Here is a 57,671-nt window from a genome sequence, read left to right on the forward strand (position 1 = left end):
CAGCTCATTCGCGCGGCGGCGCTCCAGGCCGGTGACGCGGACACCGTTCACAAACACCCAGCGCGGCAACTGTTCGCAGGCTTTTCGCCATTCGCCCTTGTTGATGAAAAACGCCAGGGTGGATTTACACGCCGCCGTCACGCCGACGTTGAACGCAAAGGACGCCACGGCGTCGTACACCGGCTGCGGCATGTCGATCGGCATACAGCGCGCAATGCCTTTCTCCACCCGCATCACGTCTTCCACCAGGTTAACGGCGGCCTGTCGTTCGCTGATGTGCGTTTGCGGTTTCACGCCCGCCGTGTGCCCGATGCCGTTTGTCCAGACGCCCGCGCTGCACTGGTACGCCGACAGGCGGCAGCCTTCAAAGTCAGCGATAAGTGCCAGACCGGCGGCGGACGTTTTCAACGTCGGCGTTTGTGGCAGCAGCGCGGCAATCGCCAGGACAGCGGCGACGGCGCAGCGTCTAACGATTGATGGCTGCATTGATTTCTCCACTGATGCCCATGGCTTTCAGGAGGCGATAGGTTTTGCGCCGGTAGTACCAGTTCACCAGGAAGGTCGCGACGCCGACGGCGGCACCCACCAAAAAGGCGATATCCTGATAAGACATGCCCCCCAGCCAGGCCAGAAACACGGCGATGCAATAACAAATAAACGAGGTGATGCGCTCCATGGTCATCAGTCCCAAAGTGAGACGGTTTCACTGACTGCGGCCTGAGTAATATCCGGCAGTTCCACCGCGTAGCCATGGGGCAAAATTGCCCCGCGAGCGGCTAACCCAACGTTAGCCGCGTAAACCTGCTCAACCACCGACTCGGTGCGCCCGTAGTAACGCCAGCAGAGCGAATCTACGGTGTCGCCCTGTTCGGCAATGACTTTCATCAGAGCAGCCCGATGATGCAGTGAGACACACCGGCGACGTCGCTGATCGCATTTCGACCATCACGCCATAAATCATCAACGGTGCTTTCGACGATCGCGGCCTTTTTGCTGCCCGCGTCGGTGGTATCGCTGTTCGGGTAACGTTCAGCCAGATACGCGGCGGCAATGGACGCCACGGCGCGTTGATAGGCACCGACCTTCACGCTTTCATCGTCAATCTGGTCGGCGGGGACGTCTTCCAGCGCCTTAAATCCCTGGGACTTTTGCGCTTCGCGAAAGCTGTACAGCTCGGCGTTTACTTCGGTCATGGCAAACTTCGCGGCGGCACGCAGACGCTTAGCGGTGACGGTGCCCTCCAGTCGCAGCGTGTCGCGCAGCTCAACCGGATCGACATCAGGCCAAAAATGGGTGTTCTTAATAGCGGGTTCCGTCGCGGCGTCCGGCTTTGGTGCAGGTATAACAAGAGACGACATGTTGACCTCTGAATGGGGGGCGGTGGACGCCAGCGTTGAACAAGGGCAAAGACCTGTCTCGGCTGGCGTGCCGCCCTGCGCGGGGCGCATTCTTTTAGCTGCCGGATGCCTTTCTGATGGCGGATTCCAGACGCTCAATGTCTTTCTTAACACCTGATTTGTTATCAAGAATTAAGGCGTTTTTCAGGCGTTCCAGGGCTAACGCGTCCTTGCCGCCGTCGCGGTAGAGATAGCCGATAATCTTGTGCAGCTGGGCACGGACTTTATCGGGCATATCCTCGGCGTCGGTCAGCTCCAGCACCTCCAGCATCAGCTCAATGCTGACCGGTTCACCGGCGTCGCGGGCGCGCGTAGCCTGGTCGATCACTTCCTCGGTGAAGGCGCAGCCCGCGGTGCGGTTGCCGAACGGCATGGCGAGCCGGTGCTTAAAGGCGTAGCGGGCAATGTTCAGCGCCCCGGCAATATCACCGGCATCGATACGCCAGATCATGACGGTCATCAGGATGGCGTCCTGCGCGCCGTTCCCTTCGGCCAGCACGCCCGACACCCACGGGGCGTATTCCGGCAGCAGGCGGCGTTTGACTTCCGCTTTGGCCTGGAAGGACTGATGCTTGCTCAGTTCCTGCTTATCCGCATTGAGTCGCTGCATTTGCAGTTCGTAGCCGGTGGCGTGACGCAACAGGCCGGAGGCCTGCTGCGCTGCGTTGATAGCTGACTGCCGCAGCATGTGACGACGGCAAGGGCTGATCATGATGTCCCCCTTTATTCCGCTGATTCAGGTGCGGCAGCTTTGAAGGTGCCGAGCTGGATGTTTTCGACCAGGCAGCCGCCGCGATAGTCTTCCACCACGAAATCTTCATTGATGGATTCATAGTTTTCGATGCGGTCACGCTTTGGCACCTCTTCGATATGACGGCGGTGTGTGCCGTCCTGCCAGTAGATGGACAGGTTATCCAGACGGGTGATCAGGAACGCGTTAGCGGGGAATCCCGGCACGCGCACCGCCGGTAAGTTACCGATGCGCTTCTGGCTGATAATCATGTCCGCCGCCAGGCTTTCGGAGTTCTCCTGCGCCTTGTTCACCAGCGGGAAGTATTTATCCGCCAGCAGCTGACGCCCGCAGATAACCACCAGGCCGGTGTCGTCCTGATAAATCGGATCAACCATGTTGTTGGTCGCGTCCATCACCAGCGCATCCAGATTTTCATAGTCACCGCCTGCGCCGACGCGCACAGTGGTGGAGATCACCGCATCGTCGTCGCCGACAATCTTGCTCATCACGCGCTCAGGCGCATTGAGACGGTACTTTTGCAGCCAGCCCACGTTCACGTCCTGCAACAGCGGGTATTTCGTGCGGTTTGAGGTGGCCGCACGCTCAACGCCGTTGAAGCCGATGGTGATGCGATCCAGTGCCTGACGTTTCACGATGGCGTCACGTAAACGCGCCTGGAAATCCTGATAGCGCGCCCAGAGATCAAGCGTGGCGTAGCGGAAATGGAAATCGTAGTTCGTCTGACGGCACTCGTAGCCCTCGGCGGTCAGGGTGTTGAAGTCAGCGGTTTTGCGCTCACCGTCGCCGGTGGTGTCCGCCGTGCTGGCAATGGAGCCGGACACGCCGACGCCCACCTTTTCACCCTTCATTTCGTCCACGGGGATGATGTTAATCATCTGGAGGAACGCGGAGGACTCCTGCACGCGGGTCATCAGCGTCTGCGTGACCGACGGCTCAACGCTGAATTTTTTATCCAGGTCGCCGGTGTCCACGGAGTTTAGCTCGGCGATGCGGGACAGGTAGGCGTTAAATTGAAAACGGGTGGTTTGTTTCATGCGTTTTTTTCCAAAATGGTTAACGGGTTAATCGGTTTTTTTGTGCTTAGCAGTCGGTGATATCCGCCGCATTCCCTTTACCGCCGCCGCTTGAAACGGGGCGCTGCGTGTAGTTCTGCGGTGCGGATTTCTCCAGCTTGCCTTTCAGCGCGCTGAACTGTTCGCGATCGGCGGCGGTGTCTTTTTCCAGTGCGCTGAGGCGTTGCGTCAGGGTTTTTTCCAGCACGGACAGCTTTTCATCCCTGGCTTGCAGGCCGGTTTCGACGTGTTCCACCACCACTTCCACGGCGTCGTGGACGTCTTTGAAGCGGGCATCATCCGAGGCGGACTTACTGGACAGCAGCTGCTTCACGCGGGAGAACAGCGACGGGGCAGCCGGTTTATCTTCTTCAAACTCGAACGCCGTTTCTTCGGCGACGGTGAACAGGTTTCCAGCATCCTGTTTGCGGCTCGCCAGCGGGTTCTGCTGCGCCTTCGCGCTGAATTGCAGGTACTCGGTGCCGAGGCTCGCGGGGCTGTCGGTCACGGCCAGGCCAATCAGATACGCTTTGCCGGTGTCGGAAAACGAGGGGTTCACTTCGATGGAGGTGTAAACCTTCTGGCGGGCTTTCACCAGCGACACTAAATCAGCCGTCGGGTCGATGTCGGCATACAGTGCCAGCTTGCCTTTGAGCGCGCCGTCGGCAATTTCTTCGGCATAAACGCCGGTCACATCGCCGTACATGCGGAACGGGCTATCAGGGTAATAACCTTTGATGTGCTCCATGTTGATACGTGCGCCGTAGACCTTCGGGTCATAGGTCGCGGCCATCTGTTCGATCCAGTCGCGGGTAATTTCGCGGCCGTCGGTGGTTGCGCCTTCGGTACAGATACGAAAGCGCTTTGTTGCTTTTGCCATTTGTCGGACTCCAGTCGGTGTGTACTTCTGAGAACCCCGAGTTTCCAGACACACGCCCGACACCGCCAGCCGAGGCGGGTTGATGCTCGATGGCACAACGTGGGCAGCGCGAAAAGCCGCAGGCCAGCCGGTAACGTTGCAGTCATGAAAACGACAAACTCAACCATCATCAGCGACCCACGGCGACAGGCGGCACTGCTTTACTGGCAGGGGTTTTCTGTGCGTCAGATTGCGGAACTGCTGACCCAAAAAATACCGACGGTGCAGAGCTGGAAAACCCGCGACGCGTGGGAGAACGCCGCGCCGATTACCCGCGTGGAGTCCAGCCTGGAGGCGCGTTTAATTCAGCTCGTCACGAAAGACGTGAAAGGGAATGCGGATTACAAAGAGATTGATGCGTTAGGCCGGATGATTGAGCGCCTGGCACGGGTAAACCGCTACAGCCAGAGCGGGAACGAGGCCGATTTAAATCCGAACGTTGCTAACCGCAACAAAGGCGATCGTAAGAAGCCAACCAAAAACTATTTCAGCGACGAAGCCCTGGAGAAGCTGGAAGGGATTTTCTTTGAAAAGTGTTTCCCTTATCAGCGAATCTGGTACGACGCAGGGCTTAAACACCGTATCCGCGACATCCTGAAATCTCGTCAGATTGGCGCCACATTCTTCTTTGCCCGCGAAGCGCTGCTGCGCGCACTCGCCACCGGCCACAACCAAATTTTCCTGTCGGCCAGTAAAACCCAGGCTTACGTCTTTCGTGAATACATCATCCAGTTTGCGCGCCTGGTCGATGTCGAACTGACCGGCGATCCGATAGTGCTCGGCAACAACGGCGCAAAGCTGATTTTCTTAGGCACCAACTCCAACACCGCCCAAAGCCACAACGGCGATTTATACGTGGATGAAATCTTTTGGATCCCGAACTTCCAGAAGCTGCGCAAGGTCGCCAGCGGCATGGCCTCGCAGGAACATCTGCGCACCACCTATTTCTCCACGCCGTCAGCGCTGACGCACGGCGCTTATCCGTTCTGGTCGGGTGAGCTGTTCAATAAGGGGCGGGAAAATCCTCGCGACAGGATTGAGCTGGATATCGGCCATCACGTCCTGGCAAAAGGTCGGCTTTGTGAAGATGGGCAATGGCGACAAATCGTCACCATTGAGGACGCGTTAGCCGGTGGCTGCAACCTGTTCAATATTGACACGCTGAAACGGGAAAACAGTGCCGAGGATTTCCGCAACCTGTTCATGTGCGAATTTGTGGACGATCAGGCGTCGGTGTTCCCGTTCGCCGAGCTACAGCGCTGCATGGTGGAAAGCGCCGAGGAATGGTCAGATTTCAGCCCGTTCGCCGTGCGTCCGTTTGGTTATCGCGCCGTCTGGATTGGTTACGACCCGTCACACACCGGCGACAGCGCGGGCTGCGCCGTCGTGGCTCCGCCGCTGGTGGACGGGGGCAAATTCCGCGTGTTGGAACGCCACCAGTGGAAAGGCATGGACTTTGCCGCCCAGGCGAAAAGCATTGAGGAGTTAACAAAGCGGTACTGCGTGGAATACATCGGCGTGGACGCCACCGGCATCGGTCAGGGCGTGTTCCAATTGGTACGGCAGTTCTTTCCCGCCGCGATGGAGATCCGCTACAGCCCGGAAACCAAAACGAAAATGGTGCTGAAAGCGAAGGACACCATCACGTCAGGCCGCCTGGAATACGACACCAACCACAAAGACATCACGTCGTCATTCATGGCTATTCGCAAAACCATGACCGCCAGCGGCAGCCGTTCCACCTACGAGGCCAGCCGCAGCGAGGAGGCCAGCCACGCGGATGTCGCCTGGGCAATCATGCACGCACTGCTTAACGAACCCCTGACCGCCGCCAACGGCGGCCAAAGCCCTAACATTCTGGAGTTTTATTAATATGAGTAAGCGCAAATTCCGCAAGGCGGCACAAAACACCGTCACCGCAACAAACGCCCAGCATAACGGCGGTGCGGAGGCGTTCAGCTTTGGCGACCCGACGCCGGTTTTAGACCGCCGCGAAATTCTGGACTACATCGAATGCACGGGTAACGGCCAGTGGTATGAGCCGCCGGTCAGCTTTGACGGACTGGCCCGCACGCTGCGGGCAGCGGTGCATCACAGTTCATCGCTGTACGTTAAGCGCAACATTCTCGTCTCGACCTATGTCCCGCACCCGCTGTTATCACAGCAGGAATTCAGTCGGTTTGCCCTGGATTACCTGGTATTCGGGAATGCCTTTTTGGAAGTGATCCGCAATCAGCTTGGTGACGCCGTAGTGATGAAAACCGTGCCTGCCAAATATGCACGGCGCGGCGTGGAGCATGATACATACTGGTTTGTGCAACAGTGGAAGGATTCGCATCAGTTTGCGGCGGGTAGTGTCTTTCATCTGATTGAGCCGGATATTAATCAGGAGCTATACGGCCTCCCTGAATATCTCAGCGCCCTGAACTCTGCCTGGCTGAATGAGGCCGCGACGCTGTTCCGCCGCAAGTATTACCAGAACGGGGCGCACGCCGGATATATCCTGTACATGACCGACGCGGCACAAAGCAGCTCGGACATCGAACAAATGCGTAAGGCGATGCGGGACACCAAAGGGCTGGGCAACTTCCGCAACCTGTTTATGTACGCCCCTAACGGCAAGCCGGACGGGATAAAGATTCTGCCGCTAAGTGAAGTCGCAACGAAAGACGATTTTTTTAATATTAAGAAAGCCAGCCAGAATGATTTGCTGTGCGCGCACCGTGTGCCACCGCAGATGATGGGGATCATTCCTGAGAACAGCGGCGGTTTTGGGGATGTAGAGAAGGCTGCACAGGTATTTGTCAGGAATGAGCTGACGCCCTTGCAGGAACGAATGAAGGAGTTAAATCTTTGGCTAAAGGAAATTATAATTGAATTTAAACCCTATGAATTTTAACCCATTATGGTCTGAGTCTTACTCATATTAGTTAAATCGGGGGGCAGCCCCCCAACTTTAACTAGGAGTTTTCAAGTCGAGAATTAATATCCTGCAACAATGGCCTGATGAATTTTATTATTGGGTTATATTCCTCACTTGAAAGAAGGCTTCTTTTTTCGGTTAAGTGGATGACTTTCACACTTTCAGGATTCCATTCATTTGGTATTGTTTCAGTTGCAACAATGACTTGTCCTGTATATTTAGACATGCCTAACGAGATATCGAGCATTCGTTTCAAATTTGACTCATCTTGGCCTGACTGCTGTGGTGTATCAACAACAAAAGGAAAGAAAGTGCTTTGTGTGTATTTAAATGATGTAGCTAACAAACTGCAATGAAGTGCTAATATACCCCTAGGACCAGAACTACCTGTAGTCGAGGGTCTTGAGCCAATAGCCGTTACGTCCCCTAATTCGGAACGATCTATTAAAAGATTCAAACTATATGCTCTATATTGTTCTCTACAATAACGTCTAATTTCTTTCTCAAGATTTAGATCGGAAATAGAATCCATTTGAGATTGATATTTCGTAGCCTTTATATTAGCAATGTCAATCTCATCTTCAATAACTTTTGTTGTAAGTGCCATTGCCTCATGTAAAACATCTCCACTGCGAGCATTTATGATGCTATCTAAAGATACCCCATTGTGCTCAACTTGAATCGAATTTCTTACGGATATAATTTCTTCAGAAATGACGCTATATTTTTCTTTAAGAGCTTTCTCTTTAATCGTAAGGGCATCAATCTCATTTTTAGTTTGAACAATAAAATGATGTAATTGATCTGCCTCTTCTGATAAATCCAAGCGCGAGTGAAATGTTACCATGTGGATAGTTCCACACGTTGGACACTCTAACTCTTGATTATCAACAAACTTAGATAAATACTCAATATCACCATAAGTTTCAACTTCAGCTCTTTTTGCAAGTCGTAGTTCAGCATTCAATCTTTGCCGCTGACTAGCAATATCTATGATGCTATCCCTAAGCTTTTCTTGATCTATAATAAGTTTTTCAGTTGACGCAGCTAATGTGATAATTTCCGCTTTGAATGCGTCAGTACTCAATGTTAAATTTTTAACTGGCAGTAATGAAAGCACCTTTTCATGAAAGTTTTTATTTGACTTTATTTGCCGCCTAAATTCATTTGCCTGAATTTTTTGCTCATCAAATAACAACTTTAAAGAAAGAAAATGAGCACTTTTAATGCCAGTGAAATAGTTAAAAACAGTAGAATGCCAATTTTGGAATTGGCCCAAATGCATAAATGTTGACCATCTATTTCCCCAGCTATTATCCTGATCTATATAAAAAGGTAACAAAGCATATTCGGGTCCTGCAAAATCAAATTCTCCGTCGTCATTCCTTTGAAGCTTTATCGGAAAATTAAAATAACTTGAGAATAACTCCGCCCACTCTTTACCTGTTGAACACCAATAAACTAAATCATGGTTATCTTGCTGGAAGATACCAATTTTTTTATTCTGCCGAACAATAATATATTTTTTCTCATTAATACTAAGCGATAAAGCACAGACAATATTTGGGTCGAACCCGCCAGCATCCCGCAAGGAAGCATCAGCACCAAGACACCATAATAAATTTTTTATTACTCTAGACTTCCCTGTTTCATTCACACCATAGACTATATTTTTACCGGGGCTAAATGTTATCTTCCTGGCTTTGCCGTCTCTTTCTGAGAGCAATAAGATTTCTTCGTATACGACTACTGATCTCATTTCGCTTCCTCCGGTTCCGAACTAATTTTAATATGTTGTAACTGTCTGATTGGATCAGCATTTTTAATCACCATAGCCATTAGGCAATAAACACATCCTTCACTGTATATACCGGATTCAAAGTTAGAAAGTTCTTTTAACTTTGAAAGCCACTCTTCAAACACTTCTGTTAATGTTCTCAACTTTCTAAAAGATAACATATTAACGTCATAAACGGATTTAACATTTTTAATTAACCCCCAAATGGGGCTATTTCTGTTGGTCACTTCTATACAAACCTTATTTAACTCGGTACGCATGTCTTCTATCATGTAAAAAGGAGCAACTTCACTATTAAGCCTAGCGACAACAGATTCAATATCTTTTTTTGTATTTGTACTTGAACCATTAGCCATCATTATATATTCATTAACATTAGCTCTCGTAATTGCCCTTTCTAGCAACCCATTAAAATCTTTTGCAAATCTAATTTTACCAGCCTTGTTAAAAACATATTGCGCAATAATTAGAACTGTTTTCAGTGGCGAGACAATTTCATACTTGAATTTGTTCTCTTCGATCATACTAGCTAAAACCCCGGTTACAAAAACATGTGTTTCATGGACGGGTAAAACTGATTTACACAAAAGAAAATCATCAAGATTAATGACTGATTCATCACTAAGCTCCAATTGTTTTCTTATAGCATTTTCTATTTCTCCCTTTTGTATTATGGATAGAGATGACAGCACAACCTCATCCTTAGACTTCGAAGTTCCATTATCGTCATTTTTATAGGTAAATGGGGCATTAGATATAAAGCTTAACTTAATATCACTACACGATTTGAAACGATCCCTATGATGATATAATTTCGATAAAATTGACTTTTTTGGGATTTTCGTTTTTTTTACTTTAACCTTTTTATTAATTTTCTGTGTATTCTCTGACTGCTGTGGCAAAAGGATTGGCACAGTTGTAGTAGCAATAGTATTATCATCTTCCCCCTCAGCCTTAATTAAGGATGCAAGCGTCCAATTAAGTGTTGATTCATTTTTCTTTAGTTGAATAAAATGAACTTTACTTGGATTGACGGATGAATCCAAAATTGCCACATCTTGAAGCCATTCAAGTACCACCGCATAATCGTCCTCAGTGGCATGTCGAACCAACGCTTCCTGAACAGCCCACCAAACTTGGTAACTAAACCCCAAAATCCCATGTTGACCGCCTTGGTCAGCATCTTCATAGTCCTTAAAAATCTCAAACACATCAGTGTCATCTTGCTTATGCATTGACATTCATCCCTGAGAGGATACGTAATTTCAAAAATATAAAGCATTTTTGAGAATTTACCTACTTGTACATATCTCAATGTGCATTCGCCCCTTGCGCGCAATGTTACCCGCCTACCCGCTTCTGACTTGGCTTGCTGTTTTTAATGCATGTCTCAGAACGCCGTAAAGCCCAGCCCAATGGGTGAACAGAAGTTTTTTGATCCTTTAGGGATCATGCAAAACCATGCATATAGTGCATGCGGCGTTCTCTCAGAACCTTTAACTTGGAATTCAGTGGATCTTTCCTGGGGCGTTGACGTAAAAATGACTTTAACCAGTTCCTCATTCGCAGCCAATGCCATTTCTGAAATCCATGCAGCTACTATTTCGCGCTCCTCGGCATCGCAGTCAACCCGAGTGGAAAGTTTTGCAATCAAAGATATACGTTCCAACAACACTGCCGTATGTAAAAAATCCATTCCACCCTCAATAAATACTGTTCATTCATCCAGTAGTATATGTCTATCAGATCAAAATTTCCAGTGTAATCATGGCTAACGGTAACAAACGGCATCCCAGACTAAAATTTGCTGCAAACCCAAACTAGGATGCAAAATGGAGATGACAATCAATTTATACTCGCCCTTTAGGCTATACCTCTCATGAGAGGCTTTAAAAAGGAATAATCAATGAAAAAGCATTTTTTAGGTGCCATGTTGCTTTGTCTTCCAGTACTCGCAATTGCTCAATCGGAATCTGGTTATGGCAAAACAACATGGGGTATGACACCTAGCCAAGTCGTAGCAGCCCAAGGTGAAAGAGCACGTCTCATCAAACCTGAAAAATACAAAGGCTCCTGGGGAAAAGTCAGCATTAATCCTGTAAATATTGGTGCTTCTGATTACAAAGTAGTTTTTTTGTTTGATGACAACGATCACTTGATTCAAACAAATGTGTCTTCGCTGGAACAAAAAAACGCCGGTATTATTGAGGACCAATTCCAGAATCTTCGTAAACTCCTGACACAAAAATATGGTCAGCCTCAATTTGATGGTGAAACTGTCACATGGAAAACAGCAGTTACGACTATTGAACTGAGTAAAATGGTTATTACTGGCATTGTTGCTCAAGTTTCAATTCGTTATCTCCCTAATCAGCGTGTACAAGGAGATACTCAGGATCTCTAATCATAGAATGCATTTAGGCTTAGTACTTCTATGCAAAAATTGAGAGGTGCTTTTATTTCCCCCGAGCACTTATTATGGAGCATGGATGTCAATAAAATTCAGCCCAATCGGTTAGGAGTTCAAAGTTCATAACCAGATCACCAAAGCTAATTTTCGCCCCACGGCTTAACGCTTCCAGTTCCCAGCGTTCCGCCGTGATATTGTGTTTCATTAATTCGCGTTCGATTTCCGGCAAGCGCGCCCGTTCCTCTGCCGTCAATCTTGCCGACGGGGCAACATCACGGCCTTTTGTCGGGTCGAAACTACACTGCGCCTTACTAACCCTCGGTGTTTCCTCGCGTATACGTGCCACAATCGCCCTCACGGCGGCTGTATCTGTCCAGTCAATTACCGGCTGGTTGGTAGAAATGAACCCTGTAGCGGCGCTCCCAGCCTTGCTATCACACCCATTTTCGACGGCTTTCTTTCCACCTAACCCACAGTTATTGACAGGACTCCGAGGCGCGCCGGAGGCGCTTTTTAAGGTCAAAACCTCAACGTCAACGGCAGAAGAAACGATCCGCCATTGTGTTGTTCGGGTTTCATAAACACGGGAGTCGCCGAGGTGAGGCGCGAAAATACCGACAACCTTTTTCACTTCCTCATCGTATGCGTTCAGCTCATCAGCCACGCGGCGGGCGACACGCACAGTCTGATCGTCGCGTGGGACATTAGCGCCGCCCTGGGCTGACATGTACGCCATAAAATCACCGGCATCAGCAGCAGCGCGAACGGCTTCCACTTCTTCGTCAAAGGTTTCAGTCAGGCTGATAGAACGGATGCGGCGGCACTCTCGGTATGAACCCATGGTAGGCAGGCCGATAGGATGAAACTGGGGGATACGCCAGGTAGCAGCCCAGGCGGTGACAGCGGCAGCGGAATCTGTCAGCAGCTCGCCGGTTTCGTGGTCGCGCTCGCCTTCCAGTGCGTAACCGTCGATGTTCTTTGCGATGTATTTGGCGATATAGCCCGCCGCGCCGCCACGGTTCAGGTGTTTACAGTCAAAGCGGTTTTTAGCTGCGCCGCGTTCGTCACCGTCTTCTTTCATGGCGTATTTGCGCATGATATCGATTACCCGCTGACGCATGGAGGGCTTGGTGAATAGCATCATGTGCCAGTGCGGCGTCGCGTCGTGGTGAGGTTCGACAACGCGCATCCCGTAAACAGACAGGCCACTATCCTTGAACGCAGTGCGCATTTTGCTCCAGATCCCGCACAGATAACGCTGCGCATCTTTTGGGGTATAGGCTTCTTTGTCCCAGGCGTGATTTCGCTGAACGCGTTTTTTATCGCCCTTGCCTACCATGCGGGTCGGGTGATATTTGGACGGAGTGGTGATAGTGAGGAACATCCCGACGTCGCCATTTGCAGCAGCATATTTTTCAGTGCCGGCAATCGTACTCATTAGCTCCATGCGGCGGATTTCAGGGTTAGAAATACTCGCCATCACTTTGTCGATCAGACTGAAACGCTCGCCGGTTTCAATGTTTTCCAGGTCGCAGCTTTTCAGGTAGTCGAGATTCGACAGGCGTCGCGCACGTACTTCACGGATGGCCTGCTTACTGGCATAGGGGGAAGCATCGCGGTTAACCTTGCCGATGGCGATCAGCAACGATTCACGCCAGCGGGTGCGCTGACCTTTAAACTGGCGTAACCACCAGTCGGGATTAACCAGGCGCGACATGGCTGCGATAGCGGAAACTGCATCCAGCTTGCCTTTGCAAAATCTTGTCCAGTACATCGGCGTGACATTGAAAACCTGTGCCATACCGGCGATTTCGCTGTACAACTCGCACTGGGTATCACTCTCAAAAAGAATCGAATTATCCCCGTTGTACTGAGCAAGCAGCTGATCGCAACGTTCTTCATAAATCCCTTTCAGATGTCCGGCGATGTCCTGAGCGAACCGGCGCAACGGTTTATCGCTCATGCTCGGCAGGCTGTGATAGGTGTCGGCCTCAGACATGAATTTCATGGAGGCTTTAACATTCATTGCATGAGCGGCATTAACCGCTTCGACGCGGGGAAGGATGCTGCGACCAAGGGTATAAACCAGATATTTATTGGCGGCGTGAATGCCCTGCTCTTTCAGCAGATATGTATAGCGGCCTGTAAATATTTCGCGGAGATCGGTTGAGAGGGTTTTTACTTTGGTTAAAACAGCTTGCCCCTGATCGTATTCATCACGGGTAAGCGGTCTTTCCAGGCCAGAAACGGCCTGGCGTGGTTTGTTCCAGGGAAACGCCCAGACTTCGGGCGTTTTAATCTGAGGAGTGAAGCGGCTGGTCTGCATTACATGCCGTCTTTGAGATCAATGACCAGATAGCCCGCATTGATCGCGGCCAGTACGAGCAACACTACCGCAAACATGATCATGGGTTGCCTCGGTAGTGTTTGGCATTGAGTTCAGCCAGCTCTTTGCAGTACACGCAAAGCTCAACGCCAGGCAGAGCAGCGCGGCGTTCCTCCGGTATCGGACGATCGCACTCGATGCAGAACATTGCGGAAACACCTGCAACAGTTGCGCGGGCGGCCTGGATTTGGGCTGAAAGAATGAGGTCAGCGCGTTCCTGGGCGGTGTCGATCACATCAGCCATCAGTGCAGGTCTCCCGATTCGTTTTGAATACGGGTAGCTTCCTGACGTAAAGCCTCAGCAGCTTCGGTTCCGGTCATTTCTTTCTGGATGATGAAACAGGCGATAGCCTCCAGACGTGAGGCAAACACCTGGGCACGATTGCCGCGCTCATCTTTACGTGCAGCATTGAGCATTAAGGTCAGCTCGCCGGTGTAGTCCCCTTCTGCCGATCCCATATCAAAACCGACAACAGGCAAGCCAGCAAAGCCGAGGCGGGATTTATTAATCATTGTTTTCATATGTAAAACTCCTGTTTTTGGGCAAAAGAATGCCCGGCGGGTTTACGCCAATTAATTTCAGTTCGGGTTAGTGTCTGATATTTATCTTGCAGTCATCTTCACTGATAAATTTCGGAAGTGACTCAGTTAAACCAAGTAAGGAATTCAGCGCCGCAACCACTTGATGTCGCTCAGTCGGCGTTAATTCTGCAAACTTCATTTCTACGTGGCGATTTTTCAGGCCAGCATGAAAGCAGATCGTTTTACGCATATGCAGCGGCTGACTATCAAATGTTTCCTGCGCTACATTCTTTTTGTGTTCCAACATCTCTTTAATTTTTGTCAGATGCTTTTTACCGATCTGGATATGTTCTTCGTTCCCTAAAAACATAATCACCTCAACTAAACAGGCGCTTTAAAAGCGGCTTTGAATTTCTCACGGCCTGCAGGGCAGTGGCTTTTGACAGTGAAGGACTCCAACGCTTTCCGCCTGGCAGTTCAATGCAACCATGGCCGAAATGCCGTGAAGGGCTTTGCTGTTTCAGAAGTGGTGCAATTGAGATCGGCATAATCACACCATCCCATTGGTAGCAACGCTGGCGACAGCACCAACGGCAGAGGCCAGCACCGGTGAACCTTCGACCCGCCCCTGAATCGCCAAACCGATCAGCGACAGGTGACGGATCCCTGCGTTTACACTTTCGATAATTGCGTTTTTAACCTGACGAGTCTGCCGTTCCGGCGATGCTGCACTTGCAGCAACCGATCCCAACGCCGCCGTGGCGTGAAGCGTGTAGGTAGCAATATTCCCCTCGGCCAACTCATTTACTGGAACCGCAGGCATACATTTCATCTGTGCCAGCAAGCCATCAATCAGGGTTGCGTCTTCAGTGGCGTCAGTAATTACAGCAATCTCAATGACAGTAAGCTGATGCACCTGATCAGGATTCAGCTTGTTACGCAGGGTTTGTTCTTTCATTCCAATAGTGCGAGCCAGTTTTGACAGATTGTGACGCGCAGCAAAAGCGCGGCATGCGTTATCAAAATGCGGCTGGTTGGAAACCTGAAAATCAAACATGTTTACCTCTCAAAATTCACTTAATGTGAATTAAGCACCAATTATGATTTGAAAGCGTGAATGACCAAGATTCTTTTTGGCTTCCATTTCTTTATAACGAGCGTAAAGAATTCTGATTGGACCACCGGCACGTTTGTTGCCTTTCTTGATAGTGCGAGGCTCGATTGGAATGCGAGGGTTTTCGCCGGTTGTCTGGCGATAAACGGTGCGTACGGATACACCTTCGAGGGCGGCGAATTCCTCAGGATGGACAGTTGCGCGGGGGATCTTGATTGTAATGAGTGTGGTCATAATGCATTATTCCTCTTTAGTTAAATAAATGTCTTCGATGGTCAACGTTTGCCAACTTACGCCACCTAAGACAATTCACTAATGAGTGAAGATACTCAACAAACGAGTATCAGTCAACATGGAAACTTACAAATGAAGATTCGTGACTACACTTTTGAGCCATTGTCTATATTAGATCGTGTATGTGATGCTTACGGTTTTCACCAAAAAATCCAACTAGCGCAGCACTTTGGTATTTCCTCGAGTTCCCTTTCCAATCGCTACACCCGTGGGACTCTCTCTTACGATTTCGTTGCCGTTTGTTCCATGGAAACAGGGGCAAACCTCAAATGGTTGTTAACTGGTGAAGGTCAAAAGTTCGCTGAGAAACTCACTGAAAGTGAAATTAAAAACTCACAATTAGTGCTTAAAAAATTCACTCTTAGTGACGGGCAGTTAATTGAAGAAGGAGAAATGAGTATTGACTATCACTTCTTTAGTAAACCTCCACTCCAGGCTCAAGTGATCACTGCAGATGGCAGGACGTATTTTATTGAACAAAAGACGCCCCTGTCTGACGGTACTTGGTTAATCGACGTGGACGGCTCAGTAAGCATTCGGGAACTGGCTCTTTTGCCTTCACGAAAACTACACGTTACCGGTGGCAAGATTCCGTTTGAATGCCGCATTGACGAGATCACCCCGCTCGGCAGAGTTGTAGGAATTTATACAGAGGTTAACTGATGGCGGTCAGAAAACAGGCCGATGGATGGTGGCTGTGCGAGCTTTATCCGAACGGTGCAAAAGGTAAACGCATACGCAAGAAATTCGCCACTAAGGGCGAAGCAATTGCGTTCGAGCAACACACAATCACTAAACCCTGGCAGGAAGAAAAAGAAGATAACCGCACCTTGCTGGAATTGATTAAAGCCTGGTATTCAGCTCACGGCATCACTTTAAAAGATGGCGAACGGCGTCAGGATGCCATGACCCACGCCTATGAATGTATGGGACAGCCTCTCGCAAGGGAATTCGATGCACAGATGTTTTCCCGTTACCGTGAAAAACGTCTTTCGGGCGATTACGCACGCTCCAATCGAGTGAAGAAAGTAGCACCTCGAACTATTAACCTTGAGCTAGCATATTTTAGGGCTGTATTTAATGAGCTTGGTCGCCTGGGAGAATGGAAAGGCGATAACCCGATTAAGAACGTACGCCCCTTCCGCACAGAAGAAAGCGAGATGGCTTTTCTCACCAAAGAGCAGATCGGGCAGTTATTGGATGAATGCGGCAGAGAAAATAATAATGACCTCGTTTGCATCGTTAAATTATGCCTATCAACCGGCGCACGCTGGTCAGAGGCCGAAGAACTTAATAAGAGCCAGATCACAAAGTACAAGGTCACTTATACGAAGACTAAAGGCCGAAAAAATAGAACTATCCCAATCAGTGAAGATCTGCATAATTCTTTACCTGAAGTAAAAAAAGGCCGACTTTTTAAAAATTGCTATGGTGCGTTCCGCTCTGCCCTTGAACGCACTGATATTGAATTACCTGCAGGCCAACTAACACACGTGCTGCGGCATACTTTCGCGTCTCATTTTATGATGAATGGGGGAAACATCTTAGTCTTGCAGCGTGTACTAGGACATACCGATATCAAGATGACTATGCGATACTCTCATTTCGCACCTGAACATCTTGAAGAGGCATTGAGGCTTAACCCTTTGACGAGTACCTAATCCGACAAGACTCTGTTAGCGTTGGGAACCGGCCCAGAGCATGAAGTAGTTATAATAAGGAGTTGAAGAAAAAAGCTTTGAAGTTTTTAGCATATAAACCGCCAATTTATTGTCAGGCTATGACTTCAAGCTTTGGTTAGTTCCTTATGTCTTTATGTTAATATCGGCCCTGATATTTAATACCTTATTAGGATGAATTACTAATGACACCTGAATATAGAATTGATGCTGAAAAAAGAATAACTGAATATTTAAATTCTCAGAATTTAGAAAATATAAAAAATATGCAGGTAGAACAAACATTTGATGATTTAGGTTTCGAAGTTAACATATGGAACGTTAGAACAAAAAACGATGGAAACTGGTGGGTAGCTGAGGGAGAAAATGTCCCCTTAAACTTATACACTCAAAATGAGTTTTTCTTCTCAGCTGATGAAGCCTACTCTTTTCATTTAGGTATAACCCAGAGACTACAGGCTAGACACCATAATGATTTTAAACATGTCATTGATGAATTGCCGTTAGATATAGATATGCTTCGTTCTATTAGTAGGCGATTGCATGCCTCCGCTACTGCTCTGAATGACATCAATGCTCCAGAGGATATTCAAAGCATCGGGCTTTCATGTCGAGAAAGTATGGTTGAACTCGCCACTCACCTTTACAAAATTCATGAAGAAATTTTAAAAAAAGAAAATATAAAAGCAGCTGATTTTAAAAATATTTGTCGAATTATAATTGGCTTATATGCAGCAGGAAAACGAAATTCAAGCCTAAGAAAATACTGTCGCTCAACTATTGAATCAGCGTGGGATTTGTCAGCAGAAACAGTGCACTCTTCCAATAAAAATATGCCTGATGCTAAAATTTGTCTTTTACTTACTTGCACAGCCGTTTCATTAATTCAAAATTTATTCCTTAAATTTATAGGATTTGATAGCGAAATAAAATGTCCTACCTGCCACGGATTACGCACAGAAATTTACGAATCTGAAGAAGATAGCCAACTGCACATTGTATGTAGTGAATGTGGTGAGGTGGTACAAACGATTTCAGAGGAAATTGACGAATAGTTATATGAATTATGATACTAGGTGTTAGCTATGTAGAGAGACTTGAGCATAAAAACAGATAACAATGGCGATAAAGTGGCGATCCAGATGGAGAAACTGGGCAATTCATGGCAAAAAACGGCAAGACATGTCATTGTTTTAAATGACAAATTATTGATTTTCCTACTTGAATGTTAATACTCATAATCGCTTGGTCGCTGGTTCAAGTCCAGCAAGGGCCACCAAATTTTAGCTTTAGAATCAAATAATTAAGCCACTTCTCGCGAAGTGGCTTTTTTGTTTCTCGCTGCTACTGTCCCCTTTTCGTCCCCCCAGCTCAAAATGCCCCCTCTCCAGGCTTATCAAAATGTACGCTGAACTAGTGAATTTCTGATGCGATTTTCATTTTATGCGGAAATTCTCAGCATCAAAAACATGCAAATTGAAGCATCAACCCGTTTTAACAACTAACCACTGGAGGATGATGACAACTAAGTATGAGAAAGTTGCCATTCCTAGAAAAATTTGAATACGCAGGAAATTAATAAAAATGGGGTTAAACACCCTCTGCGGGAAGAATCTAATTTTCTCTGCTATTCCCTCCTTACACCTCACCGACAGAATCTCTGGTAGGTCATTGTTTATAGATAGAACTTCGCAGCGGATTGATTCTTTAGGGGCAAGATAATCAAAAATCATAATGTGCCGATCTTCTTCATCCTCCTTCAATTCATAGTGCCTTGATGGCCAAATGTTTAAATACATTGGTTTGTAATTAAAAATAATCTCAACACTTGAGGCGCTTTCCCTCCCCTGATTCATAAATACATAGGAGTGTGTATGTACTGTTTGCTTATGCCTAAGTATTTCCCCCTCAGGGTCTCTAAGTGGTTCATTTATAAGGTAAGTGAAATTGTGTAACTGTCCAAAAGCAATTTTTGCATTGCTTTTGAAGTATTTATTAAGCATGAAAGTTAAAATTGGTACTGCGATCGCAAAAATTTCTTTTCCATATTGAGTAAGAATATTCATAAATGTACATCCCATAAATGATTGATTTTTCTTTTGTGGAACAGCTATCAATTATATTACTACAAAAAATTAACCTTACTTAGATCTTCAAAAAAACGTAGGTAACTTTAAATTAGTTGTAAAACCATAAAAAACAATAAATTAAGAATTAACTCCATGTTTAAAAATTACTGTAGTAATTTCCAATTGCGCTACTGTATGCCGCGGATACAGTACATAGCGTATTAAATGCAAGAGACACCCACCTTTTACGAAAGTGATAAGCAACAACCCACTTGCTGCCCCACCGGCCAGATCGCATACACCGGATTACCCTGCTGACCGAAAACATGTTCTCAGGTCAGTTTTTCGCCCTTCGCCATGAAATAAATCACCGCACTGCAAATTTCATCGACCGCATAAAATCCCCCTTTTGACGCTTTTCCTCTGTCGTCTGAGAAATAACCATTCTGTATATAATTACAGTATATCAATTTCACAGATTTCAGTTTTACAAAATGTCAGTATGTCTCTTACAGGGCGCGACCCGTCTGGCCTCCCTGTATTTCTACGGCTAACTGATTTGATCTTCCTAAGGATCCAGCAATGTAACAGAAAGCAGATAAACCCTTTATTTTCAATCTCCTTTGATTTTTCTTCGATCCTTTGGAGATTCAGAAAACTTAAATTTACTGAAATTCTTTTCAATCTTTTCAGTTTGGTAATGACGGCAGAACCCCAGATACGGCGCAGGCTGGCGGTGTGGTTTGTAGAATTTCAAAACTGAAAAAAAATACCGACGCAAAAAGCGCAGGCGGGTGCGGTGTAGTGCAATTTCCGTCATGTCTTGCTTTGATCCTTTTTTGCACACAGCTCAATGCTCAATGCTCAATGCTCAATGCTCAATGCTCAATGCTCAATGCTCAATGCTCAATGCTCAATTAGTTATAATTTTTCTGGCGGTAATAAAAAACGCCCAAAATTTATAAAATATATTTTTATAAAAAACATCAAGCTATCCTACTCCGTTACATGTTTTTATTACCACACACTTGATTATGAATTAATAATGCATTGTTCATATTTAATTATTATGAAACTTAACTAATTTATAGCATAACCTTTTAGAGAGTTAATCACCCCAAGATATTAGTTTCTTCGCTAAGTCACTAAGTCACTATTTTTCAAAGCATGCTCTCCATCACATTATAAATATGGGTTAAGGATAATAGTCTAAGCTTCAATTTAACAACTAACACAGGATGTTTGATGGAAAGGTATGCTAATAAAGGCGGGGATTCTGGAATACTTGCATTTGAGATCACGGCAACTTCAATTACCGTAGAGTTTAAAGATCATTCCTTATATCTTTATGATAATAACAACCCTGGTAGTGCTATTGTTGAGAGAATGAAAGCTCTAGCAAAATCTGGGCAAGGTTTGAACAGTTACATCAGTACTACCGTTAAGAAAAATTTCGCTAAGAAACTTAGATAATTTAATAAAATATCCATGTGAGTAATAAAGCTAGGTGCTATGCACCTAGCTTTCATCAAAACATCAAACTGTAATTTCCACAAAGATCCGCTTACAGCACGCCCTGCGCCAGCATCGCGTCCGCCACTTTGACGAAGCCTGCGATATTTGCGCCACGCACATACTGCGTCTGCCGGCCTTCGCCGCCGTACTCGACGCACGACTGATGAATATCCAGCATGATGTGACGTAAACGCGCATCCACTTCTTCGGCTTTCCAGCTCAGACGCGCGGCGTTCTGTGCCATCTCCAGCCCGGACGTCGCCACGCCGCCGGCGTTCGCCGCTTTGCCCGGCGCGAACAACACGCCTGCGTCGGTGAACAAGTCGGTCGCTTCAATGGTGGTCGGCATGTTCGCGCCTTCGGCTACCGCTTTCACGCCATTGGCAATCAGCACGCGCGCCGCTGCGGCATCCAGTTCATTTTGCGTGGCACATGGCAGCGCGATATCCACCGGCACATTCCACGGTTGCTGGCCTTCAAGATACGTCAGCCCGAGTTTTTGTGCGTAATCGGCTACGCGGCCATCGCGGCTGGCTTTGATTTCCGTCAGCAGCGCCAGTTTTTCAGGGGTGAAACCGGCTTCATCAACCACGGTACCGTTGGAATCGGATGCAGTGATCACCCGCGCGCCCAGTGACATGGCTTTTTCAATCGCATATTGCGCGACGTTACCGGAACCTGATACCGCTACGCGCATGCCTTCAAAATCCAGCCCGTGACGTTTAAGCATCGATTCAGTGAAATAAATCAGGCCGTAACCGGTGGCTTCCGGGCGGATCAGACTGCCACCGAACGACAAGCCTTTGCCGGTGAACACGCTGGCCGTATTGTTGGAGAGCTTTTTCATCATCCCCGCCATATACCCGACCTCACGCCCGCCGACGCCGATATCGCCCGCAGGCACATCGGTATCCGGCCCGAGATGACGATACAGCTCCAGCATCAGCGCCTGACAGAAACGCATGATCTCACCTTCGCTTTTGCCTTTCGGGTTGAAGTCACTGCCGCCCTTCCCGCCGCCCATCGGCAACGTGGTCAGCGCATTTTTGAAAGTCTGTTCAAAGCCGAGGAATTTGAGAATCGATAAATTAACCGACGGGTGGAAACGCATCCCGCCTTTGTACGGGCCGATGGCCGAGCTGAACTGCACGCGCCAGCCACGGTTCACCTGCACCTGATTTTTGTCATCCACCCACGCAATGCGAAACTGAATGACACGCTCCGGCTCCACCAGACGCTCCAGTAAAGCCGAACGGCGGTATTGCGGATGTTGTTCGAGGAAAGGCCACAGCGTAGTCATGACTTCGCGTACGGCCTGGGAGAATTCGACCTGATGCGGGTCGCGTTGCTGGACTGAGGATAAGAACTGTTCGAGGGATTGAATCTGATCCATTAATGTAGAACTCCGTCTGTAAGTGATGTTGTCTTTTTTATTTACTGCTTATTTTTTGACTATGCATCGACTGACAAGCGGACTTCAAGCAATTTATTTCCCGATAAAAACCTTACGATTTACGACCTTCCAGTTTTAATAACAATGCCTTGTTATCCAGCCCGCCTGCAAAGCCGGTTAACTTACCGGAAGCGCCAATCACACGGTGGCAAGGCGCCACAATAGAAATGGGGTTGCGGCCATTGGCGGCACCGACGGCGCGAACCGCTTTAGGGCGGCCGATACGCCGGGCAATATCGCTATAACTGCGCGTCTCGCCAAACGGGATTTCCAGCAACGCCGCCCAGACTTCTTTCTGAAATGCGGTGCCGGTAAAATCGAGCTCCAGCTCAAAATGCGTGCGTTCCCCGGCGAAATATTCGTTCAGCTGTTGCTCGGTTTTCAGCAGGATGGGAAACGCCGGGTCTTCGGTCATCTCACCCAGAGGCACGCGTCCGTCGATTTCACATTCCCACAAAATAGCCGTCAGTTTGTCGCCTTTCGCCGCCAGGGTCAGCAACCCGACCGGTGACGCCATTCGCTTGAATCTGTATTCCATCAGTCCCTTCCTCTGCGAGTTTTACGCCCCACACTTTACCGGAAAGGCAGGAACTGACGAAAATTATTTCAGGCCCAGCTGGCTGCGAAGTTCTGTTTTTGCCGCATCGAATTCCGTTTTGAAATCCGGCTGCTCTTCCATTTTTTGTGCGATCAACGCAGCACCGGTGCGGCTCATGACGGTATCAGAACGGTAATGGAAACCGGCCACCAGACGGTTTTCCGCGTAACCGGCCGCACGGGTGAACAGCGCGTTGCGTTTTTCCGGCACCATTTCGCCCAGCACTGTCGCCATCAGATACCCTACCGTCGAATGGCCGGAAGGCCATGAACCGGATTTGGATTTTTTCAGCAGCGGATGGATTTGTTCATCGAGCATGTACGGGCGCGGGCGGTTGAAGGCTTTCTTGGCGTGATCGTCCACCACATCTTCGGTCGCGATAACCCGGTCAAACAGCGCGGCGGTTTTCGGCAGTTTCGCAGCGTCAAAATCCGGCCCCATCACATCGGCAAAACGCCAGACGTTTTCTTCAGCATCGGCAATCGCCGCTTTTTCCTGCTCCGGCGTGCGGGTGGCCTGAATCTCCAGCAATTCTTTCAGTTCCGCTTTGGTCTTTGCAGAATCATCCGCCGGTGGCGCAGGGAGATATTTGGTCAGATCCAGTTCCTGAGCAGTGATAAAGGGTTTGGCTTCGTCAGCAGCCTGAACGGCAAAGGTGGAACCGAGGGTAAAAAGCAGCAGAGCAATGAGGGACTTACGCACGGTGAAACTCCTGATAGTAGTGTGAATATCAGGAGAGTAGAGAAGGAATGTGACGGTTAAATGACAGGCGTCAGCCCAGTAATCCCAGTTTGCCGGTCAGCTTGCGGACCCCTTTTTTATTTCCGGCCAGCGCGATCCCCAGCAGTTGCAGGCTTTCAGTCGGTACCGCTGAAACCGCCTCACGAAAGGCTGCGTAGTCGGTGGTTTGCTGCCCTTCGACCGGGAAAATAATGCCATCCATTTCATCGTCATTGAGCAGATGCTGATGCAGTTGCGTCAGCTGTTCAGCATCGGCCACTAACACGCTGATACCGATCGGGATCAGCCCCGGATGCTCGCGGTTATCGGCATCAATCAGCGGCGCGCCCACCAGCGACGGATGGCGTTGTCCGAGCGTCAGCGCCAGTACTGCTGCGGCATTAGCGGCGTGTCCGGCGGCCAGTTGCTGGTTGATGACAATCACGCAGCGTTCAGGCAGCGAAGGTAAAAGGGTGGCAGGCGTATTCATTATGACAGGCTCCGTTTCAGTTGAAATCTGAGCTTAACCCGTCACTTTTTCTCAATCTGGAAGATTTGTGCACAGACGCCGGTAATGTGCCGGCGTGAGCTGATAGGCGCGGCGGAACCAGCGCCCGAGATGACTTTGATCGGCAAACCCTAAATCGGCTGCGACGGCTGCTGGCGTGCGCCCGAGCGCCAGCCCTTCCCGCGCACGGGTCAGTTTTAGCTGAATAAGATAGGCGTGCGGCGGTAAACCGAATTCAGCTTTAAACGCACGACTGACCACAAAACGGCTTTCACCGGTCGCCGCCGCCAGTTGCTCAAGGCCAATGTCTTCATGCAGATGCGCATGCAGATAGTCACGCGCCTGATGCGCCACGCGTGACCACGGCGCTTCGCCCTGCAAACGCGGCGGCTGCCAGGTGAGATGCCCGCCCAGCGCGCTAATTAATCCGTCGAGCGCGGTCTGACGCACAATGCGCAGCTCCTTGCCGTGCAGCGCCTGAAACGCCTGCGAGATCGCCTGCGCCAGCTGCGGATCCTGCGCTAAGGTATTTTCGAAACTCGGATCACCGGCAGATGAAAGGAAATCGCGTCGTGCTGCCAGTTCGCGGCTCAGCCATTGCGGATCGAGATATAACATCTGATAAGTAAAACCGCCGGGCTGCACGGCATCGCCATCGTGGATTTCGCCCGGCTCGAGCATAAAGACTTTCCCCGGCAGGCTCTGATGTTTCTGACGACGGCAGCTGAACTGCTGCAATCCGTATTGGGTCACGCCGACTAAATAGCTGTCATGCCAGTGAGGATCGTACGCATGGCCTTCGAAATGGGCGTGGATCGTCTCGATCCCGCTGTCTTTATCTTTCGATAAATCGATCCAGTTTGCAGACGCCATAAATCCCCCGCTGATTGAATTAACAACAGGGTAACAAACAGGTGGGGGAAAGAGAAAGGGAGAGATGTTGCGCCTCTCCCTTCACAGGGGGAGGCGCTGAAAAACTCAGTGCTTCACGCTTTCAATAAAGGTTTTACGCGCGGTTTTTGAACCCAGGCGTTCGGCTTCGTCCAGCAGTTTCAGGGCTTTATCGACATCCCCTGCTTTCACCGCTTTCCTGATCGCGTCGTTGAAGTAGGTTTCTGAATCGCTGAGCATTGGCTCAGACGGTTTGGCCGGGGCTGGCGCAGGTGCCGGAGCTTGTGTGCTGCCGACAACCACCGGCGCGGCCGCCGCAGGGGCGGAAGACGGGAAGATCTGACCAATCATCACGTTACCGGTTTTCTGCTCGGCGGTGACTTTCAGGCTCAGCGTGCCGGTCGGTGTATGACGGGCAATCGGATCCGGGATATCCGGTACCGCGTTACCCACGCCAGCGGCAAAGGCTTTGGCCGGGTTGACCATCTGCGTGGTCGCTGCCAGATCCTGACGGGTGGTGTACACCAGCAGATAAATTTGTTTCTGACCCAGGGCTGGCGTCAGTTTCAGCGTGCCTTCCAGACGGTCGCTGGAGACGATCCCCGGTTTCTGATACGGGAAATAGCTGGAAGGATAAAATGCCGCCGGACGCATCTGCTCATCCAGCACCAGAACATTTGGCGCATACAGGGTTTTCCCGGTCGCGATACTGGTCAGCGTGATCTCAAGCGAGCCACGGTCGGCAGGCAATGCGAATGCCCCGACGGCGCCCTGAATTTGCCCCTGATTAATCTGTACGCTGGTCGTCCCGAGCGTCACATCCTGCGTCACTGGCGGCACCAGCGGCGTCCATGAAAGGTTGCGTAAGGTCTGGCTGGAAATCGCCGGAGCGGTATTCGCATCATTTTGTGCGGCATTCACCACCGCAGGGGCAGCAGCCAGCAGGCTCAGCGACAGACACAGTGACAGCAGATTCTTTTTCATTATTGTTTCCTTTGAAATCACCATGAAGGCTGGCGGTCATCAGCGATAATCCGCCAGCCAGCACATCTTCTTTACTGCGATTTTTTTTAAAGCTTACATTGCCATTTTTCCAAACTCTTTCGGGTTGCCGGAAGGCGGCAAGCGTCCAAGTCCCCGGGAGCGTAGACCACTACGTGACCGGGGCGAGGACGCGCAGCCAACGCATCGGCAGCGCGAAGGAGGAAGGAAAAAATTACCACCAGATTTCCATCTGGGCGCCAAACGTCACTTCATCGTCATTACCACGGCTGAAGGTACGAGTGCTGGTGTCGTTCATGGCTAAGCCATTGTTTGAGCCGCTGTCGGTGTCGTAGCCCCATTTTTCATCCCAGTTTGCATAGGTTGCAAACACACGGATGGCCGGACGTGACCAGATGCTGTCGCCAGCCTGCCACTGTTGTGCGAGGGTGACTTTGTACTGACCGTTGCGATCGCTGGTACGCTGAGACTTCACGTTGTCGTAACCGACTTCCAGCAAGGTGCTCATGATCGGGGTCCACTTGTACATCGGACGAACACCGACGGTATACCAGGTGGTGCCGTTGTTGTTATCGCGGTCAACGTCCTGATACATCGCCACATACATCAGGCTCCAGGTGTCGTTGAAGTCGATAGCACCGTGGTCGAGAACGCGGATCATGCTGCCGTTGTTGTCGATGGCCGCACCGTTAGAGTGGCCGTTTGCTGCGCCCTGGCCCGGATCGGTCATGGAATCAGAGGCGTATTGCAGGACGAATTTGTTGTAGCCGTTATAGATGCTCTGCGTGTGTTCCGCAGTCACCAGGAAGCCGTCTTTGGTTGCATTGTCAGCGAAGGAATAACCGTCACGCGCATTGGCACGACCGTAATCCACACCTAACTCCAGCACGCCGCCTGGGTTAGTTTGCAGGCCTGCCAGACGAACGTCGAACACGTCGTTGGACGTTGGCACTTCGTTGCGCTGATCGGCGATATAGCCGTAGGAGCCGCCGCTTTCGGTGTTACGGGTGGCTGCCAGAGACAGTTTACCGAAGCCCAGATCCACATCTTCCAGACCCGCACCAGGACCTGAAATATCCCAGTAGTAGAAGTCGATCATGTGAACGTCATGACGTTGGTAGAAACGCTTACCGGCCCAGATGGTGGAACCCGGCAGCCATTCGATCAGGTTCTTACCCTTCACGTTGGCTTCGCGGAAAGCCGGATCGGTTGACTCCCAGTCGTTCTGCTGTGATACGGAATACGCCACGTTGGTGTCGAAGTAGAAGCTTTTATCCCCTTCTTTCCAGACTTCCTGGCCGAGTTTTAACTCTGCGTACGTCTCACATTCGTTACCGAGACGATATTTGCTGTCTGCGCCTGTCGCTTTAAAACATTGCTGCTCGCCACCGCTGCCGGTCCAGCCAATACCCGAACGGGCATAACCGGTGAAATCAACCGCCATTGCTTGTGTAGAAAGGATGCCAGCAGCCACTGCCAGCGCCAGGGAAGAACTACGCATTGTGATCATCATTTTCTCCTGTAGGGGATCGCGTGCTTTCAAACACCAGGTTCGGGGTGTAACCGGCGACAGGCTGTTCCGTCTTCGCGGAACAGATGGCAGCGGTGTGGCGGCAAACCGATGGCGAATGTTGCACCTTCTTCTACCAGCACCACGTCGTTCTGGCGGTACACCAGGTTCTGACGAATTGCCGGAATTTGGATGTGGATCTGTGTTTCGTTACCCAGTTGCTCGACGACCTGCACTTCACCGGAAAGCGTCACTTCAGCGACGTCGCTTGGCAGAAGATGTTCAGGACGGATACCCAGTGACAGGTTGCTGCCGACTTTCACGTCGGTGCCTTCGACGGGCAGCCAGACTTGCTGGCGGTTTGGCAACTCGACCTGCACGCGCGCAGGCTCAGTACCGGTGACTTTCACCGGCAGGAAATTCATTTTTGGGGAGCCGATAAAACCGGCGACAAAACGGTTGGCAGGATAGTGATACAACTCGAGCGGTTTACCGACCTGCGCGATATGTCCGGCGTCGAGCACCACGATTTTATCGGCCAGCGTCATCGCTTCGACCTGATCGTGAGTCACGTAAATCATGGTGCGTTTCAGGCGCTTATGCAGGCGTGAAATCTCAATACGCATTTGCACACGCAGCGCGGCATCTAAGTTGGAAAGTGGCTCATCGAGCAGGAATACGGTCGGTTCAGCCACCAGCGTACGGCCAATCGCCACGCGCTGACGTTGTCCGCCGGAAAGGGCTTTCGGACGCCGGTCGAGCAGGTGCGCCAGCTGCAACACTTCGGATACCTGATTCACCCGCTGAGTGATCTCTGCTTTTTTCGTCCCGGCCAGCTTCAGGCCGAAAGACATGTTTTCTGCCACCGACAGATGCGGATAAAGCGCATAAGACTGAAACACCATGCCAATGCCGCGTTCGGCAGGGGGCACTTCGTTCATGCGTTTATCGCCAATCTTCAGTTCGCCGGACGTAATGTCTTCCAGACCGGCAATCATGCGCAGGAGGGTTGATTTGCCACAGCCGGACGGCCCGACAAACACCACAAACTCGCCTTCTTCTATTTCCAGATTGATGTCGCTGGAAATCACGGTGTCGCCAAAGGCTTTGTACACGCTGTTAAGGGAAACGCTCGCCATCCTGAACTCCTGTACTTGCTGCCAGCGATGAAACTCAATGCAACGAAGAGTGAAGGAATAGCGGCTAAGCGTAATCATCCGTAACAAAGTTTTTCATGGGGGAGGAGCAGGGAGGATGACGCTTTCGCGCAACCGGATGAAAGTTCACAGCAAAAATCAAATTCGTGATCTGAATGGCAAAAAACGAAGCATATTTTTGAGTGATGAACCACATAACGCCTGAGAGTGTCGGCGGGATCACATTCTGAGAGCCGGGGGCGTAGACGGGGGGATGATGAAGCGCTGCCGGGTTGAATCCACACTGGCGGCGTACCCTGAATTTTCCGTCTAAGACGTTAAAAAAACCGACTACAAAAGGATTGGATTATGACCCTCAGCATTAAGGCTCCTTTCATCAAGAAAGTCGTGAAACACACACTGGCACTCTCGGCGCTGGCTACGCTGGTGCTGTCATCTTCCGCCTTCGCTAAAATAGAAGAAGGGAAGCTGGTCATCTGGATCAACGGTGACAAGGGCTATAACGGCCTGGCGGAAGTCGGTAAGAAATTCGAAAAAGACACCGGCATTAAAGTCACGGTAGAACATCCGGACAAGCTGGAAGAGAAATACCCGCAAGTCGCGGCGACCGGCGGCGGCCCTGACATCATCTTCTGGGCGCATGACCGTTTTGGCGGCTACGCACAGTCCGGCCTGCTGGCTGAAATCAGCCCGGACCAAACCTTCAAAGACAAACTGTTCCCGTTCACCTGGGATGCCGTTACCTTCAACGGCAAGCTGATCGGTTACCCGGTCGCGGTGGAAGCGCTGTCCCTGATTTACAACAAAGACATCATTAAAGAAGCGCCAAAAACCTGGGAAGAGATCCCGGCGCTGGACAAAGAGCTGCGCGCCAAAGGCAAGAGCGCCATCATGTGGAACCTGCAGGAACCGTACTTCACCTGGCCTATCATTGCGGCTGACGGTGGTTATGCGTTCAAGTATGAAAACGGCAAATACAACATCAAAGATACCGGCGTAAATAACGCAGGTTCGCAGGCTGGCCTGCAATTCATCATCGATCTGGTGAAAAACAAACACATCAACGCCGATACCGATTATTCCATCGCCGAAGCCGCCTTCAACAAAGGCCAGACCGCGATGACCATCGACGGCCCGTGGGCGTGGTCAAACCTCGACAAGAGCAAAATCAACTACGGCGTGACGCTCTTGCCAACCTTCCACGGCAAGCCATCTAAACCGTTCGTCGGCGTGCTGACGGCCGGTATCAACGCAGCCAGTCCGAACAAAGAACTGGCGAAAGAGTTCCTGGAAAACTACCTGATCACCGACGAAGGTCTGGCGGTGGTGAACAAGGACAAACCACTGGGTGCCGTGGCGCTGAAGTCTTATCAGGAACAGCTGGAAAAAGACCCGCGCATTGCCGCCACCATGGCTAACTCGCAGAACGGCGAAATCATGCCGAACATCCCGCAGATGAGCGCCTTCTGGTATGCAGAACGCAGCGCAATCATCAACGCGGTGAATGGCCGTCAGACCGTTCCGCAAGCGCTGAAAGACGTAGAAACACGCATTACCAAGTAATGCCAAAGCATTAGCTCAATGAACGGTGCGCAGCTTTCGGGTTGCGCACCGCCACCACAAGGATTGTCCTTATGCCAGTAGCCAAAAAAAGACCGTTGGGCAATGCGTTCAAGTGGCTGGTCATCGCCCTGCTCGCCTGCTTATCCGGTTATCTGATCGTGCTGATGTATGCGCAGGGCGAAACCCTTTTTGCCGTTCTGGCGCTGATTCTCTCCAGCCTCGGCCTGTATATTTATGGCAACCGCCGCGCCTACTCGTGGCGCTACGTCTACCCCGGCCTGGCCGGGATGTCGTTATTTGTGCTGTTCCCGCTGGTTTGCACCATCGCGATTGCCTTCACCAACTACAGCAGCACTAACCAGCTGACCTTTGAGCGCGCGCAGTCGGTGCTGATGGGCCGTGAATTCCAGGGCGGAAAAGCACTCAATTTCGCGCTCTACCCTGCCGGTGACAAATGGCAGCTGGCACTGACTTCCGCAAATAACAGCGAGACGCTGGTTTCTCCGCCTTTTGCCTTTAACGCCTCCGCGCCGCAAACGCTGGAGATGCTGCCGCAGACCGCCCCTTCCGCTGAAAAAGCCGGGCTGCGGGTGGTGACGCAAAACCGCCTGGCGCTGGGCCAGATTTTGGCGAAATTACCCGACGGAGAAACGCTGCGCATGAGTTCCCTGCGCCAGTTCTCCGGCACGCAGTCGTTGTACAAACGGGGTGAAGATGGGAAAGAGCTGACCAACGTACAAACCGGCACCATTTACCGTCCGAACATGGACACCGGTTTCTATCAGGCAGTGAACGCTCAGGGTGAATGGCAGGCAGAAAAACTCAGCCCCGGTTTTACCGTCGGCATCGGCTGGGGCAACTTCCTGCGCGTATTGCATGACGAAGGGATCCAAAAACCCTTCCTGTCGATTTTCGTCTGGACCGTGGTGTTTGCCCTGCTGACCGTGGTGCTGACCGTGGCTGTCGGCATGGTGCTGGCCTGCGTGGTGCAGTGGGAAGAGCTGAAAGGCAAAGCGGCGTACCGCATCCTGCTGATCCTGCCTTACGCCGTCCCCGCGTTCATCTCGATTCTGATTTTCAAAGGGTTATTCAACCAGAGTTTTGGTGAGATCAACCTGATGCTCAGCGCGCTGTTTGGCATCAAACCGGCATGGTTCAGCGACCCGTGGACCGCCAAAAGCATGATCATTATCGTCAACACCTGGCTCGGTTATCCGTACATGATGATCCTGTGTATGGGCCTGCTGAAAGCCATTCCCGACGATCTTTACGAAGCCTCGGCGATGGACGGCGCGACGCCGATGCAGAACTTCTTCCGCATCACGCTGCCTTTGCTCATCAAACCGCTGACGCCGCTGATGATTGCCAGCTTTGCCTTTAACTTTAATAACTTCGTGCTGATTCAGTTACTGACCAACGGCGGACCGGACATGCTCGGCACCACCACGCCAGCGGGCCATACCGATTTGCTGGTCAGTTACACCTATCGCATCGCCTTCGAAGGCGGCGGCGGGCAGGACTTCGGGCTGGCGGCGGCGATTGCCACGCTGATCTTCCTGCTGGTCGGTGCGCTGGCTATCGTGAACCTGAAAGCCTCACGCATGAAATTCGACTAAGGAGAAACAGACAATGCCCATGGTTAAACCTAAGTCGCAGAAAGTCAGATTGCTGGTGACGCATCTTTTACTGCTGTGCTTTCTGGCGCTGATCCTGTTTCCGCTGCTGATGGTGTTCGCCATCTCGCTGCGGCCGGGTAACTTCGCCACCGGCAGCCTGATCCCGGATCAGGTGTCGTGGGATCACTGGAAACTGGCGCTCGGTATCGCCGTCACTAACAGCGACGGCAGCATCACGCCGCCGCCGTTCCCGGTGATGCTGTGGCTGTGGAACTCGATCAAAATCGCCGTGATTACCGCGATCGGGATCGTCGCCCTTTCCACCACCTGCGCCTACGCCTTTGCCCGCATGAAATTCCGCGGTAAAAGTTCGCTGCTCAAGGGAATGTTGATCTTCCAGATGTTCCCGGCGGTGCTGTCGCTGGTGGCGTTATACGCCCTGTTCGATCGCCTCGGCGTGTACGTGCCGTTCCTCGGCCTGAACACCCACGGCGGCGTCATTTTCGCGTATATGGGCGGCATCGCCCTGCACGTCTGGACCATCAAAGGTTATTTCGAAACCATCGACGGCTCGCTGGAAGAAGCCGCCGCGCTGGACGGCGCCACCCCGTGGCAGGCTTTCCGTCTGGTGCTGCTGCCGCTGTCGGTACCGATTCTGGCGGTGGTCTTTATTCTGTCGTTCATCGCGGCCATCACCGAAGTGCCGGTGGCATCGTTACTGCTGCGTGACGTCAACAGCTACACCCTGGCGGTCGGGATGCAGCAATACCTGAACCCGCAAAACTACCTGTGGGGCGATTTCGCGGCGGCAGCCATATTGTCCGCCATCCCGATTACGGCAGTGTTCCTGATTGCCCAACGCTGGCTGGTCGGCGGCTTAACGGCAGGCGGGGTGAAAGGTTAACGTAAGGCTAATGCGCTTGTTCCACTTGTAAGATTCCCTGTGTCTTGGGCGGCTGAATAAGCCGCCTTTTTTTATGCCTTATTTATGCAAACCGCTTTCCATTGCATTTTGCTTTTCGAGACGTATTCCATGAACAATAAATAAGCATCGGAATCGACCTTCGGAGGTGGTAATACTCAATATTCCTCTTAACATGCCTGCGGGACAAACCGTTAAAAGGAAGTCAGAGTGAACACGTCAGGATGGGTTTACGACATTGCCGAATTGGCATTTAACGAATTACAAAACAGGCTAAATGATCACCAGATAAACGTTCAGGTAAACTTTCTGGATAAACGTTCTGCTGTCGATCTTGAGCTCAGGCGAACGATGCTCGACTGGCGATTATGGTTCAAAGATAAACACTTCAGTCTTGAAAACCGGTTCACGCTGGCCATTCATTCCAGAGGCAGGCCACCCATAGTCATTGGTGCTGCAGTCTATTCTTACGATATTAAAGCCAACCGTGTTTCCATTCATATGCTGGAGCATTTTAAAAAAGACGTTCTGAACTCAGCATTGGAAAAGCGTATGGCTTTTTGTGCATTCTTTGCCGCTTATTTATTTGCAGATATCGTTGATGTAAAAGTCCTGAAAATAAGCAGACCTGTTCCGGGGCTGGCTTCTTTTTACCAGTACTGGGGATTTATTTATGACGAGCATGGGGATATGAAAGTTAACAAATCGCACTTGTTAAATAAATTACGCCATTTAGGTCAGCGAGGTGGAGTGCATGATTTTGAGTGGCCTGACGCGGGGCTTAGCTGAACCGGTATAGGAAATGCATTATTAAAACAGTAGAGTGTTCAAAATTCACACTAAAGGAAGAGTTATGAGAACAATTGATGAGATTTTAAAAACGTTACCCCCTGAAATAGTGGCTAATTATCATAGAAATAAAGAGCAACGCCGCATCGTTGGCGACATGATGTTTACCATCCTCGATCCCTGCGACATTCTGGTGGGCATTCTTGCTCAAGGCGAAGAAACAGCAACGCATTCTTCCTGTTAGGCCATACGTAAAAAAGCCCCTTGCGGGGCTTTCTTGATCCTTACTCAACTTCAGCTCACCGACACTTTCCGGCGGCGTTTATCGAGGTCTTTGATCAGCTTATTCACCTGCTCATCGGCAAACATCTCTTCGAGCGTGTGGGAAAGCTTACGACGCCAGTTCGGGTATTCGTCGCTGGTGCCGGGTACGTTGACCGGTGCGTCCATGTCCAGCCAGTCTTCCGGTTGCAGGCCGAGCAGGGCACAGGCGCTGTCGGCGACGTAGCGTTGCAGGCCGCGGTTAAGCACCGGGGTCATCTCCATCAGCGCGGCTTTACGCCCGGTTTTCTTCGGGATGCAATCGTAATGATGCAGCCCGTCGAGCAGACCCTGACGCGCACGGGCGCGGTCGGCGTACAGCTCTTCTAAAACCGCGTCGTCGCGGTACAACCCTAAGGTTTTGCCCAGCGCCAGATCATCGCTTTGCCAGTAACCGCGCAGCGTTGGCAGGTCATGCGTGGTGATGGTCGCCATCGCCTGCACCGGATACGACTGCGGTGCGCGGAAGTTGTTTTCCTCATCGCGCTCGAAATACAGCACTTTGTAGGAATAGACGCCGCTTTCACGCAGCTTACTGACGATCTCCACCGGTACCGTGCCCAGATCTTCGCCGATCACCATGCAGCGGTGACGCTGGCTTTCCAGCGCTAAAATCGCCAGCAGATCGTCCACCGGATATTGCACGTACGCGCCTTTATCCGCCGTTTCACCGGCCGGGATCCACCACAGGCGCAGCAACGTCATCACATGATCGATACGCAATGCGCCGCAGCTGGTCATGTTGGAACGCAGCAGATCGATAAACGGCTGATAGCCGCGCCTGACCATCACGTGCGGATCCATCGGGCGCAGATCCCAGTTCTGACCGAGCGGACCGAGAATATCCGGCGGTGCGCCGACCGAGGCTTTCAGGCAATAGAGTTCGCCATCGCCCCAGGTTTCGGATCCGCCTTCGACGACGCCGACCGCCAGATCGCGGTACAACCCCATCGGCATATCCTGCTGCTGGCTGGTGTGATAACAACGGGCGAACTGGGTTTCCGCCAGCCATTGCAGCCACAGATAAAATTCCACATCTTGCGCATGCTGCTCGCAAAATGCCCGCACGGCTGGCCCGCGTGCATTGTGATATTTCTCCGGCCAGCGGTTCCAGCCCAGCGCCACATCGGTTTCTTTCGCCAGATGCTCGTACAGCGCATCAAACGCCGCCTGAAGATACAGACTTTCACCACCCTGTTTGACGAAATTCGCCAGGGATTTCACCTGCGGATCCTGCGTTTTCCGGCCAAGAAAATGGGCGTACGCCAGCCGTAAACCTTCCAGTTTCAGCGGCATCACGCCGGCGTAATCGACCCAGTCATTGGCGCGAACGGCCTGCAAACGTTGCTGCGTCAGCGGCTGATGCCACCACTGCTGCGCGGCGTCGCTCAGCCTGAAATCGTCCACTGCGCCGACGTCGATATAAATGACGTTCAGCCAGCGGCGGGACGACGGGCTGTACGGGCTGGCCGCCACCGGATTGGCCGGATACAGCGCGTGGATCGGGGTCAGGCCGACAAACGCCCCGCCGCGTTCAGCGACGTTTTTCAGTAAGACGTTAAGATCGCCGAAATCGCCGATACCCCAGTTATTTTCCGAACGCAGCGTATAAAGCTGCACGCAGGCGCCCCACAGTTTTTTACCGGCCAGCAAAGCATCCGGTTCGTAACAGCGTTTCGGCGCAACAATGACCCGGCAATCCCACTGCTGTGCGTCCTGCGTCAGCGTCAGCTGGTGATAACCGGTGGGAATTTTCCCCGGCAGCGCCAGCGTCATTTTTCCGCTCACGCGCCCGTGAGAAGTGGCTCCGCTTTCCAGGCGCAGCGTCCAGCCGTATTCGCCGTCGCCCCCCACCGGCAACGCCAGACGGCTGCCGGTGACGAACACTTTCACCAACGGCACCGGCGTGACTGCCGGGTGGCGTTCTGCCACCCAGCCCATCGCCGATAACAGTTCGCGCTTGGTTTCAGCGGCAATCGCCTGCTGCTTGCCGTGCGCGTTAATAAAACCAGAGGAAATTCCCGCCTCCCTGGCGGCCTGCTCCAGTGCTTTGTTCTCCATGCGGGCTCCTTATCGCTTCGCCTGCCAGATCCGCTGCTGATAATCGCGGATCGAGCGGTCGGAACTGAACATCCCTACGCGGGCTGTGTTGAGAATGGTTTTACGCGTCCATTCCTGCTGATCGCGATACAGGGCATCGATTTTTTGCTGCGCCGCGCAGTAATCCGCGAAATCGGCCAGCACCAGATAAGGATCGCCGCCGCCGAGCAAACTGTCGAGCATCAGGCTGAACGCCTGTTTGTCGCCGTCGCTGAAGAAGCCGTTTTCCAGTTCTTTGAGGATCTTATCCAGATGCTTGTCTTTCTTGCGGATCTTCAGCGGATCGTAGCCTTTTGCCTGCAGTGCTTTGACCTGATCAACGGTATTCCCGAAGATGAAGATATTGTCTTCGCCGACTTCTTCGGCAATCTCGACGTTCGCGCCGTCGAGCGTACCGACGGTCAGTGCGCCGTTCAGCGCCAGCTTCATGTTGCCGGTGCCGGAGGCTTCTTTCCCGGCAGTAGAAATTTGCTCGGAAACATCGGCGGCCGGGATCATCAGTTCAGCCACGGAGACGCGGTAATCCGGGATAAACACCACTTTGATGCGATCACGCACCAGCGGATCGTTATTCACTTTTTCCGCCACTTTATTGATGGCGTAAATGATGTTTTTCGCCAGGTAATAACCCGGTGCCGCTTTCGCGCCGAACAGGAACACACGTGGCACCATGTCCATTTCCGGGTTATCGCGCAGCTGGCGGTACAACGACAGAATGTGCAGCAGGTTCAGATGCTGGCGTTTGTATTCGTGCAGGCGTTTGATCTGCACGTCGAAAATCGCGTCAGGGTTGAGCGTCAGCCCCATGACGTTTTTCACGTAATCCGCCAGTTTGATTTTGTTCTGGCGCTTAATATCCTGATAACGCTGGCGGAATTTTTTATCATCGGCGAAACCTTCCAGCCCTTTCAGGGCATCGAGATCGTTCACCCACTCGGTTTTCAGCGTCTCATCAATCAGCGATGACAGCGCCGGATTACACTGTTTCAGCCAGCGACGCGGCGTGATGCCGTTGGTGACATTGTGGAATTTGTTCGGCCATAGCTGGTGATATTCCGGGAACAGGTCTTTGACCACCAGTTCAGAATGCAGCGCCGCCACGCCGTTCACCGCAAAACCGCTGACCACGCACAGGTTCGCCATGCGCACTTGTTTGTTCTGGTGAACAGACAGTTTTTCCCAGACGGCTTTATCGCCCGGCCACTGTTTTTCGACCACTTTTTTGAAGCGGGCGTTAATGGCTTTGATAAGCGAGAAGTGGCGCGGCAGCAGGCTGCGGACCAGTTTTTCATCCCAGCATTCCAGCGCTTCCGGCATCAGCGTGTGGTTGGTGTAGGCGAAAGTCTGGCTGGTGATCGCCCAGGCGGCGTCCCAGTCCAGCTGGTGTTCGTCGAGCAAAATACGCAGCAGTTCAGGGATGGCGATGGTCGGGTGCGTGTCGTTGAGCTGGATGACTTCGAATTTCGGCAGATCCTGAATTTTGCGCCCCAGGAAATGATGGCGGCGCAGGATGTCGGCGACGGAACAGGCGCACTGGAAATACTGCTGCATCAGGCGCAGGCGTTTACCGGCGTCGTGGTTGTCATTCGGATACAGCACTTTGGTGAGCTTCGCGGCATCAATGCCTTTTTGCTCCGCTTTAAGAAATTCACCGTCGTTGAACAGGGTCAGATCAAACGGATGTACGTCAGTCGCCTGCCACAAACGCAGCGGCTGGGTGACGCCATTTTTGTAACCGACCACTGGCAGATCCCAGGCTTCACCGCGCAGGGTAAACGCCGGATGCCATTGTTCTTCGCCCTTTTCGTTCTTCGTCAGCTTGCCGCCAAAGGCGACATCAACGGACAGTGAGCTGTTGTGGCTGAACCACGTATAACTTTCCCGGTGCCAGTTGTCCGGCGCTTCCTGTTGTTTGCCTTCGCTGAACGACTGGCGGAATAACCCGTACTGATAATTCAGGCCGTAGCCGGTCGCCGGTTGCCCGACGGTCGCCATTGAATCGAGGAAACAGGCCGCCAGACGGCCTAATCCGCCATTGCCCAGCGCCGGATCGGTTTCCTGCTCCAGCACATCGGCCAGCTCAACGCCCTGCTCTTTCAGCGCCTGCTGTACGGTGTCGTACCAGCCGAGGTTGATCAGGTTATTCGCGGTCAGGCGCCCGATCAGGAATTCCATCGAAATATAGTTCACGTGCCGCTGCGGCTGCTTTGTCGCTGCGGGCACCGGCTGCGCACTGAGTTGTTCGGATAACGCGGCACTGGTGGCCTGCCACCACTGATGCGGCGTCATGTCCTGCGCCTGTTGTAAACCGAACCCCTGCCACTGGCGTTTCAGCGCGGCTAAAAACTGCGTTTTATCCAAAGTCACCTGCATCACATGCCTCTTTATCCGGGAATTTGTAGGGAAGTCTGATGTTGATTATCACTATGCTGACGCTTGTGTCGGTGAGCGGCATCATCCCGTCACAGATTAGGCGGGGAGGAGAAACGGGGCGTAGCCGGAGGAGACAGGGGGTCAGGGCGAACGGCGGAAAATTTGTATTAAGAAGTGTGATGCAGAGCAACTTAACGGCATGTAAAGACGTAACATTCTTGCAATCAATGTTTCAAAGGAGGACTTTAGGAAAAGTGATTAATTACACGCTGTGAAATAATTAAGCCGCCCCCCAGATTATCGTCAAAAGAATCGAAAAAAATGCTGATCCCGTCAAAACTGAGCCGCCCGGTGCGGCAGCAAAATACTGTGGTTCGCGATCGTCTGCTGACGAAACTCTCGACTGCGCCTAATTATCGTCTGACCCTGGTCGCCAGCCCGGCGGGCTATGGGAAAACGACGCTGGTGGCACACTGGGCGGCGGGTAAAAGCGATCTGGGCTGGTATTCTCTGGATGAAAGCGACAATCAGCCGGAGCGTTTTGCCAGCTACCTGATCGCCGCCGTTCAGCAGGCCTGCGGCGGTCATTGCGTGAAGAGCGAAGCCTTGAGCCAGAAGCATCAGTACGCCAGTTTGTCCGCGTTGTTCGGGCAACTGTTCGTGGAGCTTTCCGACTGGCACCGCCCGCTGTTGCTGGTGATCGACGACTACCATCTGATTTCGAACGATGCCATTCATGAGGGCATGCGCTTTTTCCTGCGCCATCAGCCGGAGAATATGTCGCTGGTGGTGCTCTCGCGTACCCTGCCACCGCTGGGCATCGCGAACCTGCGCGTGCGCGACCAGTTGCTCGAGCTGAACGCTTCCCATCTGGCCTTTACCCACCCCGAAACACAACAATTCTTCGACTGCCGCCTCAGGGATCCGATCGATCAGGCTGACAGCAGCCGTCTGTGTGATGACGTCGCGGGCTGGGCCACCGCGCTGCAACTGATTGCGCTCTCAGCGCGCCAGTCCACCACGCCGGCCCAACAGTCAACTCAGCAATCCGCCCGTAAACTTGCCGGGCTGAATGCCAGCCATTTATCCGAGTATCTGGTGGATGAAGTGCTGGATCGCGTGGATGCGCCGACGCGTGATTTCCTGCTGCGCTGCTCGCTGCTGCGCTCAATGAATGACGCGCTGATTGTGCGTCTGACCGGCGGAGACAATGGCCAGCAGCGCCTGGAAGAATTAGAGCGCCAGGGATTATTCATCCATCGCATGGATGACACGGGCGAATGGTTTAACTTCCACCCTTTGTTTGCCACCTTCCTGCGTCAGCGCTGCCAGTGGGAACTGGCGGCTGAACTGCCCGCCATTCATCGTGCGGCTGCCGAAGGCTGGCTGGCGCAAGGCTTCCCCGCCGAAGCTATTCATCACGCGCTGGGAGCCGAAGACACCGATATGCTGCGGGATATTCTGCTGCAACACGCCTGGGCGTTGTTCAATCAAAGCGAACTGGCCTTGCTGGAAGAGTGTCTTAACGCGCTGCCGTATGAGCGCCTGATCCAAAATCCCAAGCTGGTCCTGTTGCAGGCCTGGCTGGCACAAAGTCAGCATCGTTATGCCGAAGTGGAAACCCTGCTGGTGCGCGCGGAAAGTGAAATGCAACAGCGCAGCATTGTGATGGAACAGGACATGACCGCCGAGTTCGACGCCCTGCGCGCGCAGGTGGCGATCAACGATGGCCGTCAGGATGAGGCGGAAAAACTGGCCGCCGATGCCCTGCGTTTCCTGCCGTATGAAAGCTATTACAGCCGCATCGTCGCCACCTCAGTCACCGGTGAGATTCAGCACTGCAAAGGCGATCTCACCCGCGCGCTGCCGCTGATGCAGCAAACTGAACAGATCGCCCGCCGGTACGAAGCTTATCACTACGCGTTATGGGCGCTGCTGCAACAGAGTGAAATCCTGATTGCTCAGGGCTATTTGCAGGCGGCCTATGAAATGCAGGATCGCGCGTTTGAACTGGTGCGCGAGCAACATCTCGAACAGTTACCGATGCATGAATTCCTGCTGCGTCTGCGGTCACAGTTATTGTGGTCGTGGTCGCGGCTTGACGATGCCGAAGAGGCCGCCCGTGAAGGGCTCAACGTGCTGACCAATTTCCAGCCGCAGCAGCAGTTGCAATGTCTGGCGATGCTGGCGAAATGCTCGCTGGCGCGCGGCCAGCTCGACAACGCGCACCACCATTTACAGCGCTGCGAAGCCCTGCTTAAAACCGGTCAGTACCATATTGACTGGCTGACCAACACCGACAAGCCACGGGTGATTTACTGGCAGATGATCGGCGATAAAGCCGCCGCGCGACAATGGCTGCAACAGGCCAGAAAACCGGACATGGCGGACAACCATTTCCAGCAGGGGCAGTGGCGCAATATTGCCCGCGTGCAGATTTTGCTGGAGAAGTTTGATGAAGCCGAAGTGGTTTTGGATGAACTGAATCAGAACGCCCGCCAGCTGCGTCTGACCAGCGATCTGAACCGCAATCTGCTGCTGAGTAATCTGCTGTACTGGCATACCGGGCGCAAAAGCGACGCGCAGAAAGTCCTGATCGAAGCGCTCGGGCTGGCGAACCGCACCGGCTTTGTCAGCCACTTCGTCATCGAAGGCGAAATGATGGCGCAGCAACTTCGTCAGCTGATTCAGCTTAATTTGCTGCCCGAGCTGGAACAGCGCCGCGCCCAGCAAATCCTGCGCGAGATTAACCAGCATCACCGCCACAAGTTTGCGCATTTCGACGAAGGCTTCGTTAATAAGCTGCTGACCCACCCGCAGGTGCCGGAACTCATTCGCACCAGCCCGCTGACCCAGCGCGAGTGGCAGGTACTGGGGCTGATCTACTCCGGTTACAGCAATGATCAGATCGCCGGTGAGCTGGATGTGGCGTCCACCACCATCAAAACGCATATCCGTAACCTGTATCAAAAACTCGGCGTCGCACACCGCCAGGAAGCTGTGCAGCAGGCTCAGCATCTCTTGCAGGTGATGGGCTACGGCGCGTAATTCCTTTACTTCATTCCCGCCTTTAATAACGCACGGCCATGAATCAGCTGTGCGTTATACATAAAATGCATTAGCGAGCAATTTTTGCTCATCGCCCCTGCTCATGACGAAAATCTGATGATATAATGTGACATGCATCACATTATTGTGTTTCTTCATTTCTTCAGTAAGCCCATTGCTCACCCTGTTTAAACAGCCTTTGCGGCTGATTTTGGCATCGTGCAACCGGCTGTAGTGAGTAAGGATTTTATCAATGGGAACGTTAACTGCCGGAATAGTCATGATGCGCTGGGAATTGCTGAGCGCTTTTTTGATGTTCTGCACCAGCCAGCTCAATATTCTGTGCCGCCAGTCGAGCCGCAACACCATGGCTTTCGTCTGTAGCGGTCTTGGCCTGACGGTGACCTGTTTCTTTGTCATGAGCCTGATGGGCATGACTTACAACGCCGCTGCCATTACGCAATTCTGGTCAATGACCAAAGACGTTTTCTTCGATGTGATGAGTAAAACCCCCACCGATATGCCCTTCTATTATTAATGCCGTTTTATTATTGATTCCTGCCTGACAGATTGATCGGCTTTTTCCGGGCTGAGCTTCACGCTCTGCCCGGCGCGTTGTGCAAAAATCTCCCTTCCCGCGCTATTTCATCGCTCATTACTGAACCGATTTGTCATCTAATCCTAATTGTCTGAAATTGCGGGGTATATCGAGCGTCTTTTAGTAGCCATCTGCCCGATTACCTGTAAATTGCGATCTGTCTCCACAGGTAAAAGATAATGTGCCGCACGATAAAACTATTGATTGCTAATAGTTGAAGGGTCGTATTAGATTCTCACACTATACTTTTCTTAGAATGATCATTGATTTGTTTGCTTCAGGCTGCTGAATTTTCTCTGTTTTGGCATCCCTGCTTATGGCTGAAGGAATTCCGATGAATACGCATCACATGCTCGGCGCGTTTGTGCTACTGGTAAGTTCTGCTTCTGCTCTGGCAGTAGAAACGGCGGGTATACCTCAGAATCAGGTAAAAGAGCGCAACGCGTTCATTGCTGATCTGATGAAAAAAATGACTCTTGATGAAAAAATTGGTCAGTTGAATCTGGTGACCGTCGGGACTGATTATCCGAAAGAAGCGATCATGGCCGATATTCGCGACGGCAAAGTCGGTGGCGTATTTAATACCGTGACCAAACCCGATATTCGCCGCCTTCAGGATGAGGTGAAAAACAGCCGCCTGAAAATTCCTCCTTTCTATGCGTATGACGTGGTACACGGCCAGCGCACTATTTTCCCGATCAGCCTCGGTCTGGCAGCCAGCTGGGACATGCAGGCCGTGGCCACCAGCGCACGCATTTCTGCAAAAGAAACCGCAGCCGATGGCCTGAACATGACGTTCTCGCCGATGGTAGACGTGACCCGCGATCCACGCTGGGGCCGTGTTTCCGAAGGTTTCGGTGAAGACACCTATCTCACTTCACGCCTCGCGCATGAAATGGTTACCGGTTACCAGGGCAAAGACCCGTCTGCCCCTGACGCTGTGATGGCAAACGTCAAACACTACGCGTTGTACGGCGCTGTTGAAGGCGGCCGGGAATATAACACCGTGGATATGAGTCTGACGCGCATGTTCAACGACTACATGCCACCGTACAAAGCCGCTGTCGATGCGGGTGCGGGCGGTGTGATGGTGGCGCTGAACAGTATCAACGGCACGCCTGCCACCTCCAACACCTGGCTTTTAAAAGACATTCTGCGTGACGACTGGCAATTCAAAGGCCTGACCGTCAGCGACCACGGCGCTATCGGCGGCCTGGTCAAACACGGCGTAGCCGAAGACGATCGTCAGGCGGCGGCCATGGCATTGAAAGCCGGTGTCGATATGGACATGGCGGATAACATGTACGGCAAGTATCTGAAAGGCCTGCTCGCCGACGGCATGGTCAGCCAGAATGATATCGACCGCGCGGTGCGTGACGTACTGGCCGCAAAATGGGACATGGGCCTGTTTGTGGATGAGTACCGTCATTTAGGCCCGCAGTCGAGCGACCCGGCAGATACCAACGCCGAAAGCCGCCTGCACCGCAACGAAGCGCGCGAAGTGGCGCGAACCTCGCTGGTGCTGCTCAAAAACAACAATCAGACATTACCGTTGCAGAAAGCGGGCACCATCGCCGTGATCGGACCGCTGGCTGACAGCAAACGTGACGTCATGGGCAGCTGGTCTGCCGCCGGTAAAGCGGCTCAGGCGGTAACCGTCCTGCAGGGCATGAAAGATGTGCTCGGCGATAAAGGCAACGTTCTGTATGCACGCGGCGCTAACGTCACTGACGATCAGGCCATGGTGGATTTCCTCAACTCTTACGACAAGCAGGTGATCAACGACACACGTAAACCGCAGGAAATGATTGATGAAGCCGTGAAAACCGCTGAAAAATCTGACGTTGTGGTCGCGGTCGTTGGTGAAGCGCAAGGTATGGCGCACGAGGCGTCCAGCCGTTCTGAACTGAACATTCCGCAAAGCCAGCGCGACTTACTGAAAGCCCTGAAAGCGACCGGCAAACCGCTGGTCATTGTTCTGATGAATGGCCGTCCGCTGACGCTGTCATGGGAAAATGAAATCTCCGACGCGATGCTGGAAACCTGGTTCAGCGGCACCGAAGGCGGTCATGCGATTGCTGACGTGCTGTTTGGCGATTACAACCCGTCAGGAAAATTGCCGATGACCTTCCCGCGCGCAGTGGGTCAGATCCCGCTGTATTACAGCTTCCTTAATACCGGACGTCCGTTTAATCCGCAGCATCCGGATAAATACACCACCCGCTATTTTGATATCACTAACGGCCCGCTGTTCCCGTTCGGTTATGGTCTGAGCTATACCGACTTCAGCGTCTCTGACGTCAGCCTGTCTTCCACCACCATGGATGCCAAACACCCGCTGACCGCCAGCGTGACGGTGAAAAATACCGGTAAACGCAGCGGCGCGACCATCGTGCAGCTGTATTTGCAGGACGTCACCGCGTCCATCAGCCGTCCGGTCAAGCAGCTGAAAAACTTCGAGAAAATCGAGTTGCAGCCGGGTGAGCAAAAAGTCGTCACCTTTACAGTGAACGAACAGGATCTGCGTTTCTACAATGATCAGCTGAAATGGGCTTCCGAGCCTGGCAAGTTCAACGTCTTCGTTGGGCTGGATTCAGAAAACGTCAAACAAACCAGCTTCCTGCTGAAGTAATCTCGAAAGCGATCTCCGGGCGGCATGCTCGCCCGGAGATCGGTCAAAAGCCCCTCAGTGCTGACGGCATCCGGCAACGCGTGTCGTCAGCACTGGGCGGCAATTTCTGCCCGTAAACTGGATATATAACGGACAGTTGCTAACCTTAATTTCAATGTGTTATGCCCTTTTGCCTTTATCCGCCGGATGCGGAGCGTTGCGAGTGGGCTCAACAGAGTAAGCTCCGTCTGTGCTGACTGTCGCCAGGTCACTGCGCTGACGGCGTTTTGCGTTCTTTGCGGAGAAACATTCCATGGTCGACTCACAAGATGCCTCCATCCTGTACCTGCATTTTGGTACGCCCCGCCCATACTGGCGACTGGGTTCAGACAGCAACGCGCTGGAGTTATCTGCTGAGAAAGGCATCGTCAACGTGGCGATCTCCCTGACCCAATGGCAGGCAGGAAAGATCAGGCAACTGACCGGGATTACCTCAAGTTTTACGCTGGACATCACGCTGTTCGGATCACAGGTGCGCCTGTTTCTGGTGGGCCGAAAAATTGATGGTCAGGTCTGGGCGGGCACTGCGTCGGCCTATCAGGACACCGAGTCCGTCGCGCACGATTTAGAGGTCGGACTGACCTTTGCAGAGCAGGTCGTTTCCGAAGCCAATTCCGTGATCGTCATTATCGATCAGGAAGGCAAAATCCACCGTTTTAACCGGCTGAGCGAAGAGTACACCGGCCTGCGTGAAGAGGATGTTATCGGGCGCAGCGCCTACGATTTATTCATGTCGATGGAAGAAGGTCTGGCCTCACGTCAGAACATCAGCAGTTTCTTTCAGCACCAGCAATCCTACGAAGTCGAACGCTGGATCAATACCGTCAAAGGCCAGCGGCTGTTCCTGTTTCGCAATAAATTCGTTCACAGCGGCAGCGGAAAGCAGCAAAAATTTCTGATCTGCTCAGGCTCAGACATCACGGACGAACGTAAAGCGCAGGAGCGCTTACGCGTGCTGGCAAACACCGATCTTGTTACCGGTTTCGCGAATCGTAACGCGTTGCAGGAATCCCTGGCGACGGCGCTGAAAGACCGGGGTGACACGAAAGTCGGGCTGATTTACCTCGATCTCGACAACTTCAAAAAAGTTAACGACGCCTACGGGCATATGTTTGGCGACCACCTGCTGCGCGCAGTGTCAGATGCGATTCAGGATTGCCTTTCAGCCAACGATAAACTGGCCCGTCTTGGCGGCGATGAATTCATCATTCTCAGCTCAAACGCTGAAATCAAAACGATGGAAGCGCTGAGTCAGCGTGTTTTACACCGTCTGAGTATGCCGTTTCGTATCGGGCTGATTGAAGTCTACACCGGCTGTTCCGGCGGGATTGCCATTTGCCCTGAACATGGCACCGACGGCGATACCCTGCTGCAAAATGCCGATACCGCCATGTACGTGGCGAAGGAAAAGGGCAAAAACTCGCACTGCGTATTCTCTGTGGAAATGAATCAGAAAGCGGCGGAATACATGTGGCTGGACACCCATCTGCGTAAAGCGCTGGCGGAAAAAGATCAGCTGGTGCTGTATTACCAGCCGAAGGTGTCGCTGTACGGCGCGGTCAACAGCGTCGAGGCGCTGCTGCGCTGGCAGTCCCCGGAGCGCGGGCTGATTCAGCCGCAAAGTTTCATTCCCTACGCTGAAGAGTCCGGGCTTATCACGCCGCTTGGAAAATGGGTCATCGAAACCGCTACCCGTCAGGCGACAGAATGGCAGAAAAAAGGCCTCAACCTGCGCGTGGCGGTTAATCTCTCCGGGCGTCAGCTCAATAACGGGTCGTTCATCACCACGCTGGCAGAAGCCATGAAAACGTCAGGCATGAAAGGCTGTTTGCTGGATTTTGAGCTGACAGAAAGCTGCCTGGTGGAAGACGAAGGCGCAGCGGTCACCATGATTAATCAGTTACATAAGCTGGGCGCGCAGGTGCATCTGGATGACTTCGGCACCGGGTATTCTTCGTTGTCACAACTGGCGCGCATCCCGCTGGACTGCATCAAGCTCGACCAAAGTTTTGTGCGGGGAATCAATGACAATCCGGTGTCTCAGGCGCTGGTACGGGCCATTGTTGCGGTGGCAAAAACGTTGCAACTGACGGTGGTGGCAGAAGGGGTTGAAACGGCGGAAGAAGAAAAGCTGATCGACGAAATTGGCGTGGACAGCAAACAAGGTTTTCTTTACGCCAAGCCAATGCCCGCAACGGAACTCGAGCACTGGCTTGATGATAAAAACGTTGCTTCACCCAATGTGTTTAAACATAAAGCCAAACAGAAATAGCACCACTGACGGGCTTTTTCTGTTTGCTGCTAGCCGGTTTTACGCAATGACGCCGTATGCCGGTTTTGCAGCATGACCAGCCGCTCCATGTAACTCAGATCTTTCTCCTCCAGCGTAAATGCCGCATCCACCCAATCCTCCGTGATATCCATCAGTTCCGAACGCGACAGCTGCAATACACGCTGGCGTGCGCGGAGCATCGCACGTATCCCGTTAAGTTTTGGCCGCAACGTATCCATAAAGGTACGCGTGGCGTTGAACGCCTCACCGGGCTGGAACAGGACATCCACCAGTCCCCGGCTTTCGAACCATTCCGCCGTATGCGATTCGCCGGTAGTGATCAGCTCCTCCGCGAGCCGCATCCCGGCTTTACGTGATACCAGCGAATAGCCCCCCATACCGGGGAACAGGTTAAACGCGATTTCAGGAAACCCCATCCTGGCCGTGTTCTGCGCCAGCACGTAATGGTGCGCCAGTGCCGCTTCAAACCCGCCTCCCAGCGCCGTTCCTTCAATCATCGACAAACTGATGGCACCGACATCAAACCCGCGCGCGGCGGCGTGTACGCAGTCCACACAGGCTCTGGCGTAAGCGCGCAATGCTTCGCGCTTGTTGTTTACGATGGAATCGACAAAGAAGCTGAGATCGCCGCCGACGTTGTACATATTGGGGACCAGCGAGCCGGTGACCCAAAAGTCGAAACGCAGCCCCGACGCTTTCGCGGCGTAGGTCAGCGTCATGATGTCTTCGATAAGCTCCTGATTAAAACAAGGACGTGGATAAGACCTGAGCATCATCCACATGACATTACGGCCTTCTTCATAATAGGCAGCAATTTGCGACAAATGCCCGGCTTCGGTAAACGGACGGCAGGCTGTATGGTCAATAAGATTCATAGTATATATCCAGGTTAGAATTGAATTTTAGGGTGAAGCAGCTCCAGCCTAGTCCAGCTCTAACCCGAACTGAATCGATTCGAGGTGTTTTTATAAGAATATTCCTAATACACGAAATTCAATAAAAAAATGTTAAAAATAAACAACCTGCAATCAATCAATGTTGTGTAAAAACAGTGAAATAATGATTTCTCCCGCAAAAAGGCACTCGTTCGCCTCCTCAGTAATAACCTGTTAATTAAATAAACCTGATTAATAATATGAGGAAGAGTTAATAAAACCTTTCCGTTTTGCCACAGTGATACACGTCACAATCATGGCGCGCCCGCTTTCCAATTCTTCTGCCACCCGCTAAATTGAATTCATCTCCTCCGACCACTTAAGAGAATTCCATGACTGAACGCGCTTCGCTGTTTTATCCACACCTGCTGGCGCCGCTGGATTTAGGCTTTACGCAGCTGAAAAACCGCGTGCTGATGGGATCCATGCACACCGGTCTTGAAGAGCTGGAAGACGGGCCGGAACGGCTGGCGGCTTTTTATGCCGAGCGTGCCGCAGCGGGCGTCGGGCTTATCGTGACCGGCGGTATTTCGCCCAATGCGCAGGGCGTGGTTTATCAGGGCGGTTCGATCCTTGCCGAACAGCAACACATCACCCACCACCGTGTGGTGACCCGCGCGGTGCATGCCGCCGGGGGGAAAATCGCGCTGCAAATTCTGCACGCCGGACGCTACAGCTATCAGCCAAATCCGGTCGCACCTTCTGCCCTGCAGGCACCGATTAACCGTTTTACGCCCCATGCGTTGAGCGAAGAAGAGATCGAGGCAACGCTGGAAGACTTCGCGCGCTGCGCAGCGCTGGCCAAGGAGTCAGGTTATGACGGCGTGGAAATTATGGGCTCGGAAGGTTATCTGATTAATCAGTTTCTGGCCGCCAGAACCAATCAGCGCAGCGACCGCTGGGGCGGTTCGGCTGAAAACCGGATGCGTTTTGCTATCGAAGCCGTGCGCCGCGTGCGTGAAACCTGCGGGCAGGCATTCATCATTATTTATCGCTTATCCATGCTGGATCTGGTCGAAGAAGGCTCGGACTGGCAGGAAGTCGAAACGCTGGCGCAGCGCATTGAACAGGCGGGCGCGAGCATCATCAATACCGGTATCGGCTGGCACGAAGCGCGGATCCCGACCATCGCCACCATGGTGCCGCGCGCCGCGTTCAGCTGGGTGACGCAAAAACTGATGGGCAAAGTCGGCATTCCGCTCATCACCACCAACCGTATCAATGACCCCGACGTGGCTGAGAAAATTCTCGCCGAAGGCTGCGCGGACATGGTGTCGATGGCGCGTCCGTTCCTCGCCGATCCGGCGTTTGTGGAAAAAGCCGCACAGGGCCGGGCTGATGAAATCAATACCTGCATCGGCTGCAATCAGGCCTGTCTGGATCAGATTTTCGCTGGCGAAGTGACGTCCTGTCTGGTGAATCCGCGCGCCTGCCGGGAAACACAGCTGCCGGTGACCCGCGCGCAGGTTCCCAAACGCCTGGCCGTCGTCGGTTCGGGCCCCGCCGGGCTGGCCTTTGCCACCACTGCCGCCAGCCGCGGGCATCACGTCACCCTGTTCGACGCACACAATGAAATCGGCGGGCAATTTAATGTCGCCAAACAGATCCCCGGCAAAGAAGAGTTTTATCAGACGTTACGCTATTACTCGCGCCAGCTGACGCTGCTTGGCGTGACGCTGCGCCTCGGCGAAACCGTCGGCGCCAGCCAGCTGACAGGCTATGACGAAGTGATCCTCGCCTGCGGTATTTCACCGCGCCTGCCGGACATTGCGGGCATAGATCATCCGTGCGTACTGACCTATCTCGACGTGTTGCGGGATAAAAAACCGGTCGGCCAGCGCGTCGCCATTATCGGCGCAGGCGGCATTGGTTTTGATACTGCCGAATACCTGATACATAACGGCCCATCGTCGAGCCTGAGTGCTCAGGCCTTCAGCCACGAATGGGGGATCGACCAGAGCCTGACGCACCGTGGCGGGCTGGCGCCGTCTGGCCCGCAGCCGGAACCCGCCGCGCGGGATATCGTGTTGCTGCAACGCAAAACCACTAAAGTCGGCGCAGGACTGGGCAAAACCACCGGCTGGATCCACCGCGCCAGCCTGCTGCAGCGAGGCGTGAAAATGCAAAGCGGCGTGAGGTACGAGCGCATCGACGACGCAGGTTTGCACCTTGTCATGAATGGTCAGCCGGTATGTCTGGAAGTGGATAACGTGATTATCTGCGCCGGACAGGAGCCGCAGCGGGCGTTGTATCAGCCATTACAGGCGGCGGGTAAAACCGTGCATCTGATTGGCGGCGCAGACATCGCCGTCGAGCTGGATGCACGCCGGGCAATCGATCAGGGCACGCGGCTGGCACTGAACATGTAGACAATCGCCCTGGAGAATCACAGACGAAAAAAAAGCCGCGTGAGCGGCTTTTTTACTTCAGGACTTCAGGCTAAGGCATCAATCAGTGATGCGACGCCGTTTTCACCGCGCGCAGAATGACGAATTTCTGGTTGGTGGCGATAGTCGTGCAGTTACCGAACAGGCGACGCAGTTTCTGGTAGTAATCCAGATGACGGTTGCCGACGATGCGCAGTTCGCCGCCGGTTTGCAGGCAACGTTTGGCATCGCAGAACATGCGCCAGGCGGTGTCATCGCTGACGACCGTGCCCTGATGGAATGGCGGGTTACACAGCACCGCGTCCAGGGTTTCGCGTTCAACACCGGCCAGCATGTTGTTCACTTCGAAATGACAGCGGCTGACATCCTGCGGCAAGTTGTTTTCAACGTTGATACGGCTGGATTCCACCGCCATGTAGGATTCATCGACGAACAGCATTTCCGCGTCCGGGTTCAGTGCCAGGGCTGTCATGCCGATGACGCCGTTACCGCAGCCTAAATCCACCATGCGTCCTTCAATGCCTTCCGGCAAATGTTGCATGAAGAAACGCGCACCGATATCCAGACCGCCGCGTGAGAATACGTTCGCGTGGTTGGAGATACGGAATTCACTGTCGTCCAGCGCCCATTCGGCGATCACCGGTTCGGCGGCCTGTGCTGGCAAAGTGGCTTCGCAATGGATCAGACGCGCTTTTTTCCACGCCAGACTGGTTTTGGTCGGGCCGAGGATTTTTTCAAACAGTTGCAGCGTGGAGGTGTGGATATCACGGGCTTTCGCCCCGGCGATAATCTGGGTGTCCGGCGTCACGACTTCGCGCAGGGCCAGCAGTTGCTGTTCAAGCAGCGCCAGCGTTTTTGGCACCTTGATGATGACCAGACCCGGATTGATCGGCAACGGCACCAGGCTGCTTTGCGCTGCCACGGCGTCTTCGTCAAAACCGTTGAGACGCAAGTTGTGGCGCGTGGCCAGCTGGCTCATGAAAGAGTCATTGATGCTGGTGGGACTGAACGCCTGCAATGCGCACGCCAGCGTGCCAAAAGCATCGTTGAAAATCAGCAGCGGACGGCCATTGAGCTCACCGGTGTTCAGGGTTTGCAGCAGATATTCATCAGCAGCTTCCCATGCCTGCAACTGCGTTGCCGCTTCGTCCTGCGGATAACGTTCCAGATCCAGTTGCAGTAACTGCCCACCTACTTCGGTTTCGAATTGGCTCATTGGCCCTCCTCAATATTCAATTTGCGCTGTTTATCCCCTAAATTGGGCTATCAGTAAAATGTTTTTTCAGTTAAAAAGGGGTTTATCTGCCGGATCCCAGCGATCGCGCTAAAATCCACGTTTATCGTTACGGCATCTTTTCCCCGTCAATAAGAGACAAAGCAAACAGTTATGCCTGAATTGACCTATCTGCAAGGCTATCCCGAGCACCTTCAGGCTCAGGTGCGTCAGTTAATCGACCAGGAACGTTTAGGTAAAGTCTTGCTGACGCGGTATCCGCAACCGCACGAGCTGACCACCGATAAATCGCTCTATCAGTATACGCTGGACCTGAAAAATCAGTTTTTGCGCAGTTCATCACCGTTAAGCAAAGTGGCCTACGACAATAAAATCCACGTGATGAAGCACGCGCTCGGCCTGCATACGGCGATTTCGCGTATTCAGGGCGGCAAGCTGAAAGCCAAAGCGGAAATCCGCGTGGCGACGGTGTTTAAAAGCGCGCCGGAAGCTTTTCTGAAAATGATCGTGGTGCACGAGCTGGCGCATCTTAAAGAGAAAGATCACAACAAAGCCTTCTATAGCCTGTGCTGTCATATGACGCCCGACTATCATCAGTTAGAATTCGACACGCGCATGTATCTGACGCATCTGGAAATATTCGGCAAGTTGTATCAATAATTAACCTACCAATAGGGAACACGCATGATTCGCTTTGCTGTCGTCGGCACCAACTGGATCACCCAACGTTTTATTGATGCCGCGCACGAGAGCGGAAAAATGAAGCTCACGGCGATTTATTCACGCACGCTGGAAGGTGCCAAAAAGCTGGGCGAGGATTATCCGGTCGGGCACTATTTTGATTCTCTTGAAGAAATGGCGGCGTCTGACCTGATTGATGCGGTCTACATCGCCAGCCCGAATTCATTGCATTACGCACAGTCTCTGCTGTTCCTCAGCCATAAAAAACACGTGATGTGTGAAAAGCCGCTGGCTTCTAATCTGCGTGAGGTTGAAAGCCTGATGGCCTGTGCGAAAGAGAACAACGTGGTGCTGTTTGAAGCGTTTAAAACGGCGTACCTGCCGAACTTCCTGCACATGAAAGGGGCGCTGAACCGCATCGGTAAATTGCGTAAAGCCATTCTGAATTACTGCCAGTATTCATCGCGTTATCCGCGTTATCTGGCGGGCGAAAATCCAAACACCTTCAACCCGGCGTTTTCCAACGGCTCGATCATGGATATCGGCTATTACTGTCTGGCCAGTGCCGTGGCGCTGTTTGGCGAACCGTTGTCCATCAATGCCACCGCCACCTTGCTGGAAAGCGGTGTCGACGGTCAGGGGACGGTGATCTTGTCTTATGCCGATGACTTCGTCGTGGTCATTAACCATTCCAAAATCAGCGACTCTCATCTGCCAAGCGAGATTCAGGGTGAGGAAGGGACGCTGCAAATGGAAAAAATTTCCGAATGCCAGACGCTGAGCCTGACGCCGCGAGGCAGCCAGAAGCTGGATCTGACGCAGCCACAGCACATCAACACCATGCTGTATGAAGCAGAAACGTTTGCGATTCTGGTGGATAACCAGTTTGTCGCGCATCCGGGGCTGGAAGTCTCGCGCATCACTGCCAAAGTGCTGACGGAAATCCGCCGTCAGACCGGGGTGGTGTTCCCTGCCGACCATCAGCCTTAACGATTATCACCCATTCGGGAGTCACAGATGACCGCACCCAGTCTGAAGCCGTTGTTGATTTTGCAAACCGGCCACGCGCCGGAGCCTGTCCGCCGGGCGCACGATAATTTCCCGCAGATGTTTATTCGTCAGGGCAATATCGACGCGCAGCAGGTGGTGATTGTGGATTTACAGGCCGGTGAGCGCCCGCTGCCGCCGGAACACTATTGCGGAGCGATCATTACCGGTTCGCGCAGCATGGTGACGGAGCATCTGACGTGGAGCGAAGAAGCGGCGGACTGGGTACGCCTCGGGATGTTGCAGGAATTGCCGATGTTTGGTGCCTGCTACGGTCATCAGCTGATGGCTTACGCGCTGGGCGGCGAGGTGGATTACCATCCGCAGGGCATTGAACTCGGTACGCATGAAGTCACGCTGACGCCTGCCGGACATCTTGATCCGCTGGTTTCGCAGCTTCCGGCGCAGTTCGCGGCGAACCTGATCCACCTGCAAACCGTGATCACTCCGCCCGCCACCGCAACGGTGCTGGCGAAAACGCAGCACGATCCGCATCAGATTTTGCGCTACGGCCCGAACGCCATCAGCACGCAGTTCCATCCGGAATTCAGTCTGGCGGTGATGAAGACCTATCTGACCTGGCTGAGTTCGATCGCCGAGGACGACCGTGTAGACTTTGCCCATCAGGCTCAGCAACTTAGCGAAACACCGCTCAGCCAGGGTTTGCTGCGGGCGTTCGTGGGTGCCTTGGGTAAGCGACAGGCACTGGCGGGATAAAGTGCAAAGATATGTCAAAATGTTGACAGCAGTTACACTTTGAATTAATTTTTGGATCGCAAAGGGGAGTAACTTCTTCGTCGGATAATCGTCATTACGGTGTCTGGACCCGCGCTCACAGCAGCGCTGTCTCAGTCACCCGGTTACCGGGGCAACCAGAATCGTATTCTTTGGATGAATACATCTCGTTGTAAGTGAGACCTTGCCGGATGGCGAGGTTTGCTTACAGCTCAGAGAGAGCGGCTAACGTCTTCCGACGCTGGCCGTTTTTTTTTGATGTTTTTCGGAGGACAACGTAATGATGAATTCAGTAGGCAACCCGATGTTATGGGGCGCATTTGCCGTTGTTGTGGTGATTATGCTCGCGTTCGATCTGCTGTTGCAGGGCCGCAAAGGCGCGCAGGTCATGACCATGAAAAGCGCCGCTGTCTGGTCGCTGGTGTGGATTGGCCTGTCGTTGTTATTTAACGTCGGCTTCTGGTGGTATCTCAACGGCGAGTTTGGACGCGAAGTCGCAGACGCGCAGGCCACGATGTTCCTGACCGGCTATCTGCTGGAAAAAGCGCTGGCGGTGGATAACGTCTTCGTCTGGTTGATCCTGTTCAGCTACTTCTCCATTCCAGCCAACCTGCAGCGCCGCGTGCTGATCTACGGCGTGCTGGGTGCGATCGTGCTGCGTACCGGCATGATTTTCGCGGGCAGCTGGCTGGTGGGTCAGTTCAGCTGGATTTTGTACGTGTTCGGTGCGTTTCTGCTGTTCACCGGGATTAAAATGGCGCTGACCAAAGAAGATGACGGCGAGGTGGGCGAAAAGCCGGTGATCCGCTGGCTGCGCAGCAAAATGCGCATGACCGACGAATTGCACGGTGAGAAATTCTTTATACGCCGCAACGGCATTCTGTTCGCCACACCGCTGCTGCTGGTGCTGATTATGGTGGAGCTGAGCGACGTGATTTTCGCGGTCGACAGTATTCCGGCCATCTTCGCCGTGACGACCGACCCGTTCATCGTGCTGACGTCCAACCTGTTTGCCATCCTCGGCCTGCGTGCGATGTACTTCCTGCTGGCGGGCGTGGCGGAAAGATTCTCAATGCTGAAATACGGTCTGGCGGTGATCCTGATTTTCATCGGTATCAAGATGCTGTTGCTCGACGTGTTCCATATTCCTGTCGGCGTTTCGCTGGGCGTGATTGCTTCGATTTTGATCATCACCCTGCTGATTAACACCTGGGTGAACCGTCGTAACGATCTACAAAATACGCGCAAGTCATAGCATTACTCAGGAATAACGAATGGGCGGATATCACGACCATTCGTTATTTTACCTGTCTTATTTTCAGTGAAGTTTATCAAAACTTATTTCCATTGATATAACGCCGATTACGATCCCCTTCAACTGAGCGAGGAGGAGCCTGGCAGGCAACGCTACGCTGTGGCTCTCTCATTCCATCTGTCCTTATGTATGATATTACCGTCGCAGTGCTTCCAGGTAATCGCCTCATAGCGTAGCTGAATGTTTTCCAGATGCGTTCCCGTTGTGCCGCCAGGATGGAGCGTAGGAGTGATCGCAGTGATCTTCACATTCTCTAGCAGAATATTGAAATACTCATGTTCCATGCCTGAATCCACTATCTGATACATCTTTATTGTTGCAGATTTCAGTACCAGATTATTTGTGAGAGCGCGGTATAGACAGGTGGTGAGCAAACGATTTCAACTCAATGGCACCCACACGGCCAGAAACCAACGAGCCGCCGATAATCGGAGAATTATTTTCATCTTTCAGAAATAAATAAGCGGGAACTGACATGTTATATCCTTATAAAGTTAATTGTCACGTTTGCCACTGCCTGTGATTTTATCAATCACTTTGTACAAGACGTATAAAAATACGAGCCAGGTTACTAGACCTACAAACTTCATCGGCCACGGCTCGATATACATAATGCAAAGTATTGACCCAAATATAATTAATGGTGCAAATGCGAACTCAAATAAATAATAAATTATAAATGCAATTACTTTTCCGAGTGCAGCAAGCACCATCTTGAAGGTTTTAAAAAACACCCCGTCTTTAGGCATTTATTTTCTTCCTCACCAACTCAATTATTTTTCTGAATACAGGCTCGCCTTGCGTCATTCTGATATGCATCGCATCTACAAAAGGTTGAACAGATGGCTAAAATAAGAAGTAAAGGAGATCATAGTCTTTCGGACTCAATAAATTAAAGAGTTCTGGGTTTTCAGCCTCCAACCTTTCAGAGGTTCGTATTCGCCAGCCTCAGTCAGCACACCGCACTATACTATAAATTTTCCAGAATACTTTGGCACCAACAAGCATTTCATCAAATTACTCACTCTGCACAAGCTTGCCTGACATGACTTGTTCTTAATTTTGTTATTCTAAAATTCATATATTGTGTAAAACACACACTTATTAGAATTTCGTTAAACACAACATATAAAATAAATCACTCACATTAGAGTTTGATATCCGGCCACGGCATCAGCGGTAAATGACCGGCCGGAGCGGCATGGGCGGAAACACAAAGCAGCAGGGATGAAGCCAGAAAGGTACGGCGGAAAGGCGCTCGCATCGGTGAAATTCCTCAGAGTAAAAAAGCGCGCCATCTTAGCCCGCTGAATCTAAAGGAATAACTATAGTCTCTGGATAAAAAAAAGCGGTGACTGCGTTAACAATCACCGCCTTTATGATGAATGCGCTGCGATTATTGCCAGCCGTAACGGCGCACGAACCAGCCTTTCACGCACTGCGTCAGCACCATGTAGCCCGCCAGAATCGCGATAAGCCACGGGAAGTAACTCAGCGGCAGCGCCTGCAATTGCAGGAACCCGGCGACCGGCGAGTAGATCAGCGCGATACCGGTGACCACCACCATCAGCGTCATGATGCACAGCGGCCAGGAGGCGCGGCTCTGAATAAACGGCACTTTGCGGGTGCGGATCATATGCACAATCAGCGTCTGCGACAGCAACCCTTCAATGAACCAGCCGGACTGGAACAGGGTCTGCGCTTCCACCGTATTGGCTTTGAACACCCACCACATCAGGCTGAAGGTCAGGATGTCGAATACGGAGCTGATCGGACCGAAGAACACCATAAAGCGGCCAATATCCCCGGCGTTCCAGCGCTGTGGCTTAGCCAGCTGTTCTTCGTCCACGTTATCAAACGGGATCGCCACCTGTGACACATCGTAAATCAGGTTCTGAATCAGCAGATGCAGCGGCAACATCGGCAGAAATGGCAGGAAGGCGCTGGCCACCAGCACGCTGAACACGTTACCGAAGTTGGAACTGGCGGTCATTTTGATGTATTTCAGCATGTTGGCGAAAGTTCTGCGCCCTTCCGTCACGCCCTGCTCCAGCACCATCAGGCTTTTTTCCAGCAGGATAATATCAGCCGCCTCTTTGGCGATATCCACCGCAGAATCCACGGAAATTCCGATGTCCGCCGCACGCAGCGCCGGGGCATCGTTAATGCCGTCGCCCATAAACCCGACCACATGCCCTTCGCCGCGCAGCACGCGCACAATGCGTTCTTTATGCATCGGCGTCAGTTTGGCAAATACCGTGGTTTCGCGGGCAACGCGCAGAAGCTCTGCATCATCAAGAGCGTCGATATCGCTGCCGATCACCACGTTATCGGCCTGTAAACCGACATCTTTGCAGACTTTGCGTGCTACC

General features: G+C 52.1%; 53 protein-coding genes and 1 pseudogene (1 of these 54 cut by a window edge). 21 read left to right on the top strand and 33 right to left on the bottom strand.

The window, feature by feature from the left end; genetic code table 11:
• The 7 genes from ED901_RS13570 to ED901_RS13600 all read right to left on the bottom strand — a co-directional run.
• A partial coding sequence (locus ED901_RS13570; protein ID WP_162997875.1) for a lysozyme occupies positions 1-486 on the bottom strand: 486 nt, incomplete at its 3' end.
• The gene (locus tag ED901_RS13575) at positions 467-676 is read right to left on the bottom strand and encodes a phage holin (RefSeq protein ID WP_013574808.1); all 210 of its coding nucleotides are present in this window, start codon (positions 674-676) and stop codon (positions 467-469) included. The genes ED901_RS13570 and ED901_RS13575, both read right to left, overlap by 20 nt.
• Before the next feature lie 5 nt (positions 677-681).
• Positions 682-885 carry a tail protein X gene (locus ED901_RS13580; protein WP_122096221.1) on the bottom strand — a complete coding sequence of 68 codons (204 nt, stop codon included), beginning with the start codon at positions 883-885 and terminating at the stop codon, positions 682-684.
• Positions 885-1,358: a head completion/stabilization protein gene (locus ED901_RS13585; RefSeq protein ID WP_122096222.1), complete on the bottom strand. Its 474-nt coding sequence runs from the start codon at positions 1,356-1,358 to the stop codon at positions 885-887. Before ED901_RS13585 ends, ED901_RS13580 begins: the two co-directional genes overlap by 1 nt.
• 94 nt (positions 1,359-1,452) lie before the next feature.
• Entirely contained in the window at positions 1,453-2,109 is a 657-nt protein-coding gene (gene gpM / locus ED901_RS13590; protein ID WP_122096223.1) for a phage terminase small subunit, read from the bottom strand.
• Positions 2,110-2,120: 11 nt separating this feature from the next.
• On the bottom strand, positions 2,121-3,185 hold the full coding sequence (locus ED901_RS13595; protein ID WP_122096224.1) for a phage major capsid protein, P2 family: 1,065 nt from the start codon (positions 3,183-3,185) through the stop codon (positions 2,121-2,123).
• Between the two features lie 46 nt (positions 3,186-3,231).
• Positions 3,232-4,083 carry a GPO family capsid scaffolding protein gene (locus tag ED901_RS13600; RefSeq protein WP_122096225.1) on the bottom strand — a complete coding sequence of 284 codons (852 nt, stop codon included), beginning with the start codon at positions 4,081-4,083 and terminating at the stop codon, positions 3,232-3,234.
• Positions 4,084-4,227: 144 nt separating this feature from the next.
• On the opposite strand from ED901_RS13600, the gene ED901_RS13605 reads away from it, so the two are divergent.
• Together ED901_RS13605 and ED901_RS13610 are read left to right on the top strand one after the other, a co-directional pair.
• Positions 4,228-5,994, top strand: coding sequence for a terminase ATPase subunit family protein (locus ED901_RS13605; RefSeq protein ID WP_122096311.1), 1,767 nt, complete (start codon positions 4,228-4,230; stop codon positions 5,992-5,994).
• A gap of 1 nt (position 5,995) precedes the next feature.
• Complete coding sequence (locus tag ED901_RS13610; RefSeq protein ID WP_122096226.1) at positions 5,996-7,021, top strand: phage portal protein; 1,026 nt, start codon at positions 5,996-5,998, stop codon at positions 7,019-7,021.
• Positions 7,022-7,082: 61 nt separating this feature from the next.
• Here the strand turns inward: ED901_RS13610 and ED901_RS13615 are convergent, their stop codons facing one another.
• The 3 genes from ED901_RS13615 to ED901_RS13625 form a co-directional block, all read right to left on the bottom strand.
• Positions 7,083-8,804 carry a hypothetical protein gene (locus ED901_RS13615; RefSeq protein WP_122096227.1) on the bottom strand — a complete coding sequence of 574 codons (1,722 nt, stop codon included), beginning with the start codon at positions 8,802-8,804 and terminating at the stop codon, positions 7,083-7,085.
• Positions 8,801-10,078 (bottom strand): dsDNA nuclease domain-containing protein, encoded by a 1,278-nt coding sequence (locus ED901_RS13620; protein ID WP_162997872.1) that lies wholly within the window; start codon positions 10,076-10,078, stop codon positions 8,801-8,803. Before ED901_RS13620 ends, ED901_RS13615 begins: the two co-directional genes overlap by 4 nt.
• A gap of 155 nt (positions 10,079-10,233) precedes the next feature.
• Positions 10,234-10,539: a hypothetical protein gene (locus ED901_RS13625; RefSeq protein ID WP_122096229.1), complete on the bottom strand. Its 306-nt coding sequence runs from the start codon at positions 10,537-10,539 to the stop codon at positions 10,234-10,236.
• Between the two features lie 210 nt (positions 10,540-10,749).
• On the opposite strand from ED901_RS13625, the gene ED901_RS13630 reads away from it, so the two are divergent.
• A complete protein-coding gene (locus ED901_RS13630; protein ID WP_122096230.1) occupies positions 10,750-11,247 on the top strand; it encodes a hypothetical protein in 498 nt (165 codons plus the stop codon).
• A gap of 88 nt (positions 11,248-11,335) precedes the next feature.
• Here ED901_RS13630 and ED901_RS13635 read toward each other — a convergent pair whose 3' ends face one another.
• From ED901_RS13635 to ED901_RS13665, 7 genes are all read right to left on the bottom strand, one after another.
• Positions 11,336-13,579, bottom strand: a complete 2,244-nt coding sequence (locus ED901_RS13635) for a replication endonuclease (protein ID WP_122096231.1) — start codon at positions 13,577-13,579, stop codon at positions 11,336-11,338.
• A gap of 79 nt (positions 13,580-13,658) precedes the next feature.
• Positions 13,659-13,883, bottom strand: coding sequence for a TraR/DksA family transcriptional regulator (locus ED901_RS13640; RefSeq protein WP_122096232.1), 225 nt, complete (start codon positions 13,881-13,883; stop codon positions 13,659-13,661).
• Positions 13,883-14,161, bottom strand: a complete 279-nt coding sequence (locus ED901_RS25625; RefSeq protein ID WP_371414308.1) for a DUF2732 family protein — start codon at positions 14,159-14,161, stop codon at positions 13,883-13,885. Before ED901_RS25625 ends, ED901_RS13640 begins: the two co-directional genes overlap by 1 nt.
• 67 nt (positions 14,162-14,228) lie before the next feature.
• Positions 14,229-14,531 (bottom strand): hypothetical protein, encoded by a 303-nt coding sequence (locus ED901_RS13650; protein WP_120134823.1) that lies wholly within the window; start codon positions 14,529-14,531, stop codon positions 14,229-14,231.
• Positions 14,532-14,538: 7 nt separating this feature from the next.
• Positions 14,539-14,709, bottom strand: coding sequence for a phage filamentation protein Fil family protein (locus ED901_RS13655; protein ID WP_122096233.1), 171 nt, complete (start codon positions 14,707-14,709; stop codon positions 14,539-14,541).
• A 2-nt stretch (positions 14,710-14,711) separates the two neighbouring features.
• Entirely contained in the window at positions 14,712-15,218 is a 507-nt protein-coding gene (locus ED901_RS13660) for a phage regulatory CII family protein (RefSeq protein WP_122096234.1), read from the bottom strand.
• A 30-nt stretch (positions 15,219-15,248) separates the two neighbouring features.
• Positions 15,249-15,512 carry a hypothetical protein gene (locus ED901_RS13665; RefSeq protein WP_041688946.1) on the bottom strand — a complete coding sequence of 88 codons (264 nt, stop codon included), beginning with the start codon at positions 15,510-15,512 and terminating at the stop codon, positions 15,249-15,251.
• Positions 15,513-15,641: 129 nt separating this feature from the next.
• On the opposite strand from ED901_RS13665, the gene ED901_RS13670 reads away from it, so the two are divergent.
• The 3 genes from ED901_RS13670 (at position 15,642) to ED901_RS13680 (ending at position 18,303) form a co-directional block, all read left to right on the top strand.
• A complete protein-coding gene (locus ED901_RS13670) occupies positions 15,642-16,232 on the top strand; it encodes a phage repressor protein CI (protein ID WP_122096235.1) in 591 nt (196 codons plus the stop codon).
• The gene (locus tag ED901_RS13675) at positions 16,232-17,230 is read left to right on the top strand and encodes a tyrosine-type recombinase/integrase (RefSeq protein ID WP_122096236.1); all 999 of its coding nucleotides are present in this window, start codon (positions 16,232-16,234) and stop codon (positions 17,228-17,230) included. Before ED901_RS13670 ends, ED901_RS13675 begins: the two co-directional genes overlap by 1 nt.
• A 203-nt stretch (positions 17,231-17,433) precedes the next feature.
• Entirely contained in the window at positions 17,434-18,303 is an 870-nt protein-coding gene (locus ED901_RS13680; RefSeq protein WP_122096237.1) for a hypothetical protein, read from the top strand.
• 429 nt (positions 18,304-18,732) lie between these two features.
• On the opposite strand, the gene ED901_RS13685 is transcribed toward ED901_RS13680, so the two are convergent.
• Together ED901_RS13685 and ED901_RS13690 are read right to left on the bottom strand one after the other, a co-directional pair.
• Positions 18,733-19,314: a hypothetical protein gene (locus tag ED901_RS13685; protein ID WP_122096238.1), complete on the bottom strand. Its 582-nt coding sequence runs from the start codon at positions 19,312-19,314 to the stop codon at positions 18,733-18,735.
• A gap of 616 nt (positions 19,315-19,930) precedes the next feature.
• Positions 19,931-20,137, bottom strand: coding sequence for a hypothetical protein (locus tag ED901_RS13690; protein ID WP_122096239.1), 207 nt, complete (start codon positions 20,135-20,137; stop codon positions 19,931-19,933).
• Between the two features lie 425 nt (positions 20,138-20,562).
• On the opposite strand from ED901_RS13690, the gene ED901_RS13695 reads away from it, so the two are divergent.
• Positions 20,563-20,790 (top strand): hypothetical protein, encoded by a 228-nt coding sequence (locus tag ED901_RS13695; RefSeq protein WP_122096240.1) that lies wholly within the window; start codon positions 20,563-20,565, stop codon positions 20,788-20,790.
• A gap of 91 nt (positions 20,791-20,881) precedes the next feature.
• On the opposite strand, the gene gdhA is transcribed toward ED901_RS13695, so the two are convergent.
• The 8 genes from gdhA to malK form a co-directional block, all read right to left on the bottom strand.
• On the bottom strand, positions 20,882-22,225 hold the full coding sequence (gene gdhA, locus ED901_RS13700) for an NADP-specific glutamate dehydrogenase (protein WP_056782375.1): 1,344 nt from the start codon (positions 22,223-22,225) through the stop codon (positions 20,882-20,884).
• Positions 22,226-22,337: 112 nt separating this feature from the next.
• On the bottom strand, positions 22,338-22,823 hold the full coding sequence (locus ED901_RS13705; protein ID WP_122096241.1) for a methylated-DNA--[protein]-cysteine S-methyltransferase: 486 nt from the start codon (positions 22,821-22,823) through the stop codon (positions 22,338-22,340).
• Positions 22,824-22,886: 63 nt separating this feature from the next.
• On the bottom strand, positions 22,887-23,585 hold the full coding sequence (locus ED901_RS13710) for a phosphatase PAP2 family protein (RefSeq protein WP_122096242.1): 699 nt from the start codon (positions 23,583-23,585) through the stop codon (positions 22,887-22,889).
• 70 nt (positions 23,586-23,655) lie between these two features.
• Complete coding sequence (locus ED901_RS13715) at positions 23,656-24,093, bottom strand: DUF2000 domain-containing protein (protein WP_056782378.1); 438 nt, start codon at positions 24,091-24,093, stop codon at positions 23,656-23,658.
• A gap of 51 nt (positions 24,094-24,144) precedes the next feature.
• Positions 24,145-24,984, bottom strand: a complete 840-nt coding sequence (locus ED901_RS13720) for an AraC family transcriptional regulator (protein ID WP_122096243.1) — start codon at positions 24,982-24,984, stop codon at positions 24,145-24,147.
• Positions 24,985-25,089: 105 nt separating this feature from the next.
• Complete coding sequence (gene malM / locus ED901_RS13725) at positions 25,090-25,986, bottom strand: maltose operon protein MalM (RefSeq protein WP_122096244.1); 897 nt, start codon at positions 25,984-25,986, stop codon at positions 25,090-25,092.
• 232 nt (positions 25,987-26,218) lie between these two features.
• Positions 26,219-27,517: a maltoporin gene (locus tag ED901_RS13735; RefSeq protein ID WP_162997873.1), complete on the bottom strand. Its 1,299-nt coding sequence runs from the start codon at positions 27,515-27,517 to the stop codon at positions 26,219-26,221.
• Between the two features lie 26 nt (positions 27,518-27,543).
• Complete coding sequence (malK, locus tag ED901_RS13740; RefSeq protein ID WP_056782382.1) at positions 27,544-28,653, bottom strand: maltose/maltodextrin ABC transporter ATP-binding protein MalK; 1,110 nt, start codon at positions 28,651-28,653, stop codon at positions 27,544-27,546.
• A gap of 366 nt (positions 28,654-29,019) precedes the next feature.
• Here malK and malE point away from each other — a divergent pair, with 366 nt between their 5' ends.
• The 5 genes from malE (at position 29,020) to ED901_RS13765 (ending at position 33,805) form a co-directional block, all read left to right on the top strand.
• Positions 29,020-30,234, top strand: coding sequence for a maltose/maltodextrin ABC transporter substrate-binding protein MalE (gene malE, locus ED901_RS13745; RefSeq protein WP_056782383.1), 1,215 nt, complete (start codon positions 29,020-29,022; stop codon positions 30,232-30,234).
• 71 nt (positions 30,235-30,305) lie between these two features.
• Positions 30,306-31,850, top strand: a complete 1,545-nt coding sequence (gene malF / locus ED901_RS13750; RefSeq protein ID WP_122096246.1) for a maltose ABC transporter permease MalF — start codon at positions 30,306-30,308, stop codon at positions 31,848-31,850.
• A gap of 13 nt (positions 31,851-31,863) precedes the next feature.
• The gene (gene malG / locus ED901_RS13755; protein ID WP_056782385.1) at positions 31,864-32,754 is read left to right on the top strand and encodes a maltose ABC transporter permease MalG; all 891 of its coding nucleotides are present in this window, start codon (positions 31,864-31,866) and stop codon (positions 32,752-32,754) included.
• A 228-nt stretch (positions 32,755-32,982) separates the two neighbouring features.
• Positions 32,983-33,561 carry a hypothetical protein gene (locus ED901_RS13760; RefSeq protein ID WP_122096247.1) on the top strand — a complete coding sequence of 193 codons (579 nt, stop codon included), beginning with the start codon at positions 32,983-32,985 and terminating at the stop codon, positions 33,559-33,561.
• A 64-nt stretch (positions 33,562-33,625) separates the two neighbouring features.
• Complete coding sequence (locus ED901_RS13765; RefSeq protein WP_122096248.1) at positions 33,626-33,805, top strand: hypothetical protein; 180 nt, start codon at positions 33,626-33,628, stop codon at positions 33,803-33,805.
• Between the two features lie 50 nt (positions 33,806-33,855).
• Here the strand turns inward: ED901_RS13765 and malQ are convergent, their stop codons facing one another.
• Positions 33,856-35,943: a 4-alpha-glucanotransferase gene (gene malQ / locus ED901_RS13770; RefSeq protein WP_122096249.1), complete on the bottom strand. Its 2,088-nt coding sequence runs from the start codon at positions 35,941-35,943 to the stop codon at positions 33,856-33,858.
• A 9-nt stretch (positions 35,944-35,952) separates the two neighbouring features.
• On the bottom strand, positions 35,953-38,355 hold the full coding sequence (gene malP, locus ED901_RS13775; RefSeq protein ID WP_122096250.1) for a maltodextrin phosphorylase: 2,403 nt from the start codon (positions 38,353-38,355) through the stop codon (positions 35,953-35,955).
• Between the two features lie 321 nt (positions 38,356-38,676).
• Between malP and malT the strand changes: the two genes are divergently transcribed.
• The 4 genes from malT (at position 38,677) to pdeR (ending at position 46,944) form a co-directional block, all read left to right on the top strand.
• Positions 38,677-41,403, top strand: a complete 2,727-nt coding sequence (malT, locus tag ED901_RS13780; protein WP_056782388.1) for an HTH-type transcriptional regulator MalT — start codon at positions 38,677-38,679, stop codon at positions 41,401-41,403.
• Positions 41,404-41,656: 253 nt separating this feature from the next.
• Complete coding sequence (locus tag ED901_RS13785) at positions 41,657-41,941, top strand: YjcB family protein (protein WP_122096251.1); 285 nt, start codon at positions 41,657-41,659, stop codon at positions 41,939-41,941.
• Between the two features lie 394 nt (positions 41,942-42,335).
• Complete coding sequence (gene bglX, locus ED901_RS13790; protein WP_122096252.1) at positions 42,336-44,633, top strand: beta-glucosidase BglX; 2,298 nt, start codon at positions 42,336-42,338, stop codon at positions 44,631-44,633.
• 292 nt (positions 44,634-44,925) lie between these two features.
• Entirely contained in the window at positions 44,926-46,944 is a 2,019-nt protein-coding gene (gene pdeR / locus ED901_RS13795) for a cyclic di-GMP phosphodiesterase (RefSeq protein ID WP_122096253.1), read from the top strand.
• A gap of 29 nt (positions 46,945-46,973) precedes the next feature.
• Here pdeR and ED901_RS13800 read toward each other — a convergent pair whose 3' ends face one another.
• On the bottom strand, positions 46,974-47,840 hold the full coding sequence (locus tag ED901_RS13800) for a crotonase/enoyl-CoA hydratase family protein (RefSeq protein ID WP_056782392.1): 867 nt from the start codon (positions 47,838-47,840) through the stop codon (positions 46,974-46,976).
• 392 nt (positions 47,841-48,232) lie between these two features.
• On the opposite strand from ED901_RS13800, the gene ED901_RS13805 reads away from it, so the two are divergent.
• Complete coding sequence (locus tag ED901_RS13805) at positions 48,233-50,269, top strand: NADPH-dependent 2,4-dienoyl-CoA reductase (RefSeq protein WP_122096254.1); 2,037 nt, start codon at positions 48,233-48,235, stop codon at positions 50,267-50,269.
• A gap of 82 nt (positions 50,270-50,351) precedes the next feature.
• Here the strand turns inward: ED901_RS13805 and rlmG are convergent, their stop codons facing one another.
• A complete protein-coding gene (gene rlmG, locus ED901_RS13810; protein ID WP_056782394.1) occupies positions 50,352-51,503 on the bottom strand; it encodes a 23S rRNA (guanine(1835)-N(2))-methyltransferase RlmG in 1,152 nt (383 codons plus the stop codon).
• Between the two features lie 171 nt (positions 51,504-51,674).
• On the opposite strand from rlmG, the gene ED901_RS13815 reads away from it, so the two are divergent.
• The 4 genes from ED901_RS13815 to ED901_RS13830 all read left to right on the top strand — a co-directional run bounded on the left by ED901_RS13815 (position 51,675) and on the right by ED901_RS13830 (position 55,239).
• Complete coding sequence (locus ED901_RS13815) at positions 51,675-52,181, top strand: M48 family metallopeptidase (protein ID WP_056782395.1); 507 nt, start codon at positions 51,675-51,677, stop codon at positions 52,179-52,181.
• Positions 52,182-52,205: 24 nt separating this feature from the next.
• Positions 52,206-53,192, top strand: coding sequence for a Gfo/Idh/MocA family protein (locus tag ED901_RS13820; RefSeq protein WP_056782396.1), 987 nt, complete (start codon positions 52,206-52,208; stop codon positions 53,190-53,192).
• Positions 53,193-53,219: 27 nt separating this feature from the next.
• On the top strand, positions 53,220-53,966 hold the full coding sequence (locus tag ED901_RS13825; RefSeq protein WP_122096255.1) for a glutamine amidotransferase: 747 nt from the start codon (positions 53,220-53,222) through the stop codon (positions 53,964-53,966).
• A gap of 298 nt (positions 53,967-54,264) precedes the next feature.
• A complete protein-coding gene (locus tag ED901_RS13830; protein WP_305775599.1) occupies positions 54,265-55,239 on the top strand; it encodes a TerC family protein in 975 nt (324 codons plus the stop codon).
• Between the two features lie 152 nt (positions 55,240-55,391).
• On the opposite strand, the pseudogene ED901_RS13835 reads toward ED901_RS13830, so the two are convergent.
• Together ED901_RS13835 and mgtA are read right to left on the bottom strand one after the other, a co-directional pair.
• Positions 55,392-55,776, bottom strand: a pseudogene (locus ED901_RS13835) (Hcp family type VI secretion system effector).
• 919 nt (positions 55,777-56,695) lie between these two features.
• Positions 56,696-57,671: the end of a magnesium-translocating P-type ATPase gene (mgtA, locus tag ED901_RS13850; RefSeq protein ID WP_122096257.1), read on the bottom strand. 1,727 nt of this gene lie beyond the right edge of the window; 976 of the gene's 2,703 nt are visible here — the last part of the coding sequence; its start codon lies off the right edge, out of view; its stop codon occupies positions 56,696-56,698.

This window comes from Rahnella sp. Larv3_ips (genome assembly GCF_003697865.1).
Lineage (GTDB): Bacteria > Pseudomonadota > Gammaproteobacteria > Enterobacterales > Enterobacteriaceae > Rahnella > Rahnella rivi.

Coding starts and splice junctions, on each gene's coding strand:
- ED901_RS13575 (WP_013574808.1), bottom strand. CDS start 676: ATGGAGCGCATCACCTCGTTTATTTGTTATTGCATCGCCGTGTTTCTG.
- ED901_RS13580 (WP_122096221.1), bottom strand. CDS start 885: ATGAAAGTCATTGCCGAACAGGGCGACACCGTAGATTCGCTCTGCTGG.
- ED901_RS13585 (WP_122096222.1), bottom strand. CDS start 1,358: ATGTCGTCTCTTGTTATACCTGCACCAAAGCCGGACGCCGCGACGGAA.
- gpM (WP_122096223.1), bottom strand. CDS start 2,109: ATGATCAGCCCTTGCCGTCGTCACATGCTGCGGCAGTCAGCTATCAAC.
- ED901_RS13595 (WP_122096224.1), bottom strand. CDS start 3,185: ATGAAACAAACCACCCGTTTTCAATTTAACGCCTACCTGTCCCGCATC.
- ED901_RS13600 (WP_122096225.1), bottom strand. CDS start 4,083: ATGGCAAAAGCAACAAAGCGCTTTCGTATCTGTACCGAAGGCGCAACC.
- ED901_RS13605 (WP_122096311.1), top strand. CDS start 4,228: ATGAAAACGACAAACTCAACCATCATCAGCGACCCACGGCGACAGGCG.
- ED901_RS13610 (WP_122096226.1), top strand. CDS start 5,996: ATGAGTAAGCGCAAATTCCGCAAGGCGGCACAAAACACCGTCACCGCA.
- ED901_RS13615 (WP_122096227.1), bottom strand. CDS start 8,804: ATGAGATCAGTAGTCGTATACGAAGAAATCTTATTGCTCTCAGAAAGA.
- ED901_RS13620 (WP_162997872.1), bottom strand. CDS start 10,078: ATGCATAAGCAAGATGACACTGATGTGTTTGAGATTTTTAAGGACTAT.
- ED901_RS13625 (WP_122096229.1), bottom strand. CDS start 10,539: ATGGATTTTTTACATACGGCAGTGTTGTTGGAACGTATATCTTTGATT.
- ED901_RS13630 (WP_122096230.1), top strand. CDS start 10,750: ATGAAAAAGCATTTTTTAGGTGCCATGTTGCTTTGTCTTCCAGTACTC.
- ED901_RS13635 (WP_122096231.1), bottom strand. CDS start 13,579: ATGCAGACCAGCCGCTTCACTCCTCAGATTAAAACGCCCGAAGTCTGG.
- ED901_RS13640 (WP_122096232.1), bottom strand. CDS start 13,883: ATGGCTGATGTGATCGACACCGCCCAGGAACGCGCTGACCTCATTCTT.
- ED901_RS25625 (WP_371414308.1), bottom strand. CDS start 14,161: ATGAAAACAATGATTAATAAATCCCGCCTCGGCTTTGCTGGCTTGCCT.
- ED901_RS13650 (WP_120134823.1), bottom strand. CDS start 14,531: ATGTTTTTAGGGAACGAAGAACATATCCAGATCGGTAAAAAGCATCTG.
- ED901_RS13655 (WP_122096233.1), bottom strand. CDS start 14,709: ATGCCGATCTCAATTGCACCACTTCTGAAACAGCAAAGCCCTTCACGG.
- ED901_RS13660 (WP_122096234.1), bottom strand. CDS start 15,218: ATGTTTGATTTTCAGGTTTCCAACCAGCCGCATTTTGATAACGCATGC.
- ED901_RS13670 (WP_122096235.1), top strand. CDS start 15,642: ATGAAGATTCGTGACTACACTTTTGAGCCATTGTCTATATTAGATCGT.
- ED901_RS13675 (WP_122096236.1), top strand. CDS start 16,232: ATGGCGGTCAGAAAACAGGCCGATGGATGGTGGCTGTGCGAGCTTTAT.
- ED901_RS13680 (WP_122096237.1), top strand. CDS start 17,434: ATGACACCTGAATATAGAATTGATGCTGAAAAAAGAATAACTGAATAT.
- ED901_RS13685 (WP_122096238.1), bottom strand. CDS start 19,314: ATGAATATTCTTACTCAATATGGAAAAGAAATTTTTGCGATCGCAGTA.
- ED901_RS13690 (WP_122096239.1), bottom strand. CDS start 20,137: ATGACGGAAATTGCACTACACCGCACCCGCCTGCGCTTTTTGCGTCGG.
- ED901_RS13695 (WP_122096240.1), top strand. CDS start 20,563: ATGGAAAGGTATGCTAATAAAGGCGGGGATTCTGGAATACTTGCATTT.
- gdhA (WP_056782375.1), bottom strand. CDS start 22,225: ATGGATCAGATTCAATCCCTCGAACAGTTCTTATCCTCAGTCCAGCAA.
- ED901_RS13705 (WP_122096241.1), bottom strand. CDS start 22,823: ATGGAATACAGATTCAAGCGAATGGCGTCACCGGTCGGGTTGCTGACC.
- ED901_RS13715 (WP_056782378.1), bottom strand. CDS start 24,093: ATGAATACGCCTGCCACCCTTTTACCTTCGCTGCCTGAACGCTGCGTG.
- ED901_RS13720 (WP_122096243.1), bottom strand. CDS start 24,984: ATGGCGTCTGCAAACTGGATCGATTTATCGAAAGATAAAGACAGCGGG.
- malM (WP_122096244.1), bottom strand. CDS start 25,986: ATGAAAAAGAATCTGCTGTCACTGTGTCTGTCGCTGAGCCTGCTGGCT.
- ED901_RS13735 (WP_162997873.1), bottom strand. CDS start 27,517: ATGATGATCACAATGCGTAGTTCTTCCCTGGCGCTGGCAGTGGCTGCT.
- malK (WP_056782382.1), bottom strand. CDS start 28,653: ATGGCGAGCGTTTCCCTTAACAGCGTGTACAAAGCCTTTGGCGACACC.
- malE (WP_056782383.1), top strand. CDS start 29,020: ATGACCCTCAGCATTAAGGCTCCTTTCATCAAGAAAGTCGTGAAACAC.
- malF (WP_122096246.1), top strand. CDS start 30,306: ATGCCAGTAGCCAAAAAAAGACCGTTGGGCAATGCGTTCAAGTGGCTG.
- malG (WP_056782385.1), top strand. CDS start 31,864: ATGCCCATGGTTAAACCTAAGTCGCAGAAAGTCAGATTGCTGGTGACG.
- ED901_RS13765 (WP_122096248.1), top strand. CDS start 33,626: ATGAGAACAATTGATGAGATTTTAAAAACGTTACCCCCTGAAATAGTG.
- malQ (WP_122096249.1), bottom strand. CDS start 35,943: ATGGAGAACAAAGCACTGGAGCAGGCCGCCAGGGAGGCGGGAATTTCC.
- malP (WP_122096250.1), bottom strand. CDS start 38,355: ATGCAGGTGACTTTGGATAAAACGCAGTTTTTAGCCGCGCTGAAACGC.
- malT (WP_056782388.1), top strand. CDS start 38,677: ATGCTGATCCCGTCAAAACTGAGCCGCCCGGTGCGGCAGCAAAATACT.
- ED901_RS13785 (WP_122096251.1), top strand. CDS start 41,657: ATGGGAACGTTAACTGCCGGAATAGTCATGATGCGCTGGGAATTGCTG.
- bglX (WP_122096252.1), top strand. CDS start 42,336: ATGAATACGCATCACATGCTCGGCGCGTTTGTGCTACTGGTAAGTTCT.
- pdeR (WP_122096253.1), top strand. CDS start 44,926: ATGGTCGACTCACAAGATGCCTCCATCCTGTACCTGCATTTTGGTACG.
- ED901_RS13800 (WP_056782392.1), bottom strand. CDS start 47,840: ATGAATCTTATTGACCATACAGCCTGCCGTCCGTTTACCGAAGCCGGG.
- ED901_RS13805 (WP_122096254.1), top strand. CDS start 48,233: ATGACTGAACGCGCTTCGCTGTTTTATCCACACCTGCTGGCGCCGCTG.
- rlmG (WP_056782394.1), bottom strand. CDS start 51,503: ATGAGCCAATTCGAAACCGAAGTAGGTGGGCAGTTACTGCAACTGGAT.
- ED901_RS13815 (WP_056782395.1), top strand. CDS start 51,675: ATGCCTGAATTGACCTATCTGCAAGGCTATCCCGAGCACCTTCAGGCT.
- ED901_RS13820 (WP_056782396.1), top strand. CDS start 52,206: ATGATTCGCTTTGCTGTCGTCGGCACCAACTGGATCACCCAACGTTTT.
- ED901_RS13825 (WP_122096255.1), top strand. CDS start 53,220: ATGACCGCACCCAGTCTGAAGCCGTTGTTGATTTTGCAAACCGGCCAC.
- ED901_RS13830 (WP_305775599.1), top strand. CDS start 54,265: ATGATGAATTCAGTAGGCAACCCGATGTTATGGGGCGCATTTGCCGTT.